Source organism: Pseudomonas sp. G5(2012) (assembly GCF_000408945.1).
Classification (GTDB): domain Bacteria; phylum Pseudomonadota; class Gammaproteobacteria; order Pseudomonadales; family Pseudomonadaceae; genus Aquipseudomonas; species Aquipseudomonas umsongensis.
Genome location: NZ_APIO01000039.1, coordinates 1 through 57671, shown reverse-complemented (window position 1 = coordinate 57671; position 57671 = coordinate 1). Strand labels below are relative to the sequence as shown.

Below are 57671 nucleotides of genomic sequence, written 5' to 3'. Positions count from 1 at the left end.
CCGCAGTTTCCTGAGGGTTACACGCTGATGGCGGGCCACGAGATGTCCTTGTCGCCCGCCATCCCCACCGCCCCGCTGGAGGTGGACTATGCATCGGCCGCGTCGGTCTATGAACACACCCATGCCATGAAAGCCAAAGGGTTTGATATTGACGCGTTCTACTACTCGACGCGTCATGGTGCGCTACTCAAATACGACCCCACCCACTCCTCGGAAGAAGGCCGGTTTTTACTCACCGGACATTTTACGTCATCCGAAGATTTTGTTCTGAAGTTGGCGGTTGTTGGTGGGCTGAGGGTGCTCAAGACGGCAGCTGACTGGAATCAGGCGGGCAGACTGGGACAGGACTGGAGAGTCGCTCGTCAACAGGTGCCCGACGTTTCCGATAAGCCGACTCGGGATGAGCTGTAATCTCGAGTCTACAGTCGTGGTGCGGCTGGCAAGGAAATTCGCAATTGCCAGTGAGATGCGCGGGGCCCCCGCGCATCTCGCCTGACTCAGGATGACGGTGAGGCGGTTTCAGTTTGCCGGGTCAGGCGCGACAACAGCAGCCGATCGAGCAGCCATACCACCACCAGCGAGATCCCCACCAACGGGAACGCCACCGCCAGGGCGAACATGATCACCATCGCGGTTTTCCATTTCGGCAGGTCGTGGCGCAGCGGTGGGACACCGAACTTGCCTTGCGGACGGCGTTTCCACCAGATCACCACGCCGCTGACCGCGCTGAGCAAGATCATCAGGCAGATCAGCAGGATAATGATCTGGTTGAGCGTGCCGAACATCTTGCCTTCGTGCAGCATCACGCCGATTTCCGTGGCGCGGGCGACGACGCCGTATTGCTCGTAGCGTACGTCGGCGAGGACGTCGCCAGTGTACTGATCGATGTGAAGGGTGGCGTCATTGCGTGGGTCATCGGCGAACACAGCGATGGTGAATACGCCAGTGGCCGTGGTCGGGAAGGTGATGCTGTAGCCGGGCTCGACCTTGCGTTGCACGGCGATGTTCTGCACATCCTGCAGGCTGATGGTCGGCGCGGCGGGACCGGTTGGCGCTGCGCCGTGGGCCATGTGTTCGGCATGATCGCCGGACATCGGCATCGGCGTATTTTCCATGGCCCACGGCACAGTCTGGCGGGTGGCGCTGTTGAGGCTGCGCGCTTCGACGTCGGACTTTGGCACGTTGTCCCACATCGCCGCCGGAAAGACATTCCACACGGCGGCGTATTGCTGGCCCCAGAAGCCGGTCCAGGTCATGCCGCTGAGCAGCATCACCAGCAACAACGAGGCGCCCCAGAAGCCGGTGACGGCATGCAGGTCACGCCACAACACCCGGCCTCGACTGTTCAGGCGAGGCCAGAGAATGCCTGCGGCCTGACCACGGGGCCACCACAGAAACACCCCGGAAACCACCAGCACCACCCCCCAACCAGCGGCCAGTTCCACCAGTCGGTCACCCACGGTGCCGATCATCAGTTCGCCGTGAATCGCTCGCGCGACCGCCTGCAGGTTCTTCTTGGCATCTTGCTCGCCGAGAATGTCACCGTGATACGGGTCGACGAACACATTCAGCTCGTTACCACCGTTGAGCACGACAAACTGGGCACTGCGCTGGGGGGTTACCGGCGGCAGGTATTGTTTGATCGTGCCTTGTGGATAGGCGGCCTTGACCCGGTTGAGCAGGTCATCGGCCGGCACCGTGTGGTGTCCGGCAGGGACGTTGAGCAGGCTGCTGTACATCAGTGAGTCGAGTTGCGGTTTGAACAGGTAAATGGTGCCGGTCAGGGCCAGCATCACCATGAATGGCGCAACGAACAATCCGGCATAGAAGTGCCAGCGCCAGGCCAGGTTGTAGAAATTCACTTTGGGCTGTTTCATCGGTTGTGCTCCGCTTGGCGAATCAATTGTCTGTAAAAGATCGCAGCCTCGTTTCACTCGACAGCTCCTGCAGGAGCCTGCGATCTTTTGACTTTTGTTGTTAGAAACTCATATCAATCCTGGTCCAGAGCGTGCGCCCCGGTTCCTTGATGGCTTGCGGATCATTGGCCGGGTAACCGAAACCGGCGTTGCCGGCCAGGTTCAAATGTTCGGCGTAGGCCTTGCCGAACAGGTTGTCGACGCCGCTGCTGACCTTCCAATGCTGGTTGATCCGATAGGCACCGTTGAGCGAGAACACGGCAAAACCCGGGGTCTTGTCGAAGTCCTTGCCGACCACGTTGCCTTTGTTCTGGTCGATACGGTTTTGCGCGGCAACCACTCTCCACAGTGCGCCGGTGCTCCAGTTGTCTTCGCTGTAGGTCAAGCCGAAGCGGGCGTCCAGCGGCGGCATTTGTGGCAAGGCGCTGCCATCGCTGCTGTTCTTGCCCCAGGCGTAGGCCAGGGTGGCGTCGGCTTTCCAGTGCTCGTTGAGTGGGTAGGCGGCACCCAGTTCGCCACCCATGATTCGCGCATCGATGTTCTGTGCTTGAGAGGTCATGCCCATCATGGCTGGCGTGTAGTTGAACAGGATGTAGTCGCGCACCTGGCCGATGTAGGCCGAGGCCCAGGCTTCGAGATCTTCAGCTTTGTATTGCAGGCCGAAGTCGAGCTGGGTGGTTTTCTCGGGCTTGATCGAATCGAAGGCATTCACCGATCCGGCGGGGCCGGAATTGGGCGAAAACAGTTCCCAGTAGTCCGGGAAGCGCTGGGTGTGGCCCAGGCCCGCATACAGTGTGGTCGGGCTGTCGGCCAGGTCGTGTTCGTAGCGCATGAAGCCACTGGGCAGCGTATCGGCACGCGTGTCGTCGGCGGTTGGGTTGGGGCGAGTCATCATCCCCGAGCCGATGGTTTGCCGGTAATCCTTGGCCGAAGCGCGGTCCAGGCGGGCGCCGGTGATGAGCCGGTCACGCTCGGCGGCGTACCAGGTCAGTTCGCTGAACACTCCGTAATTGTGAAAGTCGGCGTCCTTGGTGTACGGCTGGTCCTTGTAGGTGTCGATGCCCATGGCGCTGCGTTGGCGGTGCTCGTTGGTCTGCGCATCAATGCCACTGACCAACTGCACATCGGCCCAACGCCAGGTGGCCTTGACTCGCGCGCCGAGGGTGCGCCGGTCCACATTGGAGGCCATGGGGCCGGCCATCATCCCGGTGCCGGATGGTGTGCGCAGGGTGTAGTTGTCCATCACGTGGTCGGCATAGTTGTAGTAGACCTGCGCCTCGAGCTGTTCCAGCACGTCGCTGATGTTGGACTTCTCGAAGCGCAGGCCGAGGCTCTCGCGCTTGAACTGCGAACCGTCCATGCCGCGTCCTGCGTAACGTGCCTCGCCGTCACCCTTGCCGGCGGTCAACTCCAGCAGGGTATCGGCGTCCGGTGTCCAGCCGAGCGCAACGTCGCCGTTCCACTTGTCATAACGCGATGCCACGGTGTCGTTGTTGCCATCCTTGTAGTCGTCGGCCTGGGCGGTGTTACCGATCACCCGCACATAACCCAGTGGCCCGCCGGCGGCTGCGTCCACCAGCTTGTCAAAACGGCCATTGGAGCCGGCCAGCACACTGGCGTTCACCCGCGTGCCGAGTTCGCCGAAGCTTTCCGGCTCGCGGTCGAAGAGGATGGTGCCGGCCGAAGCCCCCGGTCCCCAAAGCACGGTCTGCGGACCTTTGATGACGGTCAGTGTGTCGTAGGTTTGCGGGGAAATGTAAGAGGTCGGAGCGTCCATTCGGCCGGGGCACGCGCCGAGCATCATGCCGCCGTTGGTGAGGATGTTCAGGCGTGAGCCAAACATGCCGCGCAACACCGGGTCGCCGTTGGTACCGCCATTGCGCACCTGGGCGAAGCCCGGAATGGTTTTCAGATAGTCCGACCCGTCGCTGGCCGGCACGGGTTGGCGCGGCTCCCTGGGGTTGGTGACGATGGTCAGTGGCGAGTTCGGGGCAATCGCGGTGATAACCGTCGGGGTCAATTCTTCACTATGACCTGCGTGTTCATCGGCCAGCGCGGAAGGCGCGAGCAAGGCACCGCACAGGAGGGCGGTGGCGTGCCTGAAGCGAAGGCTGGATTCGTTCAGGGCAAGGGTGGCTTGGGCAGTGCTCAAGCAGGGGACAGCAGCAAACCTGGACATGACAATTTCCATCGAACAGTCGTAAACGACACGGTCGCTCCTGGAGGACCGTGTGAAACCAGAGGTGGGTTGTTTACGCGATGACGGGCGGAGCGCGGGTGCGGGCGCCGGGGAAGAAGGCTTGCCGGGCATGGCCCTGGCGAGGAGATGGCGGGGTGTACGTGTTGGCGGGCGGGGTATCGAACGCTGTGAATGCAACGCCACCGGTGAGCGCCGGGCAATTGAACAGCAGGCTGCAATAGCCGCATTTTTCCCAGATTGCGTGGTGCCCGGACGCTGGCGGGCAATGCTCGGCCGTCGGTTGAGCGGCGTGATCGGCGTGATCCATCGCCGACATGTTCATGCTCATGTCCATCGACATGTTCATGCTCATGTCCAGGGGCATGGAGGTACGCTGATCCATCGGCATCGACTGAGAAATCAGTGGACCGATAAAGATCATCAACATGGCGAACAGGCTGATCCAGCTGCCGCGCGTCAGTCTCAAGGGCTGACGACGGTGGGCGGATGACCTGGTGCCTGGCGGGCGCATGGGCGGCCTCAGCTCAGCGGATTATTGAGCGTGAGCGTGCTTTTGCGTGGCCTCGGGCGCCTGCTTCTGCACCGCTACTTCGACCGTCACGTCACCGGACTTCTCGAAGTGCAGGGTCAGCGGGAAGCGCTTGCCATCGCTAAGCAGGCTTCGGTCTTTCAGCCCCAGCAACATGACGTGGTAGGCCATCGGTGCAAAGGTGACATCGCCACCCGCAGGGATTTCCACGCTCGGTACCGGCTGCATTTTCATCAGGTCGTTTTGCATCACATGCTCATGTAATTGCGCTTCACCCGAGATCGGCGAGTCGACACTGAGCAGGCGGTCGGCGGTCTTGCCTGCGTTGTGGATCACGAAATAGGCCGCGACGGTCGGCGCATTGGGCGGCAATTCCTGCGACCAGGGATGAGCGATCTGCAGATCGCCGAGCGTGTATTCGTGGGCATTGGCAAAGCAGGCAGGCAGCAGCAACGCGGCCAGAACGATAAGTCTGTTCAACATGGCAGTTCTCCAGGTGATTCAAAACGCAGATCAATTGCGAGATGTCATCACACCAGAGGCGAGGCACGGGGATTGAGGCTGGGCCATTGCTGGCGGGGTGTCGGGGTATTGAATGCGGCGGGAGGCAGGCTTCGATTCGCTTCGAACTGCGTGTAATACAACCGTGGCTCATGTCCGGGCAACGCCACCAATGGCGCGGAGCCGCTGCAGCACCAGCAATGTTGCATGTTGGAATGATCGTCGCTTTGTGGGGCTTTTTGCTCGATATCTCCCAAGGAGATCGCCACCATCCGGGTGCCGCTGGACGAGCAGAAACTGCCCCAAAACACTTGTTCGGCTGGCGCCTTCGCCGTCTGCGCCATCGCTCCGGACATCGGCATGGCGAGCATGTTGAACAGCACTGCGAAGCAGGCGATCCAGGCAATTGCGAGCCGTTGTCGGGACATGGGACAAATCCGGTGGGTGGACGATCAGGCGCGGCTATTTAGCCTGATCAGGGCCGATAAGTAAAAACACCGCGTGCGGTGTGGTGTCGCAGCACGAAGTTCTCATATCCATCATGATAGCTGCGAATAGCGAAATGCCAGTGTCACTTAAACTTGTCAGTCGTCTTTTAAATGGGTGTAAGTAAATGCTGGTGGATTTGTAGACTTTAACTTTTGCATCGCTATCAATGACGCCATCGCGGGCAAGCCCGCTCCCACAGTTATCGGCATCGGACACATAATCAATTCCAGACAGAAAACCTGTGGGAGCGGGCTTGCCCGCGAAGACGTACTAAGGCGTTCACAATTCTCAGATAAAAACCTGTTCTGTCATTGCTCGCAACACCTCGGCCACCGACTCAAACTCGCGCTCTACCACCGGCAACACCGGCCGCTTCAACACCAGCACCGGTACCCCCCGCTCGCGCGCCACCTCCAGCTTCGGCTCAGTGGCGGTGCTGCCGCTGTTCTTGCTGATCAGCACGTCGATCTGCCGACGTTCGAACAAGGCGCGTTCCTCGTCGATCAGGAACGGTCCGCGTGCACCGATCACTTCGCAACGTTCGTTGCCGGGGTAAACGTCCAGCGCGCGCAAGGTCCAGAATTGCTCCGGCGGGATTTCGTCCAGGTGTTGCAAGGGCTCGCGACCCAGGGTGAACAGCGGTCGACGGAAGGGTTTCAGCGCGTCGATCAACTCGGCCCAATCACTGACTTCGCGCCAGTCATCGCCGGCCTGCGGTTGCCACGCCGGACGTCGCAGCGCCCAGCAGGCGATGCCGCTCAACCGAGCCGCTGTCGCGGCGTTTTGACTGATCCGGGCGGCGTAGGGATGGGTAGCGTCGAGCAGCAGATCAATCCCTTCATCGCGTATGAATTGCGCCAGCCCTTCGGCACCGCCATAGCCGCCGACCCGAACCTGGCAGGTCAGGTCCGTCGGCACTCGACCGACACCCGCCAGGCTATAGATGTGTTGCGGGCCGAGGGTTCGGGCAATGGCCAGCGCCTCGGTCACGCCGCCCAGCAACAGAATGCGCTTCATTGAAAAGCTCCTGCATGGCCAACAATTCCGCCCTGGCGATCGATGGCAAACACTTCGACCTGAACCTGCGCCGGCACCACGCTGCGGGCAAAGTCCAGGGCGTGTTGGCACACGGCATCGCCGAGGGCGATGCCGGCGGCGCTGGCCATCGCCAGGGCCTGTTGACTGGTATTGGCTTCACGGATGCCTTGCTGCAGCGCCGTATCGGCGCCGACCGCGGCGGCCCATTCGGCCAGTTGCGGCAGATCGATGCTCGAATGCCGACTGTGCAGGTCCATGTGCCCGGCCGCCAGTTTGCTGATCTTGCCGAAGCCGCCGCACAGGCTGAGTTTTTCGACCGGAACCTTGCGCAGGTGCTTGAGCACGGCACCGACGAAATCGCCCATTTCGATCAGGGCGATTTCCGGCAGGTTGTAGACCCGGCGCATGGTGTCTTCGCTGGCGTTGCCGGTGCACGCGGCGATGTGCAGGTAGCCGTTGGTCTTGGCCACGTCGATGCCCTGGTGGATCGAGGCGATATAGGCCGCGCAGGAAAACGGCCGGACAATACCGCTGGTGCCGAGGATCGACAGGCCGCCGAGAATGCCCAGGCGCGGGTTCATGGTTTTCAGCGCCAGGGCCTCACCGTTCTCGACATTCACCGTGACCTCGAAACCGCCGCGGTAGCCGAATTCGTTGGCAAGCAGCGTCAGGTGATCGCTGATCATCTTGCGTGGTACGGGATTGATCGCCGGCTCGCCAACGCCCAGCACCAGCCCCGGGCGGGTGACCGTACCAACACCACGCCCGGCATTAAAACCGATACCCGGTTCGCTGCGCAGGCACACCTGAGAGTAGAGCAACGCACCGTGGGTTACGTCGGGATCGTCTCCGGCATCCTTGATCGTCCCTGCCTCGGCGCCACCGTCGATCAGGCGGCAGAACTCCAGGCGCATCTGCACCTGCCTACCCTTTGGCAGCACGATGTGCACGGCATCCGACGAAGTGCCACCGAGCAGCAGGCGAGCCGCTGCCAGGCTGGTCGCGGTCGCGCAGCTGCCCGTGGTCAGGCCGCTGCGCAGTGGTGCGGGTTGTTCGGCGGTTTCGTCACGCATCGAAGGGTTTGACCACGTCCAGCAAGGTAATCGGCAACGCCTGGCGCCAGGTGTCGAAGTCTCCCAGGGGCTGCGCCTGGGCGATATGAATACGCGTCACCTCGCCCCCGTGCTGTTCGCGCCAGGCCATCAGGGTCATTTCACTTTGCAGCGTGACCGCATTGGCAATCAGGCGGCCGCCAGGCTTGAGCGCTGCCCAGCAAGCGTCGAGGACGCCTTCGCGGGTGACGCCGCCGCCGATGAACACCGCGTCCGGACGCTCGAGTCCCACCAGCGCCTGCGGTGCACTGCCGCGAATCAATTGCAGGCCGGGCACACCGAGTGCGTCGCGGTTGTGCTCGATCAACAGCTGCCGACCTTCGTCGGCCTCGATGGCCAGCGCCCGGCAACCGGGATGAGCGCGCATCCATTCAATGCCAATGGAGCCGCTGCCGGCACCGACATCCCATAACAGCTCACCGGGAACCGGTGCCAGTCGAGCGAGTGTGATGGCGCGCACATCGCGTTTGGTCAGTTGGCCGTCGTGCCTGAAGGCGGAGTCCGGCAAGCCGGCCAGTCGCGACAGACGCGGCGCGTTTGCTTGGGCGATGCATTCTATGGCGATCAGGTTCAGGTCGGCGACAACCGGGTCGGCCCAGTCGTTGGCCGCACCGTCGATGCGTCGCTCGGCCTCACCACCCAAATGTTCCAGCACGCTCAGGCGGCTCGGCCCGAACCCGCGTTCGCGCAACAATGCCGCGATCGCGGCGGGACTTTGGCCGTCATTGCTCAGCACCAGCAGACGAACGCCACTGGACAACTGAGCATTAAGCGCCGCGATGGGGCGAGCGACCACCGACAGCGTCACCACATCCTGCAACGGCCAGCCCATCCGCGCGGCGGCAAGTGAGCAAGAAGATGGCGCGGGCAAGACCAGCATTTCACTGCTGGGTAGTTGCCGAGCGAGGCTGGCGCCAACACCAAAGAACATGGGGTCACCGCTGGCCAGCACGCAAACGGGCTCACCGTACCGCTCCAGCACCGGCGCCAGCGAAAACGGGCTGGGCCACACTTGCCGTTCACCACGAATACACACCGGCAGCAAATCCAGTTGCCGCTGGCCGCCAATGATCCGCGAAGCGCCCAGCAGGGCGTGCCGAGCGTTCTTGCCCAAGCCCTTGAAGCCGTCTTCACCGATGCCTACCACTGTCAGCCAAGGGGGCATGCCATTCCTCTTCTATCGACCAAAGCCCAATCATCTCCGCGGCCAGGTCCATCTCGACCGGCGCGGTGGGGCATCATAACGCGGTGTCGATTGCATTCGCCCGTCGTCGTCGATGAAATCGCGTTCAAGGGCGATGGCTGCCCTGCAAAATGATGGGGATTTAATCTGCTTCGCTTAAGGGTTGTTTTTTAGCAGATCGAATCTCTTCATTTTGATCTCGCGACGCTTTTTATCAATAAGCGTTCTTTTTGTTCCAAGTATTCTTTTATCCAGTTTGAGATAGGCTCGTTGCTGGATGATCGTGGCGGAGCGCTTTTCCGATTCGACGTACAGGAAGTTACTTTCATTGGTAGACGCTACCAATTCAAGATTGAAAACCGCTATTTCCAGACAGCCCTTGGCGTCATAGCGGACGGGAATAACCTGAAAGTGTCGACCCCGGAGACTCTCCTGGTCCAGAGAGAGCAACGCGGGTTTGTCGGGTTTCAGGGCGTCGAGCGTGTCGATCATCGCGTTACCTTGTCGGCTGTCGGGCATCTTCCCGGCGCTCTCGACCAGGAAATCCGCAACGTTTCTCAAGACATCGTGACGGGTGCGGGTAAAGATTGCATCCTGGAAGACAGACCACCCCAGGAAACTCAGCGTCGTCATATATTCATTCAGCCACTTTGTCGAATCGACAAAGCGACTGCAGGCCGTGTCGGCGGATTGGGTGGCGATCTGTGTGCAGTGGGTCAGGTCGTCATGATCCGCAAGTGATATGTCCTCAATGCTTGAAAGCAGAGTGGGACCGGTCAATACGCCGGAGAAGTTCCTACTGTTCATATTCAGTCCTTGAATAAAATTTTAGTGGAGGAAGTGGTCTTCCTGGTGGAGAAAGTACAGCAGCCTGCCTGCGGCTAAAATAACGTTGGCTTGAAGAACTGCTACTGGCTGTTAAATACACTGCGCAGTTGTCTTTGAAACGCAAGTGCCGGTGGGCGTTTCAGACTTCAGGCGAGCGACCGTTGACCTTTGGGCGAGCGCGCTTCGTCGTCAATCCACTTGAGCTTTTTCATCCCGCCGGACAAAGCAGGCATAATGCGCCCCTTCGTCCCGTTGCCGGTCATCCCCGTGAATTCACCTCAGACATCCAGTCCCTTGCGCCCATCGGCCTGTCCCGGTTTGTTGCGTGTCGTGCAGGCGCTGGATGGCGGTATTTGTCGGATCAAACTTGCCGGCGGGGCTATTCGTGCAGATCAGGCCGTGGCGGTGGCTGATGCCGCCGAACGCTATGCCGGTGGCGTGATAGAGGCGACCAACCGCGCCAATCTGCAAATTCGCGGAATTGGCCAGCAGTCCACCGCGTTGATCGAGAGGCTGCTGGCTGTCGGGTTGGGGCCGGTCAACGTCGCTGGCGATGATGTGCGCAATCTGATGCTCAGCCCAAGCGCCGGCATTGACCGGCACATGCTGATCGACAGCAGGCCCTTGGCCCGAGACATTCTCGACAGCTTGCAAACCCATGCGCGCTTCCATGAGTTATCGGCCAAGTTCGCCGTGCAACTGGATGGTGGTGAAGCCTTGGCAATGCTCGAGCATCCCCATGACCTCTGGCTGAGTGCGGCTGATCGAAATGGCGAGCCTGTGCTGGCCTTCGGTCTGGCGGGGTGCCCCACCGATGCGCCGTTGGCAGCGGTATTGCTGCGTGACGGACATGCGTTGGTGATGGCGGTGTTGGAGTTGTTTCTCGAACTTGCACGGCCGGATCAGACGCGGATGCGACATCTGCTGACTGAGCATTCGCTGGATTCACTGTTGCAACGGCTGGCCGGGCGCGTGCCCTTGTTTGCCATGGAGCCATGGCAGCGCTCGACTGCAACTGCGCGTTTGCACATCGGCAGTCATCCGCAGCGTCAGGAAGGCCTTGTCTATGTCGGCGCGGTGCCTGCGCTGGGGCGACTGGACCCGACGATGCTCAAGGGGGCGGCTCATCTGGCCGAGGCGTTTGGAGATGCCAGCCTGCGCCTGACCCCTTGGCAAAGCCTGTTGCTGCCAAATATTCGCCATGAAGATTCACCAGCCCTGCGTCAACAATTGCAGGCATTGGGTTATCTGGTCGACGCCGATCAGACCCTGGCCCATCTGGTGGCCTGCACCGGATCGGCCGGTTGCGGCAAAGGCTTGGCGGATACCAAGGACGACGCGCGGCAACTGGCCGAACGGCTGCGTGATCAATCCGCACAGGCGCAGGTTCACTTGTCTGGCTGTTCGCGCTCCTGCGCGTGCGCGCACACGGCGCCCGTCACATTGTTGGCGACGCGCCCTGGTCACTACGACCTCTATTTTCGCGATGCCGCGCAGCCGGGTTTCGGCGCGCTGCACGCTCGCAATCTTACTATTGAAGCGGTCGCGGCCTTGCTCGATGCCCGCTCACGGAGCCCCCTTGATGCTTGATTACATCCGCGACGGTCAGGAGATCTATCGCAATTCCTTCGCGATCATCCGGGCCGAGGCCAACCTCGAACGCATTCCGGCCGATCTGGAAAAACTCGCAGTCCGTGTGATACATGCTTGCGGCATGGTCGATGCTATCGATGGCCTGCAGTTTTCCACGGGCGCGGGCAAGGCCGGGCGCGATGCGCTGGCCGCCGGCGCGCCGATTCTGTGTGATGCGCGGATGGTGTCCGAGGGCATAACCCGTGCGCGTTTGCCAGCGAACAACCCGGTCATCTGCACCCTGCGAGATGAAAGCGTTCCACAGCTGGCGCGTGAACTGGGCAACACCCGTTCCGCCGCGGCACTGGAACTGTGGCGTCCTCATCTGGAAGGCAGTGTCGTGGTGATCGGTAACGCGCCGACAGCGCTGTTTTACCTGCTTGAAATGCTCGACGCCGGTGCGCCCAAACCGGCGTTGATCCTTGGTTTCCCCGTGGGCTTCGTTGGCGCCGCCGAATCCAAGGCAGCACTGGCCGCCGACAGTCGTGGCGTGCCGTTCGTTATCATGCAAGGTCGGCTGGGCGGTAGCGCCATGGCCGCCGCCGCCGTCAACGCCCTCGCCACGGAGATCGAATGATGCAGCAACCTGGACGTTTGATCGGCCTTGGCGTGGGGCCGGGTGACCCGGAACTGATTACGGTCAAGGCGCTGCGCCTGCTGCGCGAATCGCCGGTAGTGGCGTACTTCGTCGCCAAGGGTAAGAAGGGCAACGCTTTCGGCATCATCGAAGCGCATTTGCAGGACGCCCAAACCTTGTTGCCACTGGTGTACCCGGTGACCACCGAAGCGTTGCCGGCACCACTGTCCTACGAGCAAGTGATCAGCGATTTCTACGATGCGGCCGGTGAAGAGCTGGCCGCGCATCTCGATGCGGGTCGTGACGTGGCAGTGATCTGCGAGGGCGATCCGTTTTTCTACGGCTCCTACATGTACCTGCACGATCGGCTGGCGCAACGGTATGAGGCCGAAGTGGTGCCGGGTGTCTGCTCCATGCTCGGCGGTGCTTCGGTACTGGGCGCGCCGTTGGTGTATCGCAACCAGAGCCTGTCGGTGCTGTCCGGCGTGCTGCCTCACGAGGATCTCAAGCGTCGCCTGGCTGACGCCGATGCGGCAGTGATCATGAAACTGGGCCGTAACTTCCCGAAAGTCCGTCAGGTGCTGGAAGAACTCGGATTGGCCGAGCGAGCGCTGTATGTGGAGCGTGCGACCATGGCCAACCAGAAGATCGTGCCGCTGGATCAGGTCGAGCCTATGTCGTCGCCGTACTTCTCGCTGATCATCGTTCCCGGTGAAAGGTGGCAAGGCTGATGACTCGTCCAGCTCCGGCCATTGTCATTCTCGGCAATGGCAGCCTCGCCACCGCGCGCAGCATTCAACGGCTGTACCCCGGCGCCTTGATCCACGGCCTGGACGAACGCGTCGTCGGTGCCGATCGCACTTACCGCGAGTTCGGTGCGACATTGCGTGAGCTTTATCAACAAGACACGCCGATCATCGCCCTGTGCGCAGCCGGTATCGTCATTCGCACCCTGGCGCCGTTGCTAATGGAGAAGGGGGCCGAGCCACCCGTGCTCGCCGTCGCCGAAGACGGGAGCGCCGTGGTGCCGCTGCTCGGTGGTTTGGCTGGCGTGAACGTGTTGGCGCGGGAGGTTGCTGCGGCACTGGACGTTTCAGCGGCGATCACCACCAGTGGCGAATTGCGTTTTGGTACCTGCCTGCTGAATCCACCCAGCGGTTATGCCTTGGGTGATCTTGAGCTGGGCAAACGCTTCGTTTCCGATTTGCTCGCCGGTGAGTCGGTGCGAATCGAAGGGGCCGCGCCTTGGTTAGTGCAGGCGCAGTTACCGGAAAACCCGCAAGCGCGGCTGGCCGTTCACGTCGGTCATGCCGAGCGTACGCCGGCTGCCAATGAGCTGCTGATTTATCCACGCAACGTGTTGGTCGCGGTCGGTGCTGGCGTGGTTGATGTTCCCGGTACAGTTCGCGAGGCTTTGCATCAGGCAAAAATCGCCGTGCAGTCGTTGGCCTGCCTGCTGGCTGCCGATAGTGAAATGTCGAGTCCAACACTGCGTGAAGCGGCGCTTGAGCTGGGTGTGCCGCTACGTTTTGTCGATGATGTTGGCGCGGCCAGTAACCTGATGCGTAACGCCATCGAACAGCCTGTTTCCGTGTTTGGCGATGAGGCCGTTGCCATCGCAGTTGCCAAGCAGCCTTTGGACCCCTCGTCGATTGGCCGTCCTCGCGGTCGCCTGGCGGTGATCGGTCTCGGCCCCGGCGCCGCCGATCTGATGGTGCCTGCGGTCAAGGCGGAACTGGCCCGCGCCAATGACGTTCTCGGTTATGAAACCTATGTGCGCATGGCGGGACCGTTCCGTGCGGATCAGGTCCTGCACTGCACCGACAACCGTGAAGAAATGCAGCGTGCCCGCCACGCCTTTGAGCTTGCGGCGCAGGGTCGCTGCGTAGTGGTCGTATCTTCCGGGGACCCCGGTGTCTTTGCCATGGCCGCAGCGGTACTCGAGGCTCTGCATGAGTCCCGCGATCCAGCGTGGCACAACGTTGATCTGGAAATCCTTCCGGGCGTTTCGGCATCGCTGGCAACGGCTGCCCAGGCAGGCGCCCCGTTGGGGCATGATTTCTGCGTACTGTCGCTTTCGGACAACCTCAAGCCTTGGGACATCATCGAGAAGCGCCTGGACCTTGCGGCGCAAGCCGACCTGGCGATGGCTTTCTATAACCCGATCTCACGTTCCCGGCCTTGGCAGTTGGGGCGTGCACTGGAAATCGTCGCGCTGCATCGTGCTGCTGACACACCCGTCGTGTTGGGACGCGATGTAGGGCGCCCGGGGCAGACGTTGCGGGTCACGACACTCGGTCAATTGACGCCGGATCAAGTCGACATGCGAACCATGGTGTTGATTGGCTCATCCACGACTCGCGTATTTGCTCGGCCTCAGGGATCGTTGTGGGTGTACACGCCACGTAGCTACGGTGACAAGTTGGTCGATATCAACTAGACAAGTCGCGGTCATATAGGTCGGATTATTCGGGTCGTTTCGCTCGAATAATCCGTCTGTTCGCGGGGTGGTGCCGGCTTTACATATATGGTCATTTAATTGGGTTTGTTGCTCGGTGAGGGGGTGGGTTAGATTCGTTAATACGCCCAGGAGGGCTGTAGACGAACTTAAAGGAATGTTGAATATGGAAAGTTTTGAAGATACAAGCGCTCTCAAGGGTTGCACGGATTTGGGAAAGGCGCGTATTGCCAGGGCCAAGGCACTGTTGGTTAACGCTCCCCGTGCAAGAGGTCTGGTGGGTTCCGCTGATTTGGCGGCGTCGAGTCCTACCAAGGAACTGGATGCTTTGGTTTTAGGTAATTCTCTCATCGGTTACGGCGATGGTATTTCGCTCGAGAACATGATGATTATCGAAAACCTCATCAGTTTTTCGAAGCTGGAAGCTGATCACGAAACTAAAAATGATCCGAACCCTGCGGCCTGGCATCGAGCATTTATCAATTGCATGTTGGACATGGGATGTTCTGTTCCCATCCATGCGAGCCTGGAATACAAAAAGCAGTCTGGCTCGGGGACGATGAAAAATGTCGTCACGTCCATTGTCCAGGCAGGGATTGCTGCGGCAGTAGCCGCCATTCCCGGTGCAACGGTGTTGAGTGCCGTGGCAGACTCCACCTTGACGGCTTTGGAAAAGGAACCTGATACAGTCAAGTTATTCAATTACGATGTAGTGACAGCAAAAGGTGTGAAGCTGGCCATATTGCCGTGTGAGCAAGCGAATAATGGTCTCATTATTGTTTCTTTTTCGTCTATTAATCATGAAAGCAATACGTTCGGTGGTGAGGTCCTTTTCTTTGATCTCAAAGTCACTAATGTTGATATTTACCAGGGTTCGAATTATCTCACCTTTAATCCTTTTGCCTATGCTGAAGTAAAAGATGATATTGAGTCTGTCCTTGGCTTGCGGCGCAAAGAGATGCGCAGCAAACGATTTGCGCGGCACAGGAAGTAAAAGATAGCCAGCCTTGGCCAGAGGCGTTTGCCTCTGGTTTGCACGATGGATATAGACATATGGACTATTCGATTTACATCAATGGATGTTGCATGCTGGCTTTATCAAAAGAATTGTCGTTCGCCACAAAACAAGATGTGATTGATGCTTTGCTTTTTACTCAGCTTGCTGCCGATGAAGAATTTCCTGACGAGCCGAACGGCCTGGATTGGTTCGAGGCTTACAAAAGTATCTTGTATGAGTGTGGCTGGGTCTACGATCGGCAAAATGTGACGACCGGTACGTTTACATCCATGGCCGAAAAGACGTTCTCGTTGAGAGAGGCGTTTGCGACGGTCTTTGAAAACAATCTGGATAGTGAGCAGGCGACTGTTTTACTGGCAGTGCTGGATAAGGTCGCCGCGTTGCCGGACAAAATGAACCTGGAGCAGATCTTCCGCCAACAGGCAGCGCTGAATGTGAAGGGGATGAAGCGCATCAGGGCGTGCATTGGTGTGGTCAATGAACGTGGGTCCTTGAACAGCGCTTCGGTTTTTTTTGATACCCGCGGATCAGTCGGCAGGCTATTCACGGGGCGTGAGTTTGCTTTCAGTGATCTGCATGGCGCGGTGAATGCCTATTTTTACACCGCTCGTTTCAATGCAGGCATCTATGGCGAGTACAGGGCGGATACCGTGCAGTGGTTAGGTGCACGGCGGCAGTCGGAACATCTCGAGATCGCGAGCCTGACGATTTAGCAGGTCCTGGCAGGTGCCTTGTGCAATCAGGGCACCAAATACCCCTTCACCCCGGTAAAGATGATCTGCGCCGCCAACGCACACACGAACAAGCCCATCAGCCGGCTGACGATCTGCAAGCCCTGGTCGCCTAGAATGCGTTCGATACGGTTGGACAGGTACAGCACCACGCCGACGGTGAAGCTGGCCAGGGCAATACTGACGATAGCCGTGAGCTTATCGTCCCAGTGCGGCTGACTAACGCCCATCACCAGCAGGGCGCCAATGGTGCCGGGGCCGACGGTCAGCGGAATGGTCAAGGGGACGATGGTCACGTCCTGCTGCACATTATCGGTCTGCACCGCCGACTTGCCTTGCGCCATCCCCAGCGCCGAGATGAACAGCACGCTGCCGGCGCCGATCCGGAAGGCATCCACGGTGATGCCGAATACGCTGAAAATCACGCGTCCGAACAGATACAGCAGGACGCTGGAGACCAGCGTGGCGATGGCCACCTTCCACGCCAGTCGGCGTTGTTCCTTGCGCGAATAACCGCGGGTCAGGCTGATGAAGCAGGACAACACGAAGAATGGGCTATAGAGCACCAACATCTTCAGGTAAACGCTGAACAACACGTGGAGCATGGGGCAGGCTCACTGGTGGGAGGAAGTCGAGGGGAGTCTAACAGGCGCCGTGGAGTCTGTCGGCTCAGGACGTAGGCGTCGTCGCGCGGTTCTGCTGATCGCGCTGGGCAACCCAGTGTTCGATCAATTCGCGCAACTGCGAGAGCTCAACTGGTTTGGCCATATGCCCATCCATGCCAGCCTGGCGTGCACGCTCCTTATGCTCAGCGAGGATGTGCGCGGTCAACGCTACTACCGGGGTGCGGGATCTTTGATTGCCTACTTCCCAGGCGCGCAGTTGCTGGGTCGCCGAAAAACCGTCGAGGATCGGCATTTCGCAATCCATCAGGACCAGGTCGTAGCGATGCGCCTTCATGGCCACCAAGGCTTCTTCGCCGTTGCTGGCGGTGTCCGGTTGCAGATTGAGCTTGCCCAGCATGCCGCGGATGACCTTGGTCGAAATGCTGTTGTCTTCAGCGACCAGAATGCGGAAATCGCTGGGTACCTTGATCGGCAGAGGCGGACCGGATGGCAGGTGTTGCGGCACCGCCAGCCCTTTGTTGCGCTGGGTCAGTTCATCGGCCAGGGTCGTCTTGAGCGTATAGCCGGCCACCGGTTTGGCAAGGATGCGTTTGATCCCCGAATTGCGCGCGATGATCTTGCTCGGCGCATTGCTGATGCCGGTCAGCATGATCAGCAGGATGTCATGGTTCAGGCTCGGGTCTTCCTTGATCTTGGCGGCCAGTTGCATGCCGGTCATGCCAGGCATGTTCTGATCCAGCAGGACCACATCGAAGTAGTCACGCAGGTGCGCCTTGGTGCGCAACAGCGCCAATGCCTCCTTGCCCGACGGTGCCGCGCTCACGTTCAGGCCCCAGGCGCTGCATTGCTGCACCAGCACTTTGCGGCAGGTGTCGTTGTCATCCACCACCAACACCCGTGCACCCTGCAGGGGGCCATCGAGGTCGCAGGTTGGATGCTCCAGTCGGTCCGGGTCCAGGGGCAAGGTCAGCCACAAGGTACTCCCCTGGCTGTTACCACTCTTGATGCCGAATTCACCTTGCATCAAGCGGATCAACTGACGGGCGATCACCAGCCCCAGATTACCGCCCAGGTGGTTGGTAGAGAGGAAATGCTTGCTGTGCAGTTCAGCCTGCATCAGCGCGTCGCGCTCTTCGACGTCCATCGGTTCGCCGCTGTCCTGCACGGCGATGCGCAAGCGTGGATGGCTGCTGCGTTCGTCGAGGGCGACGACGATCAGGATCTCGCCTTCGTCGGTTTTCTTCAGCGCGTTTTCCAGCAGGCTCAGCAATGTCTGGCGCAGGCGCGTCGGATCACCGCTGATGACGCGCGGTACTTGTGGCTGAATGAAGCTGATCAGTTCGACGTTCTGCTGCTCGGCCTTGGCGCGGAAGATGCTCAGGCAGTCTTCGATCAGTGCGTTGAGGTCGAACTGCACATCGTCCAGTTCGATCTGACCGGACTCGAGTTTGGAAATGTCGAGAATTTCGTTGATCAACGTCAGCAGTTCGTTGCCTGCGCTATGGATGGTCTGCACATAGTCGCGCTGCTTGACCGACAGTGGCGTGCCCAGCAGCAACTCGGTCATGCCCAGCACACCATTCATCGGGGTGCGGATCTCGTGGCTGATTTTCGCCAGGAACTCGGCCTTGGCATTGATCTCGGCGTTGCTGGCCGCCAGGTCACGACTGATGCTGAAACGCGCTTCGGTGATGCTGCGCTGGCGTTCGCTCAGGGCGATGCTCATCAACAGGCCACTGATGCAGATGAACACCAGCAGGGTGGTGATCAGGTCATGGGGTTCGATCAGGGTCAGCCCCAGCAAGGCGGGCAGGATGATCAGGGTGCCCAGGTTGAACACCACCATGGCCGCCACGAACAGTCGCGCCGGGCGATAGCCTTTTTGCCAGTGATAGGTGCTGACAAACAGCATGGTCAGGCCCGCCAGGGCGACCAGGGCGTAGGTGATGATGTTCAGTGGCAGCGTGTTGACGAACAGCAGCAGCAGGCTGCAGATCATGATGAACAGGATGTCGCCCACGATCAGCTTGTTCAGCGGATGCGGTCCGAGGGGCTTGAAGAAGCGATAAGCGAATATCAGGCCGCTGGGGGCCGTCAGCAGCAAGGCGAGGTAGGCGCCGGGCGTCTGCACGGCCTGCCAGTCCGGGATCCAGGGTCCCGCCAGGTTCAGCAACAGCACCAGGCTGAGCCCCAACAAGGCTTCGCAAACCGCCAACCAGACACTGCTGGTCGAACGCGTATAGGCATAGCGGAGGAGGTTGTGCAGGATCAGCATGCCGATGCAGCCCAGTAGCAATCCATAGATCAGCGTCTGGTTCTGGTTGGCTGCGGTAATGACCGCCGATTGCAAGGTGATGTAGGGTCGCAACTGGTGTTCGGAAACCAGTCGCAGGTAGACGTCCAGGGGCTTGTCGCTTTGCGGCAGCGGCAGCATGAAGTCGCTGCTGGGCAAGGGACGGTCCGCCAGGGGTTGTTCGTTGCCTGTATGTGACTGGTCAATCAGCTTGTCGCCGTCCAGCACATACATGTTGAAGTGCAACAGATCGGGCGCGAACACCCGCAGCAATTGTTCATGCTTGCCCGGTGCGAGCCGGAAACGCAGCCACAGCGCACCGTCGGGCTCGGCCGCCGTAAGGTGGTCGAGTTCGATGGGGCTGAATTGGTTGGTGTAGCGGGCGGAGCGGATGTCGCTCAGCTGCAGGTCACCCTGTTCGTCGAGCAATACCGCCCAACCACTGCCTTGCGCGGCTTGGGCCGGGAGCATGCAGAGCAAGGTCAGCAACGTGACGGTTAGACTTATGGCAATCCTGAGCCAGCGCACGGCGAAATCCCTTCGTAGGTTAATGCCAGAATATAACTATGCGCGGCGCCGGAATAGCCAGGCAAGGGGGGTAAGCCCCTGCCTGTCGCAATTGTTGCCTTATTCCTGTTCGCCGCGCTCGCGGGCAATGGCGCGGTAGCCAATGTCCTTACGATAAAAACAGCCTTCCCAATCGATTTTGGCCGCCAGTTTGTAAGCCTGTTGTTGCGCCTCATCGACGCTGGCGCCCATGGCCGTGGCGCAAAGCACCCGGCCACCAGCGGTCACGACTTGACCGTCCTTGAGCGCGGTACCGGCGTGAAAGACTTTGCCGTCCAGTGCCGCCGCCGCATCCAGGCCATTGATGGCCACACCCTTGGCGTAGTCACCAGGATAGCCGCCAGCGGCCAGGACGATGCCGACGCTCGGACGTGGATCCCATTGCGCTTCGACCTTGTCCAGCGCCTGCGCCAAGGCTGCTTCGACCAGCAATACCAGGCTCGACTGCAAGCGCAGCATGACGGGTTGGGTCTCCGGGTCACCGAAACGGCAGTTGAATTCGATGACCTTCGGGTTGCCGGCCTTGTCGATCATCAAGCCCGCATACAGGAAACCGGTGTAGACATTGCCTTCCTCGGCCATGCCGCGCACGGTCGGCCAGATCACCAGGTCCATGACGCGCTTGTGTACTTCGCTGGTGACAACCGGGGCAGGGGAGTAGGCACCCATGCCGCCCGTGTTCGGACCAGTGTCGCCGTCGCCGACGCGCTTGTGGTCCTGGCTGGTGGCCATCGGCAGGACGTTCTTGCCGTCGACCATGACGATGAAGCTGGCTTCCTCGCCGTCGAGGAACTCTTCGATCACCACGCGCGAACCGGCGTCGCCGAAGGCATTACCTGCCAGCATGTCACGCACGGCGTCTTCGGCTTCGGCCAGGGTCATGGCGACGATCACGCCTTTGCCGGCAGCCAGGCCATCGGCCTTGATCACGATCGGCGCACCTTTTTCACGCAGATAAGCCAGGGCTGGCTCGATCTCGGTGAAGTTCTGGTAGTCGGCGGTCGGGATCTTGTGACGAGCCAGGAAGTCCTTTGTGAAGGCTTTCGAACCTTCAAGCTGAGCAGCGCCTGCGGTCGGACCGAAGCAGTCCAGGCCGCGGCTGCGGAACAGATCCACAACACCTGCGACCAGCGGTACTTCCGGGCCAACGATGGTCAGGGAAACGTTTTTCTCGGCAAAGTCCGCCAGTTGCTCAAGGGCCAGTACGTCAATGGCGACGTTCTCGCATTTGGCTTCGATGGCAGTACCGGCGTTGCCCGGTGCCACGAACACCTTCTGCACTCGAGGATCCTGAGCGACTTTCCAGGCTAGGGCGTGTTCACGGCCACCGCTGCCAATGATCAAAACATTCATTTCAAAAACCTCGGATGACGCTAATTCTGTTTTAGAACCTAAAGCGCTTTACGCTGTAGGAGGTCGCAATGAAACCGGTAGATGCAAGGCGGAGGCTACCTTGATGAGCGGAGTTGCCTTTTGGCAATGAGCATCATCAAGATAGCCTCCAACGCAGCAGATGCCGGTTTCAGTGCGGCCGTTGTCTGATTAGTGACGGAAGTGGCGCATGCCGGTGAACACCATGGCGATGCCGGCTTCATCCGCCGCAGCAATCACTTCAGCATCACGCATCGAGCCACCTGGCTGGATCACCGCCGTGATACCGACCTTGGCCGCATTGTCCAGGCCGTCGCGGAACGGGAAAAATGCATCGGAAGCCATTACCGAGCCAGCTACCTGCAAGCCAGCATGTTCAGCCTTGATCGCAGCAATGCGCGCAGAGTTCACACGGCTCATCTGGCCAGCGCCGACACCGATGGTCTGACGGTTCTTGGCGTAGACGATGGCGTTGGACTTGACGTACTTGGCAACTTTCCAGGCAAAGATCAGGTCATGGATTTCCTGTTCGGTCGGCGCACGCTTGGTCACGACCTTCAGGTCATCGGCGCTGATCATGCCGATGTCGCGGCTCTGCACCAGCAGGCCACCGTTGACGCGCTTGTAGTCCCAGGCAGCAGCGCGATCGGCCGACCACTCGCCACAGGCCAGCAGGCGCACGTTGGCCTTGGCGGCGACGATGGCGCGGGCTTCTTCGCTGACGCTCGGGGCAATGATCACTTCGACGAACTGACGCTCGACGATGGCCTTGGCGGTCTCGGCGTCCAGTTCGCGGTTGAAGGCAATGATGCCGCCGAATGCCGATTCGGTGTCAGTAGCGTAGGCCAGGTCGTAAGCCTTGCGGATGCCGCCTTCGGCGTCCGGGCTGACGGCCACGCCGCACGGGTTGGCGTGCTTGACGATCACGCAGGCTGGCTTGACGAAGCTCTTCACGCATTCCAGCGCGGCATCGGTATCGGCCACGTTGTTGTAGGACAGCTCTTTGCCTTGCAGCTGGGTCGCGGTGGCGATGCCGACTTCGGCAGGCTTGGCTTCAACGTAGAACGCCGCGCTCTGGTGCGGGTTCTCGCCGTAGCGCATTTCCTGGGCCTTGATGAACTGGCTGTTGAAGGTGCGCGGGAATTCGCTGCGACCTTCCGTGCTGAGGGTCTCAGCAGCCTGGTTCACGGTGCCCATGTAGTTGGCGATCATGCCGTCGTAGGCGGCGGTATGTTCGAAGGCCTTGAGCATCAGGTCGAAACGCTGGGCGTAGGTCAGGCCGCCGGCCTTGAGGTTTTCCAGGACGCTGGCGTAATCGCTGGCGTTGACCACGATGGCCACGTCCTTGTGGTTCTTGGCTGCCGAACGAACCATGGTCGGGCCGCCGATGTCGATGTTCTCGATGGCAGTCGGCAGGTCGCAACCTGGTTTGGAGATCGTTGCTTCGAATGGGTACAGGTTGACCGCTACCAGGTCGATCGGCTTGATGCCGTGCTCGTTCATGATGGCGTCGTCGATACCGCGACGACCGAGGATCCCGCCGTGGATTTTCGGGTGCAGGGTTTTCACCCGGCCGTCCATCATTTCGGCGAAGCCGGTGTAATCCGCGACTTCCACTGCGGCAACGCCGTTGTCCTGCAGCAGCTTGAACGTCCCGCCGGTGGAAAGGATCTCGACACCCAGGGCTTCAAGCTCCTTGGCAAATTCGAGGATCCCGGTCTTGTCGGAAACACTGATCAAGGCGCGGCGGATCGGCAGGCGGGTAGTCTGGTCGGTCATCTCAATTTCCATCAAAAGCAAAGGAGTCAGCAAAAAAGGCGACCGGTCTTACGCGGGCGCCTTTCTGGTTTGATTGAATGCTTACAGCAAATCGTACTGCTTGAGTTTCTTGCGCAGCGTGCCCCGGTTCAGTCCGAGCATTTCGCTGGCCTTGGTCTGGTTGCCCTTGACGTAGTTCATCACGCACTCGAGCAGGGGAGCCTCGACTTCGGAGAGCACCAGGTTGTACACATCCGTGACGGCAGCGCCCTCAAGGTGGGCGAAATAATTGTGCAGCGCCTTCTCGACACTCCCGCGAAGGGTCTGGCCTTCTTCGCTTGGCGTATTGAGGTGCTGTTTCAAATTCACGTTGTCGCTCACGGGCGTTGTTCCACTCACTAAAGTCTCGGTCATCATCGTCATGCGGCCACCCACTCTCCGTCCCCTGTCAGGCTCTTGTAACGCCCGGCAAAGAACTCCCGAACGTTGGCGCATTGTGCTTCCGTACCATCCAAACGATTGAAGTGGGCGCGAAACTCCCTGGCGCCCGGCAAGGTTGCGAGATACCAGCCCACATGCTTTCGAGCAATGCGTACGCCCATCACGTCTCCATAGAAGGCGTGCAGCGCAGCCAGATGCTCTAGCAGGATGCGTTCCACCTCGATCAGGTCCAGCGCCGGGAGCTTCTCGCCGGTACGCAGGAAATGGTCGATCTCGCGAAAAATCCATGGCCGCCCCTGGGCAGCCCGGCCTACCAACAGGCCATCGGCGCCCGTCGCGTCGAGCACGTACCGGGCCTTTTCTGGCGAATCGATATCGCCATTGGCGAAGACCGGCATCGACACCGCCTGCTTGATCGCGGCAATGGTGTCGTACTCGGCTTCACCGGTATACAGGTCGGCACGGGTGCGTCCATGCACCGCCAGGGCCGTAATGCCTGCCTGTTCAGCGATCTTCGCCACCGTCAGGCCGTTCTTGTTGTCCCGGTCCCAACCGGTCCGGATCTTCAGGGTAACCGGCACATCGACCGCGGCCACCACGGCCTGCAGGATCTCGGTTACCAATGCTTCATCTTTCAACAGTGCCGAGCCTGCTGCCTTGTTGCAGACTTTCTTGGCCGGACAACCCATGTTGATATCAATAATCTGTGCGCCCAGCTCGACGTTGGCCCGGGCGGCATCCGCCAGCATCTGTGCGTCACCACCGGCGATCTGCACCGAGCGTGGCTCGGGATCACCTGCATGGATCATGCGCATGCGCGACTTGCGGGTGTTCCACAGACTCATGTCGCTGGTGACCATCTCCGAGACGACCAGCCCCGCGCCCAATCGCTTGCACAGCTGGCGAAAGGGTTGGTCGGTGACGCCCGCCATCGGGGCGAGAATCAAGCCGTTGTGTAATGTATATGGACCGATGCGTACCGCCGACATAGGACTTCCCTGGTGTGGGGCCGGATCATGAGAGTTCGAAAAAGGGTTGGCATGATACCCGCTCTCGATGACTGGATAAAGGCTGAATTGAACAAAATCTGAACAGTTATTCTGTTATTGCCAGCGGTTTGGTCCGGGCGGGCAAAGACAGGAAGTCGTCGTCAATTGTCGGTCAGTGAAGCGTTTCACTCGGGCGAGTGGAAACTCAGGCTGTAATTTACCGCCTTGGCACCAGGATCGAGGATGTCGAGGGCGATGTGGATTGGCGTTTGCGGAGGCATTTCCACCTTGCCTTCAAGATCGCCATTGAGGTATTCGCCGGGTTTGAAGCGGCGGCTGGCAATCAGGTGGCCGTTGAGATCGGCAAAGCGTAGCTCCAGCAGCGGGAAAGGCTGCGAGAATGGTGCGCGGTTATAGATGATCGCATCGACCACCAGGGCGCCGCTGAACTCAGGATGGCTGCGGACCACCAGGTTGCTGCTCTTGATTTTCGCGATGTCGACCTTGGAGGGCACCGTGCAGCCGATTTGCGGGCACAGTTGCTGGAACCAGGGGCGGTACTGGTCCTGGCGCGCCAGTTCGTCGAAATGGTAGGCGACGTATTGGCCTGCGAGTGCGCCGGCCCCCAGCAGGATCAACAACAGCCAAAACAGTCGACGACCCCATGGTGAGCGACGTTTCTGCCAATCCAGTTGCAGCGGATCGTCGGTCAGGTCCTGCAGTACTTCGGCACGAACCCCTGGTTCGCTGCGTTCGCGACGCTTGCGCGGCGGCTCGATCGAAGGCAGGTCGTCATCGATCTCTGCGGTCGCCGTCATGCGTTCGTGATGTACCGGGGCGACGAGCGGATCGTTCAGGCGCAGCTGCGGGGGCTGCGGTTCGTCGTCCAGATCCACCGGTTCCAGTGATAGCGACGGTTCAGTACGCGACGGTTCGTTCGGTGGCTGCGGTGTATCAAGCACGTCAAGCGCGTCAAGCGTGTCGGCCGCTTGGGCGCGATCGGCAGCCGATTCGCTGAACAGGCTGTCGGGCCATGGGGCTTCGTCGTGCTCGGCGCTATCGCGGCGAGCGCTGAGCGTGTCTTCGCGGTGTCGGCCGAACTCGGTGGTCGGCTGGATTTCCCGCTGTTCAAGCCGGGCGAGTTCTTCGTCCAGGTCGAGACTGTCCAGATCCAGCTCGGCAGCGCTCCATTGTTTCTGGCTGATGGCGCGCTGCGGCGGCGGTTCGACGGTTTCCAATGGGGCTGGCGTCGGCGCGGGTGCTTCCTTGCCGGCCTGCTCCAGCAGTTGCTTGGCGGCGTTGAACACCTGCAAGCATGAGCCACAACGAACAACCCCGCGCGCCACGCTCAACTGGGCATGGTTGACGCGGAAGCTGGTTTGGCAATGCGGGCACTGGGTGACGAAGCTGTCGGTCATGCGGCGATCCGGTAGATGCAGGCGTCCATTCTAGCGCCGACGGCCAGTGATGCGCACCCAGCCATCGCGATTGGCGATCGGGTCCAGATCGAAATCCTTGGCATAGGCTGCGGCCACTTCATCGCCTTGCTCGGCAAGAATGCCCGAAAGCGCCAGGCGACCGCCCTGCCGGACCAGGCCCGACAACTGCGGCGCCAGCGAAACCAGCGGTCCGGCCAGAATATTGGCCACCAGCACATCGGCCTGAACCTGCGGCAGATCTTCAGGCAGGTACAGCGGGAACAGCTCGTCTGCGATGCCGTTGCGCCCGGCGTTGTCACGAGAGGCTTCCAGCGCCTGCACGTCGATATCGGTGCCCACGGCCTGCTTGGCGCCCAGCAGCAGCGCGGCAATCGCCAGAATCCCCGAACCGCAGCCGAAGTCCAGCACGTTGCAGTCTTTGAGGTCCTGACCGTCGAGCCATTCCAGGCACAAGGCGGTGGTCGGGTGAGTGCCGGTGCCGAAGGCCAGGCCCGGATCCAGCAACAGGTTCACGGCATCTGGTTCGGGAGCTGCGTGCCAGCTCGGCACGATCCACAGGCGCTGACCGAAACGCATGGGCTGGAAGTTATCCATCCAGCTGCGCTCCCAGTCCTGATCTTCGATGACTTCGCTGTGATGCTCGGGCAGCGGGCTGCCAGTCAGCAACTCAAGGTGGGCCAGGACCGGGCCTGGCTCGGTGCCGCCTTCGAACAGCGCCAGCAGGTGAGTGTGGGACCACAGCGGCGTGGTGTTGAGTTCGGGCTCGAAGATCGGCTGGTCTTCGGCGTCCATGAAAGTCACCGACACGGCGCCCACTTCAAGGAACGCGTCTTCGTAGGTTTCGGCTTGTTCTGGGCTGATGGCGAGACGGACTTGCAGCCAAGGCATGGCGGGCACCTTTGAAAAATATTGATTGCAGCCTAGCGGTCTGCGAGAAGCGCGCAAGTTTACGCGAGCGCGGAGGTTTTGTGGGAGTGGCTTGGTCCCAAGCATCAATGCATGCCCTGTGGGAGCGAGCCTGCTCGCGAAGACGGCATGCCAGTCAGCATTGATGTTGAATGTGCTGGCCTCTTCGCGAGCAGGCTCGCTCCAACAGGGAATGTGTTGTGGTTCGGATGAAATGTCCAGAAACAACAAAGCCGCCCGAAGGCGGCTTTGTTGATCGGGTCGAAGCTTAGTGCTTCTCGCCAGCCAGCTTGTGCTCGAGGTAGTGAATGTTCACGCCCCCTTCGCAGAAACCAGCATCGCGGGTCAGGTCGCGGTGCAGCGGGATGTTGGTCTTGATCCCGTCGACCACGATCTCGTCCAGCGCATTGCGCATGCGCGCCATGGCTTCGTCACGGGTTGCGCCGTAGGTGATCAGCTTGCCGATCAACGAATCGTAGTTCGGCGGAACGGCATAACCACTGTACAGGTGCGAATCGACGCGAACGCCATTGCCGCCTGGTGCGTGGAAATGCTTGACCGTGCCAGGGCTTGGCATGAAGGTCTTCGGGTCTTCGGCGTTGATCCGGCATTCCAGCGCGTGACCGCGGATGACCACGTCATCCTGGGTGAACGACAGCTTGTTGCCGGCGGCGATGCTGAGCATCTCCTTGACGATGTCGATGCCAGTGACCATTTCCGAAACCGGGTGCTCTACCTGGACACGAGTGTTCATCTCGATGAAGTAGAAGCGGCCGTTCTCGTACAGGAACTCGAAAGTGCCTGCACCACGGTAACCGATGTCGATGCACGCCTTGACGCAGCGGGCGAGAACTTCCTGGCGAGCCTGTTCGTCGATGCCCGGTGCCGGCGCCTCTTCAAGCACCTTCTGGTGACGGCGTTGCAGCGAGCAGTCGCGGTCGCCCAGATGGATAGCCTGGCCCTGGCCGTCGGACAGAACCTGAACTTCCACGTGACGGGGGTTGGTCAGGAACTTTTCCAGGTAGACCATCGGGTTGCCGAACGCTGCGCCCGCTTCGGAGCGGGTCAGTTTCGCCGAGGAAATCAGGTCTTCTTCCTTGTGTACCACGCGCATGCCGCGACCACCGCCGCCGCCAGCGGCCTTGATGATCACCGGATAACCGACTTCGCGACCAATGCGCAGGGCGGTTTCTTCGTCTTCCGGCAGCGGGCCGTCGGAGCCCGGAACGGTTGGAACGCCGGCGGCGATCATCGCGTGCTTGGCCGAAACCTTGTCGCCCATCAGGCGGATGGTTTCAGCTTTCGGGCCGATGAAGGCGAAGCCGGAGTTCTCGACCTGCTCAGCAAAATCAGCGTTTTCTGCAAGGAAACCGTAGCCCGGGTGAATGGCGGTGGCGCCAGTCACTTCGGCCGCGGCGATGATGGCCGGGATGTGCAGGTAAGAGTGGGCCGCCGATGCCGGACCGATGCAGACGGATTCGTCTGCCAGGCCCAGGTGCATCAGTTCCTTGTCCGCCTTGGAATAAACGGCGACGGTCTTGATGCCCATCTCTTTGCAGGCGCGCAGAATCCGCAGTGCAATCTCACCGCGGTTGGCGATCAGAACTTTTTCCAACTTCGCAGTCATCAAAGGCGCTCCGCGGTTCAAACGATGGTGAACAGCGGTTGGTCGTACTCAACCGGCTGGCCGTCTTCGACGAGGATGGATTCGATCACACCGCTGGTTTCAGCTTCGATGTGGTTCATCATCTTCATGGCTTCAACGATGCACAGGGTGTCGCCTTTCTTCACGGTCTGGCCGACTTCCACGAAGGACGGCGAGGTTGGCGAAGACTTGCGGTAGAACGTACCGACCATCGGCGAACGGGCAACAGTGCCGTTCAGTGCTGGCGCGGCGGCAGCCGCAGGTGCGGCAGCAGCAGCCGGAGCGGCGGCAGCGACAGGCGCGGCAGCCGGAGCAGGCATAGGAGCCGGCGCGTAGTACTGCTGGGCCGGGGTCTTGCTATGACGGCTGATGCGTACGGACTCTTCGCCTTCCTTGATCTCGAGCTCGTCGATGCCGGACTCTTCCAGCAATTCGATCAGTTTCTTAACTTTACGGATATCCATGAATCATCAACTCCCAAGGGTCGGTCAGGGGCGCTTAACGCTTGTTGTTCAAGCTGTTGCCGGTCTTTCAAGCTGCTCTAGGGCGGCCTCCAGGGCCAGTCGGTAACCGCTGGCGCCAAGGCCGCAGATCACTCCCACCGCTACGTCGGAGAAGTAAGAGTGATGGCGGAAAGGTTCGCGTTTGTGCACGTTAGACAAATGCACTTCGATGAATGGGATGCTCACCGCCAGCAGCGCGTCACGTAATGCGACACTTGTATGCGTAAAAGCTGCTGGATTGATCAGAATGAAGTCCACGCCTTCGCTGCGGGCGGCATGGATGCGGTCGATCAATTCGTACTCGGCATTGCTTTGCAGGTGCAGCAAATGATGGCCGGCTTCGCGGGCGCGGCGCTCCAGGTCCTGGTTGATCTGCGCCAGCGTGGTAGCGCCATAGGTGCCCGGTTCGCGGGTGCCGAGCAGGTTCAGGTTGGGTCCGTGCAATACAAGTAGCGTCGCCATCGGCTGTTCCTTGGTTATCCGTGTGCATTTGTCAGAACCCGGCGACTATGCCGCAAAGCCTTTGTGACTGTCCAGTTCTCTGCAATAGGCAGCACGATGACCGATGTTTGCGCGAGATATATGACTGCCTGATTAAATCCGGTCATTCGCCTTGGCGACACGATCGGCGAAATCCCTGGCAGTGATCTCGCCGATAACCCGCACATCGACACGTTCGACACCGTCCTTGCCGAAAAACATCAAGGCTGGAGGGCCGAACAGTTGGTAGCGGTCGAGGAGGGCGCGTTGTTCGGCGTTGCTGGCCGTGATGTCAAAGCGGATCAGCCGATAACCCTTCAGGCGTTCGATGACGATCGCATCGTCAAGCACCTGGTGTTCGATGACTTTGCAGCTGATGCACCAGTCGGCGTACCAGTCGAGCAGTACCGGCGTGCCGGACGCCCGGGCTTCGGCGAGCACCCGGTCGAGGTCTGTCGCGGTGGTGACGGTTTGCCAGGCGCTATTTTTTTGCGTAGACACCTCGCCAACCACCACGGATGACTGGCCGATTGGGTTGAACGGATCGGTCTGGCCGCTAAAACCGCCGTACCAACAGGCCAGCGCATAAAACAGCAGGAACATTCCGAGCAATTGGCCCAGGCGTTTTCGCGGCGGTTTGTAGACGAACTCCAGTGCCCCGAGGAACAACCCGACGCCAGCGGCCAGCAGGCCGATCAGCAGCAAGGTGATTTGCCCCGGCAGCACTCGGCTGAGCAGGGCAATCGCCAGGCCCAGCAACAACACGCCAATCGCGTTTTTCACGTAGATCAGCCACGGTCCGCTTTTCGGCAACCAGGTGGCACCACCGGTGGCCACCAGCAAAAGCGGTGCGCCCATGCCCAGGCCGAGCATGAACAGTTTCAGGCCGCCGCCCAGCGCATCGCCGCTGGCGCTGATATACAGCAGCGCACCGGCCAACGGCGCGGAGACACAGGGCGAAACCAACAGGCTGGAAACCACGCCCAATACCGCGGCGCCCCACAGCGAACCGCCTTCGGTGCGGCCGGCAATACGGTCCAGTCGACTGCTGATGGCGTGCGGCAACTTGAGTTCGAAAACGCCAAACATCGCCAGGGCAAACAGCGCAAAAAACATTGCGAACGGCACCAGCACCCAGGCCGATTGCAAGCGTGCCTGCAGATTCAGTTGGGCGCCGAACAAGCCCATGAGCGCGCCCAACAATGCAAAACAGGCGGCCATCGGCAGCACATAGGCCAACGACAGGTTGAAACCACGCCAGCCGCCGACTTGGCCACGCAACACCACGCCGGAAAGGATTGGCAGCATTGGCAGCACGCACGGGGTAAAAGTCAGTCCCAGGCCCGCCAGGAAAAATAGCGCCAGCTCGCGCCAGTTCCAGGCGTGGGTTGTCGTCGGGCCGTTGCCGTCGATGCCCAGGCGCTCGGTTTCCGGTGGATAGCACAGGCCTTTGTCGGCGCAGCCCTGGTAGGTCACGATCAACGTGAAGGCGCGTTGATCGGTGCGCGGCAGTTCTACATCGAGTACGCCACGGTAAACCTCGACATCGCCGAAGTACTCATCGTGCTTTTGTTCGCCCTTGGGCAATTGCGCCGGGCCGAGGGTGACATCGGCCGGGTCGGCGCGGAACTGGAAACGATGCCGGTAAAGGTAATAACCCTCGGTGGCGACGAAGCGCAGTTTGATCGATTGCGGCGTGCTTTCTACCAGGCTCAACTGAAAGGCTTCGCGCACCGGCAGGAAATCGGCACTGTTGTTGATCGAGCCCAGGGTCGAACTGGGGCGACTCTCCAGCAAACCGCCGGCGGTGGCAGGCAGGGCGAGTACTAAAAGCAGCAGGTAAAGCAAACGGCGCATGACGATCTCGCGTATCGGAATTGGGGGGATGATAGCCGAGTGCGCGAGACAAGGTGATCGTTCCCACGCAGAGCATGGGAACGATCAGGAGGGGGCAGTCAGACGCGGAAGGCCTGAACGGCAGTGTGCAAGCGCCCACCCAACACCATCAAATTCTCCCCCTGCTCACGCCCCTGGCCGATACGCAGCAAATTGTCCCCACCCAACTGGTGAATACGCTCGCTGTGATCGCGGATTTCACTGACGGCACCGCTCTGCTGGGCAGTGACATCGGCGATGCGTACCGCGGTATCGGAAATGGTCTGGATTGCCCCGACGATTCTATCCAGCGCACCGTCCGCCGCCTGCGCCTGGTTGGCGGTGGCTTCGGCATGCTCGACCTGCGCGCGCATGCCTTCGACCGATTGGCGCGCCGCGGTTTGCAGGCCGGCGATCAGGCTCTGGATTTCGGCCGTGGCCCCAGCGGTGCGTTGTGCCAGCGAGCGCACTTCTTCGGCCACTACAGCAAAGCCACGGCCCATCTCACCGGCCCGGGCCGCTTCGATGGCGGCGTTCAACGCCAGCAGATTCGTCTGGTCGGCAATCGAGCGGATCACCGTCAGCACGCCACCGATGGTCGCGGACTCTTCAGCCAGGTGCTCGATCATCTGCGCATTGCCTTGCACTTCTCCTACCAGGGCATGCAGGCCGGTAAGACTCAGGCCAATGACTTTCTGGCCATGTTCGACCGCCTGGCCAGCATGGCGACTGGCCTCGGCGGCCTGGCTGGCGTCGCCGGCGACTTGCTGGATGGTCGCCTCCAGTTCGCCAAGGGAGTCTCGAATCATTGCCGTGTCGCCGGCCTGGTGTTCGGCGCCGCTGTGCAGGTCATTGCTCAGTTCCGCCAGGGTTCGACTGCTGCCGGCGACCTGTTCGGCGTTGCGACGAATGGTCCCCACCAGGTCCACCAGGTAGGCGCGCAAGCGGTTGAGCGAGGCTTCGATGTCATGCAGTTCGCGATTGGTGTTACCCAGTTGGATGTCCCGGCTGAAGTCGCCTTCCGCCCAGGTCGACAAGGCTGGTGCGAGGTTGGTCAGGGTCCGGGCCAGGCGTCGTTGCAGGGTGTCGATCAGCAGGGCGATCAACAGGATCAAGCCGATCATTACCCCTTGTATCAATCGCACCTCACTCTGGATCTCCCCGTGTTGGGCGCGTACCACCGGCTCCAGCCCGGCGATGGCTTGTTGCACGGCGGCGATTTTCAGGTGCGTCGCGGCACTGAGTTCGGCGCGTTTGTGGATTTGCTCGCGGGTGCGCGAAAGTTCCGCAGGGTAGCGGCCGAGCAGGCTGTTGAGCTCACGCTTGATCCCCACGCCGGCGTCTTCGGCGGCGGCTTTCTCGGTGTTCTCCAAGCCCATCATCGCGGCGAAATCATCGGTGTTCGATTCACTGCTGGCCGCCACGCCCAATAACGGCAGGGCATCCAGCTGTTCGGCCTGTGCGCGGATGTTGGTGATTTCGCGCTCGACATCGGCGGCCAGTTCGCTGCGGCCGCTGCTGACCAATTTGTCCCGGGCCAGTGACAGTTTGCCCAAGTGCTGGGAGGCGCTGAGCAGCGGAGTCAGGTAGCTCGCGTTGCCACTGGCGTACTGGCTGAGTTGATCAAGGCTGGCCCCCAACTCGCGTTCGGCTTGCAGGAGCAGGGCCTGTGGGTCAGCGGCGAGCTTGCCGGCGGCCAGCAGATCGGTTTTGCTGAATTCATCCAGGTTCGTCAGGCTCGGCTGCAAGGTTTCAGCCAGGGCCGGTGGAAATTCGCCGAGTTCCTTGTGCAGTTTGTCGATGGCCTGGCTGGCGCTGCTCAAGCGCAGCGCATCGCCACTGGCGAGGTAATCCTCGATGTTGCGCGCCACGTCACTCTGGAATTGCTGGGACAAGCCCAGGTAGCGCTCCATTAATAGATAGGGGCGTTCGAGGGCTTTTTGCGACCACCAGAGTGTGGCGCCAAGCGCTACGCAGACGGCAACTAAAAGAAGGGTATTGAGATTGGTTAGCAGTTTCAGGCGCATCAAGGACTACCAACGGCAGAATGGTAAGTGCCTGAAGTTATTGCGTTTCTGTTACAGGGTTATGACTGTCTCGGTCTGTTCCGATGAAAAGGTGGCACTTTGCTTTGATGTCCGGGAGGCCTGCACCCGGTTGCGCCCCGCGCCTTTGGCACGGTACAGCGCCTCGTCCGCCTGGCTGGCCATCAACAGGCTGTCGGAGTGTTCGCCGAGGTCCACCACGCCGGCGCTGAACGTGCACCAAAGGTCCTGTGGTTGCGCGGGATAATGAATCTCGGCAAAACGCTTGCGGATGTCATCGAGCAGTTTGACGGCAGCTTCAAGGTCGGTATCGGGCATGACAATGGCGAACTCTTCGCCACCGTAACGGCCAATGAAGTCGGTCTTGCGCAAGCGCTGTTTGAGGAACAGCGCGAGGCTCTTGATCACCCGATCGCCCATGGGATGGCCGTGGCTGTCGTTGACGCGTTTGAAGTGGTCGATGTCGAGCATCGCAAAGCTCAGCGGCCTGCCCTCGCGGCGAGCGCGAAAGCAGCAGTCTTCGAGCAATTGCAGGATGTGCGTGTGGTTGTACAGGCCGGTGAGGCTGTCGCGCACCATCCGCGCCTTGAGGTTGCGTGCCCGTGCCGCCCGGTTACGCACGGTGGTGATCAGGTGCCGGGGCTTGATGGGTTTGGTCAGGAAGTCGTCGCCGCCCTCGCTCATGGCATCGAGTTGCTTGTCCAGGTCGTCCTCGGCCGACAGGTAAATGATCGGTACGCTGACATAGCGGTCGTTATGGCGGATCACCTTGGCCAGTTCCGTACCGGTGCAGGCCGGCATGTACATGTCGAGGATGATCAGGTCCGGTTGAAAGTCCGCCAGTTCGGCCATGGCCTGGATCGGCTCGATCAGTGTCCGGGTGATGATCCCTGCGCTGTTGAGCAGGCGCTCGGTGTGCAAGGCTTGGGCGCGCGAGTCGTCGATGATCAGCACTTTATAGGGCTCGTACTGGGCGACGCAGGTCAGTACTTCAATTTTTTCCAGCAGGCTCGACGCTTCAAGGGTGCCGGTGAGGAACTCCTGGCCGCCGGCGCGCACAGCGGCGAGGCGGGTCGGGGTGTCGGTTTCATGCAGGCTGAAAAACAGCAGCGGCAAACGCTGGTCGAGACCTTCCTGGGCTTCGGCCGCCAATTTCAGGCCGACGCCAGGGCCGCTGAAGTCAACGTCCATGACGATGGCGGCTGGTAGGCGCTCGACCATTGATGAGCGGAATGCCGGCACGCTCTCCAGGGACTGGGCACTGAGCCCGAAAAACTCCAGCTGCTTGGCCAGTCGCTCGGCACGGTCATGATCCTGCAGCATCACATAGACGGGTTTGCGCAAGGGCGGCAGGAACGTTTGGTCCAGCTGATCACCATGGCGCAGGCCGGTGCGCGACAGGCGTTGCATCAGTCGATTGAGGTCGCTGATCAGGCTGCTGCTGAGGCGACCGCGATTGGCGTCGACAGCCTCCAGCGACAAGCCGATGTGACGCGCCAGTTGCGAATGCTCCGGTTGTTCGAAGCGTTCAGCGAAGCGTAACAGTCGCAGGTTGGCCTCGCTCAGTTCCGCCAGCTCCTGGGTCGACCATTCATTGCGTTGCAGGCGTTGCCATATCTCAAGAATCTGACGTGCTTGATGAATTACCCGCTGGGCAAAGTGATGCTTGAGGCGCTCGCGGCTGGGGTCTTCTGGCTCGGTCATATCCTGACTACTGGTTAGGGGGTACGCTGAGGACGACTGGTGGCTCTATGCTAGCATCTCTTTTCCATTACATGAGTGTTGTACGTTAATAATCTGTGACACCCACCCATTCAGTTTCCGACCAATCAGTCGTCAATTGCCTGCCGGTTCTTGCGAAGGTCCCTGCAATGCGGGGGCTGGCGAGCCTCGAGTCCGATCCTGAGGTCCTTGGGGGCCAGCACGCAGGGCTGCAATGATCGATAGTTCGTTGCTGGAAGCCGGACAAATTTCCAGTCTTGGCGAGCTAGGGGATTCCCTTAGTCGTAGTGAGATAAATTTCGCTGTAAAGCCAACGGCGGGTGCCGGGAAAAGGCACGTTGTTGTATGGTTGTGGTCGAATCGATGAACTCAAGTAATTGAAAGGATATCGCCATGCTGGACTGGAAGAACCGCGCCGGTAGCGCGCCTGAACGTGCCGCTGAACCGAAGTCGGCCACCCGCAGTTATTTGGGCGGCCTGGTGTTCAGCCGGGCGCTGGCCACGTTGATTGGCATCTACCTGCTGGTGACGATTGCTCTGGGTTGGTACTGGAGCGCGGAACCTGCCCTGTTTCCGGTGCAGCAGAATGCGCAGTTGGCCGCTGAAAGAGACGGCAAGCAGATGGTGGTCGGCTACACCACGGTGGAAACCCTCAAGAGTGTCGCCGGGACCCTGCTGAACAAACCAGGCGGCTATATTTCCAACGACCGCCTGCCGCCAGGCCTGTGGATGGACAACATGCCAAGCTGGGAATACGGCGTGCTGGTGCAGGTGCGCGATCTGAGCCGGGCGCTGCGCAAAGACTTTGCCCGTTCGCAATCGCAGTCCACCGAAGACGCCGACTTGGCCAAGGCCGAGCCGCGCTTCAACTTCGACAATAAAAGCTGGGTGCTGCCATCCAGTGAGTCTGAGTTCCAGGAAGGCATCAACTCCCTGACTCGCTATCAGACTCGCCTGTCCGATCCGAACCAGAAGAGCGCACTGTTCTATGCCCGTGCCGATAACCTGAACAACTGGCTGGGTGATGTCGGTACCCGCCTGGGTTCGCTGTCGCAACGCCTGTCGGCCAGTGTTGGCCGGGTCAAGCTCAACACTGCGCTGAAGACCGAAGTGGTGGCCCCTGGGCAGGTGCCGCAGGTTGATGAAGAGATCGTCGAAACCCCGTGGCTGCAGATCGACAACGTGTTCTACGAAGCCCGCGGCCAGGCCTGGGCTTTGTCGCATTTGCTGCGTGCCATTGAAGTGGACTTCGCCGATGTGCTGGCCAAGAAGAATGCCACGGTCAGCGTGCGCCAGATCATTCGGGAACTGGAAGCGTCGCAGGAAGCGGTCTGGAGCCCGATGATCCTCAATGGCAGCGGTTTCGGCGTGCTGGCCAACCACTCGCTGGTGATGGCCAACTACATCTCGCGGGCCAACGCGGCGGTCATCGATTTGCGTCAATTGCTGAATCAGGGCTGAGCCATGGCCGATAGCTCCATCGATAACCTGCGCGAAGCCGCCCATCGGGCGGCCTCGGATGCCGAAGAGATCGCCTGGGTCGACGAGCAGGACAATCTGCTCGGCGCCCTGGTCCGGTCCGACTTGCGCGAACGCGGGCTTATCGGGCGCGGTACCTACATCATGTTGTTCAACTCCGCCGGAGAGCTTTGCGTGCACCGGCGCACCCTGAGCAAGGCGATCTATCCCGGTTATTGGGACGTGGCGGCGGGCGGCATGGTACTCGCCAGTGAAACCTATGCCGAGTCGGCCGCCCGGGAACTGGAAGAGGAGCTGGGGGTGAGCGGGGTGGAGTTGACCGTTCATGACCATTTTTTCTTCGAGGACACTGGCAATCGCCTCTGGTGTTCGGCATTTTCGGCAGTGTGGGACGGCCCGCTGATCCTGCAGCCGGAAGAGGTGCTGGAAGCGTGCTTCATGCCCATCGAGCAGGTGCTACGGGATATCGAGCAAAAGCCTTACTGCCCGGACTCTTTGGCGGCGTTGAAACGCTATCTCCGTGCCCGTGGCGAAGACGTCGCAAAAGAGGCATAAATTGGCGCCGATTGGCTCTTAGCAATCGGCGTTTTTGCCGTTACACTGCGCGACCTTTTCAAACTGAACCGGTATTGCTGTTTGTAGGAGCTGCCGCAGGCTGCGATCTTTTGACGTTGCTTTTAATTCAACATCAAAAGATCGCAGCCTCGTTGCACTCGTCAGCTCCTACAAGGAAGCTTACCGTTTCAGTAGCGCTGCCCCTGCCTGAGTGGGGCTTCGCGGTCGATGGCACCTGCCCAGGTTGCCGCGACCAGTCTTTGTCCTCCCAAGAGGATTGCCGGTGGCCAAAAAAGCCGCATCCTTCGCCGCCCTTGGTGGCTTGGTATTTTCCACCGACGCAGGTCGTCATTGCCCGGAATGCAGTAAACCGGTAGACGCCTGCATCTGCAAACAGACCGTTATCCCGGCCGGCGACGGCATTGCTCGCGTGCGCCGCGAAAGCAAGGGCCGTGGCGGCAAGACGGTGACCACCATCACCGGCGTGCCCTTGGCCGAAGACGCACTCAAGGAACTGGCGACCACGTTGAAAAAACGCTGTGGTACCGGTGGAGCGTTGAAAGACGGGATCATTGAAATCCAGGGCGATCATGTCGAGCTACTCTTGGCAGAGCTGATCAAGCACGGATTCAAGGCAAAGAAGTCCGGCGGCTAGCAGCCTCTGTGAAAACCACCCGCGGCTTGATCCAGACCTGCCTGACTGCAGGCCTGGCGTCGTCACCATGGTTTTCACAGAGCCTGTTCATGACCGGTTTCTAAACTCACTGCGGTCGGCGAGGTCTATCCCTTCGTTGACGAACCGTCATTTTCATTCTTTAGACTGCGCCGGCCTGACACCAGGCGACGCACTATGACTTCTTTATAGGGGACTTCAATGTCCGTAAGACGCACACGCAAAGACGATGGCAGCCAATGGACAGTTGCGGACAGCCGCAGTGTTTACGGGATTCGCCATTGGGGGGCCGGGTATTTCGCGATCAATGACGCCGGTCGCGTCGAAGTTCGTCCCAACGGTCCGAGCAGTTCACCAATCGATCTGTTCGAGCAAGTCGACCAGTTGCGCAAGAGCGGCTTGTCCTTGCCATTGCTGGTTCGGTTCCCGGACATCCTGCAAGACCGCGTGCGTCAGCTCACCGGTGCGTTCGACGCCAACATCGAGCGCCTGGAATACCAGAGCAAGTACACCGCGCTGTACCCTATCAAGGTCAACCAGCAGGAAGCGGTGATCGAGAACATCATCGCCACCCAGAACGTCTCCATCGGCCTGGAAGCCGGCTCCAAGCCTGAGCTGTTGGCAGTGCTGGCGCTGGCGCCGAAGGGTGGCACCATCGTTTGCAACGGCTACAAGGACCGCGAGTTCATCCGTCTGGCGCTGATGGGCCAGAAGCTCGGCCACAACGTGTTCATCGTGATCGAGAAAGAATCCGAAGTCGGCCTGGTGATCGAAGAAGCCGCCTCGCTCAAGGTCAAGCCACAGGTTGGCCTGCGCGTGCGCCTGTCGTCCCTGGCCTCGTCCAAGTGGGCAGACACTGGTGGCGAGAAATCCAAGTTCGGCCTGTCGGCGGCGCAATTGCTGTCGGTGGTCGAGCGTTTCCGCGCCGCGGGCCTGGACCAGGGCATCCGCCTGCTGCATTTCCACATGGGCTCGCAGATCGCCAACCTGGCCGACTACCAACATGGTTTCAAGGAAGCGATTCGTTACTACGGCGAATTGCGTAACCTCGGCCTGCCGGTGGATCACATCGACGTGGGTGGTGGCCTGGGCGTGGACTACGACGGTACGCACTCGCGTAACGCCAGCTCGATCAACTACGACATGGACGATTACGCCGGTGTCGTGGTCGGCATGCTCAAGGAATTCTGCGATGCGCAGAGCCTGCCGCACCCGAACATTTTCTCCGAAAGCGGCCGTTCCCTGACTGCCCACCATGCCATGCTGGTGATCCAGGTGACGGACGTCGAGAAGCACAACGACGACGTGCCACAGATCGAGAACAAGGAAGCACTGCCGGAAACCGTGCAGTGGCTGGTGGACCTGCTGGGCCCGACCGACATCGAGATGGTCACCGAAACCTACTGGCGCGCCACGCACTACATGAGCGATGTCGCCGCCCAGTACGCCGACGGCAAGCTGACCCTGGCCGAAAAAGCCCTGGCCGAGCAGTGCTACTTCGCCGTGTGCCGTCGCCTGCACAACTCGTTGAAGGCGCGTCAGCGTTCCCACCGTCAGGTGCTCGACGAGCTCAACGACAAGCTGGCCGACAAGTACATCTGCAACTTCTCGGTGTTCCAGAGCCTGCCGGACACCTGGGCCATCGACCAGGTACTGCCGATCATCCCGCTGCATCGCCTGGACGAAGAGCCACTGCGTCGCGCCGTACTGCAGGACCTGACCTGCGACTCCGACGGCAAGATCAACCAGTACGTCGACGAGCAGAGCATCGAAACCAGCTTGCCGGTGCATGCCCTGAACGAAGGCGAGGACTACCTGCTGGGTGTGTTCCTGGTCGGCGCCTACCAGGAAATCCTCGGCGACATGCACAACCTGTTCGGTGACACCGACTCGGTGAACATCTACCAGAACGCTGACGGCAGCGTGTACCACGCCGGTATCGAGACCCACGACACCATCGAAGACATGCTGCGCTACGTGCACTTGTCGCCAGAAGAACTGATGACCCACTACCGCGACAAGTGCGCCAGTGCCCGCATCAGTGCCAGCGAGCGCACCCAGTTCCTCGATGCCTTGCGTCTGGGCCTGACCCGTTCCTCTTACCTGTCTTCCTGAGGTAAGTACTGCGCTCATCGGGTTGTCTGAAAATTTACCTTTTGCTGAGGAAATTTCAGATAACCCGGTGGGGCATTTCTCTTTTTTCCTGCGAAAAAGATCGCGTATCGGCCGTCCAAGGGATTTCGTCCTCTTTTCGCGTAGGTCTTTTCCTAAGTTGTACTTCGCCTCTCTACTCGGCCATCTCTCTCGGCGAGAATCCCCGGCTGTCCCTCCTGTAGAGAAATGCCCATGGTCGATCCAGCCAACGAATCGTCATTTCGTCTGGACGTAGCAGGTCTGTCCAATGCCTTCGAGGTTCTGTCCTTTGCCGGTAGAGAATCCATCAGCGAGCCTTTCGTGTTCGACGTGGACCTGCTGATCGAAGACCCGACGCTCGATCTCGCCGGCTTGCTGTACCGTTCGGCCTCCTTGCTATTCGGGCCGGAGGGAAACGTCATCCATGGGCAGCTGCACGAACTGGTCCAGCGTGAACATGGTTTGGGGGTCAGGCTCTGTCAGGTTCGGCTGGGGCCGAAACTCGCCTGTCTGGCCCGGCGCTACAGCCAGCGCATTTTCAGCGGTCGCTCAGTGCCGCAGATACTTGATCAGGTGCTCAGGGAGCACGGCATTGTCGATCAGGATCGACGCCTCGAATTGGCTGGCGATTACCCACCCCGTGATTTCTGCACGCAGTACCGGGAATCGGACCTGCAGTTTCTTCAGCGCCTTTGCGCCCATGAGCGGTTGCACTATCACTTCGAACACCGGGCGGATGGACATTGCGTGGTGATCGGCGAGGGGCCAGGGAATTTTCAGGTCGCTGAGGCGGCGGTCTTCCGTGCGATGGGCGGGCAACCGGCAGTTCGTCGTTTCGAGGTCATGCGCTGTACCGATGGCGCGGCGCAGCGCGTGGAGTGTGGTTCTGACCTGACGACGCTGCGCAGCGGCCAGCTCATGCCGCTGTCCGGGCACCCGGTTCCCGAATGGAATCAACCATGGTTGGTGACCCATATCGAGCATCAAGGCGAACAGGCGGCGAGCCAGACCTATAGCAATACGCTGCGGGCGGAGCAGTGGGTGTTGCCCCTTGAAACGCCACAGGTGGCGCTGAAGCCCAGGATGCACAGCCTGCAACGGGCATGGGTGGTCGATGTCGATGAGCCGCAACCTGATCCATCCAGGCCTGTGGCGGTGCAGTTTGACTGGGTTTACCAGGGGGAGGGCGCGGCATCCAGCCACTGCTGGCTGCCATTGGCTGCGCCACTGAACGTTGCGGCCAGCCCACGGTTGGCTGAAGGCACGGAGGTGGTGGTGAGCTTCACCGAAGGTGATCCGGATCGACCGTTGATCACCGGGTTTCTCCACGGCCCCGCCAGTGTCGAAGTAAACGAGGTGCAGGATCCTGCCACATCTGTTCTCGAAGATTGCCCGCTCGACGGAGTGCAACAGTGGTTGTGTTCGGGCGAGCCCCTGATGTTGCTGTGCCTGTTGCCCGGTGGTGGCAGTTTCAATCATTGCGCCCAGGCGCTCTGCATCTGTCGCACGGCGCCGCGCCTTGGCCAGAGCGGTGCGGCATGAGCGCGGTACAGGCAACCGTTGCGAACCCGCAATGGTTGTTACTGGACATGCCGGGCGCACCGCAGGTGGGCGTGACCCTGCAGGAAACGTTTGCTCAGGCCGGTAGGTTCTGGTTGTTCGAAGACACCGAGTGGCAGGCACTGCAGGAGCAGGGGCCGGTACTCATCGATCTGCAGAGCTGCCCGGCCCTGGCCGATCTGTACCGCGTCGATGGGCAGCGCTGGCCTGGGTTGCTGATGTTCAGCGAGGCGACGGCGTCGACATTGCTGGCGCATCTGCGGCGCATGCTCAGCGTCTCGTTCAACCTGCATCACCGCGCCTTGTTGAGTTACTTCAACCCGAACACCGCCAGTTATTTTTTTGATGCCTGCGATGCCGAGGAACTCAGTCGCTGGTTAGGGCCTATCAGTCAATTGCGCTGGTTCGGCGGAACCTGGGCAGACCGCGCGCTCGGCTGTCAGGGCTGGCAGCAGTTGCTCAACCCGGGGCTTGATGTGCGCCCTCTGGAGGTCGATGAGGATCTGAGCCCACGGCAGCGGGAAAAACTGCAGACGTGCCTGCTGGAACACCATGCCTGGCGCTGGAATCGGTCCACGGGCGCTGATTTCACGCGTCTGTGGGACCATCTGGAAGAGGGGCTGGCATTGGGCTTCAGCGAGCGCCCGGTGCTCGACGACTGGATATGGCTGCGCCTGCAATACCCCGACGCCTGGCTGGTGCAACCATTATCGGGCGGTACCCAACAGGAGCGCCTCGATAGTGTCCGCAAGCTATGGCAGGACGGCTCAACCTGAGCCGATGCTGTAGATGCCACTGGCTCAGTGAGCGCGGGCGAACCAGCCATCGTTCTGGCGCAGGCGCCAGGCAATCAAGCCGAGCGTCAGGCTGCGCAGCAACATGAACAGCAGAAAGGTTATCCACAAGCCATGATTGCCATAACCCTGCAGCGCCCAGGCGAACGGCAGCAGCAGTACCACTGTCAGCAGCATGCCGTTGCGCATTTCCCTGGCACGGGTGGCGCCGATGAATAACCCATCGAGCAGGTAGCTCCAGACGGCGATCAGCGGTAGCACTGCAAGATAGGGCAGGTACAGGAAAGCAGTGTCGCGCACGCTGGTTATGTCGGTTTGCATCTGGATGAACAGGTGTCCGGCAAACAGGAACAAGCCGGCAAAGCCCAGGCTCGCCAACAAGGACCAACCGCAGGCCACCACCAGGGAGCGGCGCAGGGCATTGCGGTCGCGCGCGCCGATGGCGTGTCCGCACAGGGCTTCCACGGCATGTGCCAGTCCGTCGAGTGCGTGGGCGGTCAGCAGCAAGCCGTTGAGCAGCAGGGCGTTGGCGGCAACGGTCGCATCGCCCAGCCGGGCGCCTTGCACGGTGATCAGGAAAAACACCGACTGTAGCGCCAGGCTGCGGATGAAAATGTCTCGGTTGACCGCCAACAGCGGTCGCCAACTCTGCCAGAGTGCCAGGGTGGCCCAGACGATATGGCCGGGATAAGCGCGCAGGGCCTGGCGCGTCATCATCAGGCCGATCAGCGCGCCGGTCCATTCGGCGATCACCGAAGCCCGGGCCGCGCCCACCACCCCCCATTCCAGGCCAAGGACAAACCACAGGTTAAGGGCAATGTTGACCAGATTGGTGCTCAACAGGATCGCCAGTGGCGCGCGGGCGTTCTGCGTGCCGAGAAACCAGCCGACCAGCGCATAGCTGGCCAGTGCCGCCGGCAGGCCGAACAAGCGAGTGTGGAAAAACTCGCGGGTCATCTGGTCCAGTTCCGCCGACGGTTGCATGAAGTGCAACGCAACCCCGCTCAACGGCACGCCCAAGGCACCCAGCACCACCGCCAGCCCCATGGCCAGCAGCAGGCCCTGCAACAGAATCTGCCGCAGCGCCGCGCCATCCCCGCGCCCTGCGGCCTGGGCGGCAAACCCGGTGGAGCCCATGCGCAGAAAACCCATCGCCCAGGCGAGGAAGGTATAGAGGCTGGCCCCGACCGCCACGGCCCCGAGTTGATGGGCGTGAGGCAGATGGCCAATGACGGTGCTGTCGACCAGCGCCACCAGCGGTACGGAAATGTTCGAGAGAATCATCGGCGCAGCCAGCGCCCAGACCCGACGATGGGTTGGGCGGTCGCGCCAGTCGGCGATCAGGTTGGACATGCAGGCTCCTTGGGGAGCAGGCATTGTAGCGACACATCTGGAATCTGCCGCGATCCATTGCAGGGGCGAGCCTGCTCGCGAAGGCGGTCTTTGAACTACATCAATGTCGAATGTCGCGCCATCTTCGCGAGCAGGCTCGCTCCCACAGGGGGGGTGGGGTCAGTGCATGATCCAGCTGAGCAACCACAACCCCAGCATCAACCAGATGATCCCCATGATAAACGCGGCGTTCATGAACGCGCGAATGGCCGACCATAACAACACCAACCCGACGATCAGGGTGATGATGCTGATGATCGACGTGTCCATGCCCAGTGCCTCGGACAAGCCCTCGACAAAATGGCTGCTCGCGCGACTCACCAGTTGGAACAGACCGCTGAGGCCATCAACGATGAAGCGGATGATTGAGCCGAGGACCTGGCCAAGCCATTCGAAAAAACCTTCTACCTGCATGAAATGAACGTCCTGTCTGTAGGAGCTGCGGAGCGACGGTTCGACTTGCCGCGAATTTTCACAGGCGCCACGAATCACGCCATCGAATGATTATGGTGCAAAGACCGACAATGCTGCCAGGCACTTGCCTTCCCCCGTCATCCCCCCGAAGCTATACGTCTTCAGGAGAGCCCGATGAACCTTGTTGAACTGACCGAACGCCTGCACGCTATCCGTGATCGCAATGACTGGCGGCAATTTCACAGCCCGAAAAACCTGGCCATGGCCGCGAGTGTCGAAATGTCCGAGCTGGTGGAGATTTTCCAGTGGCTGAGCGAAGACCAGTCACGGCAGCTGCCGGCTGACAAGCTGGCCCATGCCGGGCAGGAAATCGGCGATATCGTGCTCTACCTGTTGTTGCTGTGCAGCGAACTGGGGCTGGACATGAATGACGTTGTACGCAGCAAGCTGGCGGACAGCGAGCGGAGGTTCGGCTGATGAGCGACCGTCATTTCGATCAACTGGCGACGCGTTTCGCCGAAAAAATCTACGGCGGCGCCAAAGGCGCGATTCGCCTGGCGGTGCTGCAGGCCGATCTGGCCGAAGCCCTGCCGGATCGGCCACTGCGGGTCCTGGATATTGGCGCGGGCCTCGGCCACATGTCGTTGTGGCTGGCCCAGCGTGGTCATCAGGTGACCCTGGCCGAGCCCGCCGAACCGATGCTCGAGGGCGCCCGCCAGCGCTTTGCCGATGCGGAACAGAATGCGACCTTTATCCAGGCGCCCTGGCAGGAACTGCCCGGTCAGCTCACCGAACGCTACGACCTGGTGTTGTGTCATGCCGTGCTTGAATGGCTGGCCGAACCGCACGCCATCCTGCCGGTACTGCACCAGTTGACCAAGGCCGATGGTTGGCTATCCCTGGCCTTCTACAACCGCGACGCACTGATCTATCGCAACTTGCTCAAGGGCCATTTCCGCAAGATGCGCAAGAATGACATGGCCGGCGAGAAGCAGAGCCTGACTCCGCAACAGCCCCTGGACCCACGAGAGTTGGCAGCGCAACTTGAGGGGCTGTGGCAGGTCGAAAGCCAGAGTGGCGTTCGGGTTTTTCACGATTACATGCCGGTGGAGTTCCAGGCCCGCGCCGAGCTGTCGGACCTGCTCGAAATGGAGCTGGCCCATCGGCGCCATCCAGCCTTTGCCGGGCTAGGGCGTTACTTGCACTGGATCTGTCGGCCGGTCTGATCGGAGTTCGAAATGAAAAGTCGTGCAGGGTTGCTGTTGATCTGTCTGGGCCTGGCGGCCTGCCAGGGCAGCAATCCGTACGTGGCAAGTTCCAGGCCTTTGCCGCCAGCGCCACCTCAGGCGGCCAGTACCTTTGATCGCAGCGCCTACCCGGCGCCACCGCGAGACTACGGGCGTTATCGCAGCTGGGCCTGGCTCAACGGGCAAATGCCGCCGGGCACCGCGTGGGCGGACTCGGCGCAGGTCGCCGATGCCGTCAGCAGTGCGCTGGATCAACGCGGCCTGCGGCCCCTGCGTGACAACCGGCCGGCGGATCTGTTCGTCAGCGCAGACCTGCGTTTGGAAACACGCTTGCGTCAGGTCCAGGACGATTACGGCTACTACGGCGGTTACGGCGGCTATAACCGCTATGGTTATGGCCCGGGTTACGGCATGTACGGCAGCATGCCGATTGTGCGCACTTATGAGGAACAGGTCGTGGTGGTTCACGTTGACCTGTACGACGCGCAAAACGGTGAACCGGTTTGGAGTTCGAGCGCTGAAACCAGCAACCGGGGCAGCGAGGGCGAGCGTGTCGATGCCATACGGGAGGCTGTAGAAAAGGCAATGTCGGCGTATCCTCCTAGTTAGCTTCCTGTAGTCCAGAAGCATTTCGCAGGTTCATGTCTTCTACCGGAGAATCGCCATGTTCCGCCGTCTCGCTTTACTGGCAGTGGCCGTGCTGCTCAGTGCCTGCGCCGCCAACCAGGTCAATCATGACTTCGATGCCAGCCGCGATTTTGCCGCGTATCACAGCTGGAGCTGGAAAGAACCGGCGCTGCAATACCGTCCCGATGACCCCAGGATCAAGAGCGACCTGACCGAACAGCGTGTGCGCGATTCGGTGGCCGATCAGCTCGAGCAACGTGGCCTGCGTCAGGCGGGCGCCGGCGCCAGGGGGGATGTGAATGTGCAGGCTTACCTGATAGTCGAGGATCGCCAGCAACAGGTGACGACCAACTACGGCGGCGGTTGGGGTTACCCTTGGTACGGCTACTATGGCGCTCCGATGTACAACGAAACCCGCCTGGTGTCCTACAAGGTCGCGACGATCCAGATCGACCTGCTCGACGGCAAGGACGGCAAGCTGGTCTGGCGCGGCAGTGACGAACAGATGCTCAGCCGCACGCCGAATCCGACAGACCGCAGTAATGCGATACACGAAACGGTCACGAGGATTCTGGCCAACTACCCACCCCGCCGGTGAAAACACCCAATTAACACCCCCTACAGGCGGTGGCGAGTTGCCAGCAGTCACGCCATCCCTTGTCTACACTGCCTTACACCCACGGAGGTTACGTTCGGCCGTGCGCCGGCAAAGGAGTGCGCGATGTCGCCCCGCATGCAGTTTCGCGGCCCTGCCCGACAAACAGGGGCCATTGGCTTGATGGCGGCCGTTACCTTGGCGCTGGCCTTGGCGTTCATGTTGCTGGTGATCGACAGCGGCCGGCTCTACCTGGAAAAGCGCAACCTGCAGCGCATCGCCGACATGGCCGCGCTTGAAGCCGCCACGCGGGGTGGGGATTGTTCCACGGGTGCAACCGCGACCAGCTATGCCACCGCCAGTGCCCAGCGCAATGGCTTCACTGTGCCCAGCGACGGGCGTGCACTGGCGGTTAGCTGCGGTGCGCTGACCCTGGATGCCAACAGCCTGCGGATATTTTCCGTCGACCCTGGCAAAAGTGAAGCGATCCAGGTCATCGCCAGCCACGTCGTGCCGCAAAGTTTTGCGGGCGGCATTGGTGCTCTGTTTGGCGGTGCCCCTGCTGGCTCGACCCTGAACCTGAAGGCCACAGCGGTCGCTGCACTCCCGCCGCCGCTGGCAGCGCTGACCATCCGCAGCACTGTGCTGACATTCGATACCAGCAAGGCAGCCATTACCAGTTTGCTGTTCGGTGGCTTGCTGGGAGGCAACGTGACGATCAATGCCGCAGGCTGGAATGGCTTGGTCAACAGCAACATCAGCCTGCTCAGCTACCTCAATCGCCTGAAAGTCGACCTCGGCCTGACCGCCGTAGGCTACGACCAGGTGCTGTCCAACAGCATCACCGTCAGCCAGTTGATCCAGGCCGCCATCAATGTCCTGGACCCCAATGGCACTCTGGCAGCGAGTGCCACGATCGTCAGCCTGAAGGCGCTGAAATTGGCTGCCGGTGCGACCAGCGTGGTGCTGGGCGACTTGCTGCACGTCGAAAGTGGCAGTGACATCTCGGCCCTGGCAGTGAACCTCAAGGCTTTCGACCTGATTGAAGGCGTCGTGCAGTTGGCCAACAAGCAGAACGGCCTGGTGGCGACCCTGCCGATCAACCTCGCGGGCCTGGCGCAGATCACTGCGCGGGTGCAGGTGATGCAGCCACCGCAATTGTCGGCCGTGGGCAATCCGAAAAAGGCGGCCCAGGCGCCCTTGGGGCCTGACCGCATTTATGTTCGAACCGCCCAGGTCAAGACGTTGTTGTCCATTGACCTGCCGGTACTGGACGCCATCACGCCATTGGTCAATGCCGTACTTGACCTTGCTACGTCGCTGACCGACTTTCTGAAAGACTTGCTGGGCCTGCAACTGCACAAGTTGCTGACGTGCGGCTTGGGTGCACCGTGTGACACGACGGAAGTCAAGCTTCTGCCTCCGCCGATACGGCTCGATGTTGCTCTGGAAGCGGGCGGTGCCTGGAGTTATGTCACGGCTTACAGCTGCATGAGCTCGACGAATAAAAGCCTGACCACCAGCACCACGACCAAGCTGATCGGGCTGAAAATCGGACAGATCACCCCGGAGGATGTGTTTGGTTCCGCCACGGTCCCGCCGACCAATATCGTCAACCCGCTACAAGTCATTTATGTCGGCGTGCAAACCTGCAACCGGCTGCTGTTTTTACCGGCGGTCTGCTACAACCCTCGGCCGAGCGGTGGCATCGGCATCCACGTCAATACCGCGGTAGCGCAGAACGCCAACATACCCCACGTGTATTCCGCACCAGCTGCCGCCAACCTGCCGGAAATCAACCAGCCACCGTTTTTCTACGCCTACACCACCAACAACATCGTCAACAGCCTGAGCACCACCGTCAGCGACCTCGGCGTGAACATGTATGGGCTGTCGGGCAGCATCATCGGTGGCCTGGGCAGCCTCTTGAACGACGTCACCACCGCGCTGGTCAATGCGATCAACACCGTACTCAGCCCGCTGCTGGATACCCTGATCAACACGCTACTGGCGAGCCTGGGCATCGACTTGAACAAGGTCGAAGTCGGCGCCAACCTCAGCTGTCACGCCGGCCGCGCATCGCTGGTGATCTGAGCATCGTGCACGATCGGCAGCTCGATGCAAAATCGCGCGCCCTCGGCCGAGTTTCTGACGCTGAGTGTTCCCCCCATGTTCTGCACGATGCCGTAGCTCACAGACAACCCCAGCCCAGTGCCGACGCCCACTGGCTTGGTGGTGAAGAAAGGCTCGAAAATCCGCTCCAGCAGGCGCGGATCGATGCCGCCCCCGTTGTCTTCAACCCACAGCCGCACCGCATGTTCATCGCGTTCGGTATACACCGCTATCCACGGCTTGAATTGACCGTCGGCCTCACGCTTGCCGAGCAGTGCATCCCGGGCGTTGACCATCAAGTTGATCAACACTTGTTCCAGCTGATCGACATACCCGCGTACCTGGACCGCAAAAGCGCACTCGCTGACCCGCAGTTCCACCCCTTTGCCGCGCATCCCCTCGGCCAGTAGCGACAAGGTGCCGTCGATAGCCTGGGCCGGGTTGAACGGCTGCTGTTCGATATCCGAGCGGCGGCCGAACACGCGCATGTGATCCACCACTCGCGCCGCACGCTGGACCTGAGCGTCGATGCGGTTGAGCTTGTCGGTCAGGTAATCGATCTGTAGATCGCCATTGCCCAAGCGCTTGAGCACATTAATGATCGCCATGCGCATCACGTTCAGCGGCTGGTTGATTTCATGGGCCAGGCCGGTGGCCATCTCGCCCAATGTGGCCATTTTCGCGCTTTGGGTCAGCTGTTGCTGGGCGCGCCGGACTTCGGTGTTGTCGCGACCCACGGCCTGCACCTCCAGCAAGCGGCCTTGCTCGTCGAACACTCCGCGATCCGACCAGACCCACCAGGCGTGTTCCCGGCCGGGTAATTGCAGATTGATTTCCGCCGTGCTCACCGGAAATTCCGGGCTCAATTGACTCAGGCGCTGGAGGAAGGACTCGCGCTGCTGCGCCGACATCCAGCTGCCCAGGTTAACCCCCGGCAAACCCTCGGGCGAACATTCCAGGTAGGTCGCCAGCGGCCGGTTGCCGAAGGACAGGGTCAGGTCCGGACGGTAACGGCAGATCATGGCCGGTGAGTCCTCCACCAACATCCGATAACGCTCCTCGCTCTGCTTGACGTGTTCGGCCGCCAGCGTCGCATCGGTGACGTCCAGCCACAGGCCGACGGCTTCCACCGGCAAACCCAGGTCATCGCGCAGCAACCTGGCTTCGTCGAGCAGCCAGTGGTAATTGCCGCGACTGTCGCGCAGCCGATAACGTGCACGTACCGAGCCTTCGCGCAACAGCAGGCGGGTGCGTTCGAAATAACGCTCGCGATCCTCGGGGTGAACGCGATCGACCAACGCCGCTCCGGTACAGTCAGCGAGCGTCCAGCCCAGCAAGGGTTGCAGGCTGTCGCTGAAAAAGGTCGGTTGCAGCGCACCTTCGACATAGCGCTGCACATAAATCACCGCAGGTGAACTGGCGATCAGATTGTCCAGCCGGGCATGCGCGGCAGCGGCGAGTTGCTCCTGGTTCTTGATGTCGCTGATGTCGAGCATGAATCCTACCAGGCGCCGTTGGTTGCCGACGCCCAAGGCCTGGCCTTGCAAGCGATACCAGGTCGGTGGAGTGTCGCCGTCGTCACGGTGCAGGCGCACGCACAACAGCAGGGGCGCGCCTTCGAGTCGCAAGTCCTGCAGGCGGCTGTGCAATTGTTCGCGATCGGCGGGGGGCACTTGGACGAGCCAGTCCTGCAGTGGCAAACGTTCCTGTTCAAGGTGCAGGGCACGGGCCAGGGAGGGGGCCAATTGCACCTCGCTGTCGTTGAACATTTCCCACCAGCCGGTGCCGAGCAGCGCCTGCAACGACTCCAGGCGCTCCAGCTGCAGGTGATGGCGATGTTCGCGCAAGCGCGCAAGCAAGGGGCCGGCGAGGGCGGCGGCAAACTGCAGCCAGTCGCGCTCGCTGACGTCCGGGGCCTGTTGATGGGCCGTGTAACAGCCACAGAGCAACCAGGCCACCACGCCTTGAGCGTCGTGATAGGGCACGGCGAAACCCTCGGTGTTGCCAAAGGTGCCTTGCAGGCGCGGGTGCTCGGCCAGGTTCAGGTGATGCGGCGTGGAGCCGTCCAGACTGTCGAGGCCGGTGCCCAGGCGCTGGCCGTTGTGCCACAGGCTGGGCGTGTCAAAGCCGGCATAGTGCTGGTGAATCTGCCAGCCCTCCTGCTCATCGAGCAGCGCCAGGGCGATACAGGGGATGTGAAAGCGTTGGGCCAGCGATTGCAGTTGGTCCACCAGCACGTCGGGCAAGCGCATCAGGCTGCACAGGCGCAACTGTTCACCGATTTGCGCCGCGAGCAACTGGCACTGCTCGCGCAGGCGCGCTTGTCGGCGTTCAAGCAGCAAGTCGCCGATGTCCAGCAACTGCAGCAACCAAGTGTCGGCCATTGGCTGGACCCAGCCACGCAGGTGCAGGGGCGAGCCGCTGAGGCTGTAGAAGTCCAGGTCCAGAAGCTGACCCCGCCAATCGGCGGGAGGGCCCTCGATGGCGAGGCTGCAATGGGGCAAGAGAAAATCCAGCAGATGTGCAAGCTGTGCCGCCGGGGCCTGCTGGGCCAGCAGATGCCGCAGTGGGCCGCTCAGGTGCAACACCCGACCCTGGGCGTCGAGCTGTATCTGTAGGCCGACACTGAGTACGCTTGGGGGCTCCACGATTTCCTGGTGTGCCGGCGGGTGGCGATTGAGCAGGCGCCCGAAGAGTTTATCCCCGGCACTCAAAATTGCAGGCTCGAACTGGCGGTGAGCGTCGCCGGCAAATTCGGTATGGGGCCAATCCCCGGCAGGTTCAGAAACGGAATCACCGCGTTTAACTTTTGCGAGGGATAGTGGATGGCCACCTTCAACACGCCGCCCGTATAAGTAGTGGTCGTGTCGGTGGCGACATCGAAATTCAGCCCGGCGGGAATCCAGGCCAACTGCCGGGTCAGTTCCAGCTTGACGACGTTTTTCAGCGCAGCCTCATAGCCGGGCGTGTTCGGGTCCAGGGCCACGCTACGGCGCACGGCTTCGGCGGTCGACTGGTTGAACGACTGCATCAGCAACAGCGGCAGGCTATACGTGACAATCGCGTAGAACACGGCAAAAAAGATCACGAACACCAAGGCAAATTCAATCGCTACGGCACCTTTTTGCTTACGTGGGAGGTTGCTTTTCATGAGTGCGACTACCCTGACATCACGAGGTAATGTCAGCATAGAATCATTCCGCCATAACGGACGTTTTTTACCGGATGCAGAGCTTTGTCCTACTGATCTGGCTGACGCTATGCGCAGCGCAAGATGCCCAGCAACGGCACATCGCCAACCGCCTGACCCTGGGCGTGGGGGCGCTGGCGCTGGCGTATCTGCTATGGAGCGGAACCACCTGGATCGGCGCCCCAGCCACGCAGGGTGGCTGGGCTGCGTTGCTGGCCATGGCCTTCACCTTGCCCGGCTATGCGATGCGTCGCCTCGGTGGTGGGGACGTCAAGCTCATGACCGCCCTGGGGCTGGCGACCGATGGTCGGCACGTGCTGGGCGTGTTTATCGGTGCCGGCCTGGCCAGTGTGTGTTGGATACTGCTGGCGCCAAGAGTCTGGCTTCATATCAGTCAAGGGCTTAGAAGTCGCCTGTGTTATCTGGAGCCCGGTCTGTCAAGGAAACAGCCCTTTGCCCCTTTCTTGTTGGTGGGGCTGGTGCTGACATTCGCCTGGCTCGGCATGTGATCCGTTTTGTACAGCGGCGAAAGAGCGACTACTTTCATACAGGGGTTTCAGTAATAGGACGGTCAGTCCTTGGCCTTGCAGGGAGTTGCACGTGAACAAGCGTACTTCGGCAATAAAAGTCCTCGTGGTCGACGATCAGTCCTTGATCGTCACAGAACTTTGCGAATTTCTTGAGAGCAACGGCTACCGCTGCGTTCCCTGCGAATCCGGCCATCAGGCGATCGAACGTTTCCAACAAGACATGGACATTGGCCTGGTCCTCTGCGATTTGCACATGCCTGGCCTGGACGGCATTCAAATGGTCCAGGAACTGCAACGCCTGAGTGGTAAACACCGGGCCTTCGAAGCCATCATGCTCACCGGGCAGGCGGACAAGCAGGATGTGATCAAGGCATTGCGCGCCGGCGTTGCCGATTACTACCAGAAGCCGATTGACCTGGGTGAATTGCTCGAAGGCGTACAGCGCCAGGAAGTGGCACTGCAGGAGCGGCATAAGACGCTGCAGTTGGGGCATCTGAACCAGAAGCTGCAATACCTGTCCGAGTCGCTTGATGATCTGTACCAGGACCTGGACCGGGTTCGGCGTACACCGAATGCCTCGGGAGGGGATGCCAGCGATACCGAGCGAACCGAGATCCCGGCCATCTTCAATCAGCTGTCGCCGCGCCAACTGGAGGTGGCGCGGTTGGTGGGCAAGGGGAAAACCAATTATCAGATTGCCTGCGAGTTGGGCATTACCGAGAACACGGTGAAGTTGTACGTGTCGCAGGTGCTGCGGTTGACGCATATGCATAACCGCACGCAATTGGCGTTGGCGATGACGCCGAATCATTCAGGGCTGCGGCATCGGGCGTCGACGAGCTGATCTGCGCTTTAGGCTGGTGTACATATCCAGCCCGCCAGCCGACCTGCATCTGGCGGACGTACTGGGTCCACCTGTGGGAGCGAGCCTGCTCGCGAAGACGGCCTGCCAGCCAATCCGATTCTAGCGGATGTACTGGATCCCCTGTGGGAGCGGGCTTGCCCGCGAAAAACCTGAGGGCACCGCGGGGCGTCTGGTTTCCCGCGTCATCGTTATCGACCATCGTCGGAACACCGCCCGGAGCATGCTCGCTCCTACAGGGTTATCCGACACGGTTAGTGCCTTGTTCAAATAGAGAAACGGCCTACACCATTCTTAGAATCGTCCTATTTCCAGCTTCCTTCCAATTCGCCAAAGCTTTCACCCCACAGGACCCGGGTGAACGCCAAACCCTTCCTGACCGCTCCCCCCGCAGACCAGGAAGGACTGACCATGAGCACCCAACCGCGCATTTTCTTCAACCACAGCCGCCATAAACTCTGGGTCCGCAACCTCGAGACCCGCCTCGATGTCCTTGCCTTTCGCGGCGAAGAACGCCTCAGCCAACCCTTCACCTACGAGATAGAGTTCACCAGCGCCGAGCTCGATCTCGAAGCTGAACAGCTGCTGCGCAAGGACGCCTCTTTCAGCTTGCACGCCGCGCCATTGAACGTCGCGCCGATGCCCTGGAAAGTGCCCGAGGTCAAACCGTTGCGCACGCTGCACGGCGTGATCACCGGCCTCAAGCGCCTGTCCGCCTCCCGTGACGAAGCCCGCTACGAACTCACCCTGCAACCGCGTTTGGCCTTGCTTGAACGCGGCCGGCAATACCGCATCTACCAGGATAAGTCAGTACCGGAAATCGTCGAAAGTATCCTGCGCAGCCGTCACGACCTCCGAGGCCAGGACTTCCTGTTCCGCCTGGTGCGTGAATACCCCCGGCGCGAACAGGTGATGCAGTACGGCGAAAGCGACCTGGCCTTCATCAGCCGCCTGCTGGCCGAAGTGGGCATCTGGTACCGCGTCACCAGCGACCAACGCCTGCACATCGACGTCGTGGAGTTCTGCGACGGGCAGCGCGGCTACCAGTTCGACGTCGAACTGCCGCGCTTCCCGCCCGCCGGGCTCAGCAGCGATGCGGACCGCGTGTGGGACCTGCAAACCCATCACCAGGTGGTGGAAAAACACGTCAACGTCCGCGCCTATCACCCCCTGGACGCCAGGGCCCACCTCGACGCCGACGTCGACCAGACCCGCGGGGCGAAAATCACCTACGGCGAGGCCTACCACTACGCCGAGCCCTACCGCGTACTCGGCGGCGCCTACGATCTGCACGAAGACCTGGCAACCGAAAGCGGCTACTTCTACGCACGTCTGCGCCACGAGCGCTACCTCAACGACCAGACCCGCCTGAGCGGCATCAGCAGCAGCGCCACCCTCGCACCGGGCCAGGTGCTGACCATCACTGGCGGCGGAGCACCGCAGGCCTTTACCCCGCGGTGCGCGATCATCGCCGTGCGTACCCGTGCCGCCCGCGATGCCAGCTTCGAGTGCCGCTTTGAAGCCATGCCCTATTCGGAAACCCTGTGCTTTCGCCCGCCACTGCTGCCCAAACCACAAATCGCCGGCACCGTCCCGGCCCGGGTCACCAGCGGCGAAGCCCACGACAAATACGCAGAAATCGATCTGCGAGGTCGCTACAAGGTCAACTTCCTGTTCGACCGCGACCCGTGGAAGCTCGGCGAAGAAAGCATGTGGCTGCGCCAGGCGCGCGCTTACGCCGGCGACACCCACGGCCTGCACCTGCCGCTGATCTGCGGCACCGAAGTGGCCATCGCCTTCGAACAGGGCGACCCCGACCGTCCCTACATCGCCCACGCCCTGCACGACAGCGAACACCCGGACCACGTGACCCTGCGCAGGCGCGACCACACCCGCAACGTGCTGCGTACACCGGCGAACAACAAGCTGCGCATGGAAGACCTGCGCGGGGAGGAGCACGTCAAGCTCAGCACCGAGTATGGCGGCAAGAGCCAGCTGAACCTGGGGCATTTGGTAGATGCCACGAAGAAAAAACGCGGGGAAGGGTTTGAGCTAAGGACGGATGATTGGGGGAGTATTCGTGGAGGCAAAGGGTTGTTCATCAGCGCCGACGGACAGCCCAAGGCGCAAGGCTCGGTCCTCGACATGAGCCCGGCAGTGGAACGCTTGCAACAAGCCGGCGAACAACTGCAAAAACTCTCGCAAGATGCCCAAGCGGCGAACGCCGATCCCGCCGATGTGCAGGCCCAAATGTCGCTATTGCGTGAACAGATCGACGCGCTCAAGGCGCAGGTGATCCTGCTCAGCGCGCCCCAAGGCATTGCCCTCACCAGCGGCCAGCACCTGCAACTGGCGGCGCAGGAGAACATGATGCTCAACGCTGGCGGCGACGCCAACTTCAGTGTGGTCAAGCGCCTGTTCATGGGTGTGGGTCAGGGTTTGAGCCTGTTCGTGCGCAAGCTGGGGATCAAGCTGATCGCCAATCAGGGCGCCGTAAAAATTCAGGCACAGAACGACACCCTGGAACTGATAGCGCGGCATGGCCTGAACATCACCAGCACCGAAGACGAAGTCCATATCACCGCGAAAAAGAAAATCACCCTGAACGGAGGAGGCAGCTACTACACCCTCGATGCGAACGGCATCGAATCGGGAACATTGGGCGATCACAACGTCAAGGCGGTGTACGTCGAGTACAGCGGCCCGGCCAGCATGACCGCCGTGCATCCGGATTACCCGCAAAGCCTGTCCAGACAAAGGCTGAGATTCAATGTAGGACAAGCCCCCAATGCCATCCGCGAGGGCTGGGCGGGCATGCCCTATACCCTCTACGCCGACGGTGCCGTGCTCCAGCGAGGCGTGCTGGACAAGACCGGGCAACTGTCGATCGATCATCAGGTCGTGACCCGCAGCTACCGGTTAGTCATGGCCAACGGCGTGACCCATCACATCCCAGTGCCTGGCGAATACCGCAATGCCGATCAGGCCCATATGGCCAATCGCGGCTTGCACAACCACACCGCGCAGGCCGATTCAGAGATGAGCCAACCCAGCTCGCACACCGATCATCGCGCGCTGTACGACGCGGCGCTACATGCAATCAACGATCAGACAGGGAAGACGTCATGAGCCGCTATGAGTTCGTCTCACCGGTTGCATTCCAGCACAGCCAAGAGGTGACCTGCACCCCGCCCTGGTATGTACAGGACACCGAATATCCGCCCGCCATGGCGACCTATGAACCGTTGATCAATGGTGAAGACACCTTCAAGGCGGTTTACGAGGCTATTTTCAACGCCACGAAAACGGTCGACATCATCTGCTGGGGCTTCCAGCCGTCGATGTATTTCATTCGCGATCGAGATCGAGATCCCAAGGCGCCGAGCATCGGTGAGCTACTCAAGGCCAAGGCGCAAGCGGACGTCAAGGTGCGGATACTGGGTTGGGAGGCGCCTTTCAATGCTGCCGGCCTGTCGGGTGAAGCCAACTTGCCCGGCAAAGGCACGTTCCCCGTCAACGACCGGGCCTTGCAGAGCTCCACCCAGGCGCAATACGACTATGACCGCCAATGGTTTGCCGAATTTGCGGTCCAGGGTGACCAGGCGGTGGAACGTGGTGGACTCAAGCGGCCAGTGTTTGTCAGTCGTGGTTTCGATGTTAACGAACGAGCGGAAATCGCCCATCAAGTGCGACGCGCGAGTCTCGATCCGCAGGTCAGTGGGGCTACGCGCTTCTTCCTGAAAGCGACCCCCACGCATCATCAAAAAACCGTGCTGGTCGACTTCGAACTGCCGGATTGTGCCGTCGGTTTCGTCATGGGCCACAACATGCTCGATGAGTACTGGGACACCAATGCCCATTCGGCGCTGAACCGTTCCGAGGAGCGCAAACCACTCCCCCATCAAGGCCCGCGCGGCATGACCCCGCGTCAGGACATTTCCAGCCGCGTCAGTGGGCCGATCCTGGAAGCCCTGCACAACAATTTCGCCAAGGCCTGGCGCAAGGAAACCGGCGAGGACCTGATTGCCTCACGGCAGTCCATGCAGGTCGGACCGCAACTGCAATGTATCCCGGACGCCACCCGACAAATCGCGCAGATCCTCCGCACCCAGGCCCAGGAGGGCAAGCGCGACATCGAGCAGCTCTACCTGCAAGCCGTCAACAACGCGACCCAGTTCATCTACATCGAAAACCAGTACTTTCGCTGGCCCCCTCTGGCCGAGCTGATCAAGGCTGTGGCAGCGGGCCAGACCAAAGCCGGGCGCGACCCCGGCATACACGGTCCGTTGCACTTGTTCGTGATCACCAATGCCAGCGAAGACAGCGTTGGGTCTGGCGCGGTTAACACCCAGCGCATGCTCCAGAGCCTCGGCCGGGGTGAGCTCATTCCCGGAGTCACCAAGTTACAGCGCATCGAAGCGGTGAAACAAAACGCACCGCCCCGGCCGACCTTCGAACCTCACGACCGCGTCGGGCAGCAGGAACTGGCCAGGTGGGAGGCTGAGCTTGAATGGCAAGCCCGGGCGATCAAGGACAGCACGGTTCAACAGGAGGAACGTCCCGGCCTGAAGGTGCACCTGTGTTCGCTGGTCGCCCCCGACTCGCCCGCGGGCCAACGGTGGATGCCGGTGTACGT

At 60.8% G+C, this 57671-nt stretch carries 49 protein-coding genes and 1 pseudogene (1 of these 50 running past the window's edge); 22 read left to right on the top strand and 28 right to left on the bottom strand.

The genetic code is table 11. From position 1 onward, the window contains the following. Nucleotides 1-411, top strand: the 3' end of a protein-coding gene (locus PG5_RS12945; RefSeq protein ID WP_020797580.1) for a hypothetical protein. The gene continues 2892 nt to the left of window position 1, outside the view; only the last 411 of its 3303 coding nucleotides appear in the window; its start codon lies off the left edge, out of view; the stop codon is at nt 409-411. 86 nt (nt 412-497) lie between these two features. Here the strand turns inward: PG5_RS12945 and PG5_RS12940 are convergent, their stop codons facing one another. The 10 genes from PG5_RS12940 to PG5_RS12900 all read right to left on the bottom strand — a co-directional run bounded on the left by PG5_RS12940 (nt 498) and on the right by PG5_RS12900 (nt 9775). Continuing rightward, nucleotides 498-1877, bottom strand: coding sequence for a PepSY domain-containing protein (locus PG5_RS12940; RefSeq protein WP_020797579.1), 1380 nt, complete (start codon nt 1875-1877; stop codon nt 498-500). 100 nt (nt 1878-1977) lie between these two features. Next, entirely contained in the window at nt 1978-4095 is a 2118-nt protein-coding gene (locus tag PG5_RS12935) for a TonB-dependent copper receptor (RefSeq protein WP_020797578.1), read from the bottom strand. A 73-nt stretch (nt 4096-4168) separates the two neighbouring features. Next, on the bottom strand, nt 4169-4627 hold the full coding sequence (locus PG5_RS12930; RefSeq protein WP_042955367.1) for a DUF2946 domain-containing protein: 459 nt from the start codon (nt 4625-4627) through the stop codon (nt 4169-4171). Nucleotides 4628-4648: 21 nt separating this feature from the next. Then, a complete protein-coding gene (locus PG5_RS12925; RefSeq protein WP_020797576.1) occupies nt 4649-5128 on the bottom strand; it encodes a copper chaperone PCu(A)C in 480 nt (159 codons plus the stop codon). A gap of 47 nt (nt 5129-5175) precedes the next feature. Continuing rightward, a complete protein-coding gene (locus PG5_RS12920; protein WP_020797575.1) occupies nt 5176-5574 on the bottom strand; it encodes a DUF2946 domain-containing protein in 399 nt (132 codons plus the stop codon). Between the two features lie 34 nt (nt 5575-5608). After that, on the bottom strand, nt 5609-5851 hold the full coding sequence (locus tag PG5_RS34180) for a hypothetical protein (RefSeq protein ID WP_151143959.1): 243 nt from the start codon (nt 5849-5851) through the stop codon (nt 5609-5611). A 72-nt stretch (nt 5852-5923) separates the two neighbouring features. Then, complete coding sequence (locus PG5_RS12915) at nt 5924-6652, bottom strand: cobalt-precorrin-6A reductase (RefSeq protein ID WP_020797574.1); 729 nt, start codon at nt 6650-6652, stop codon at nt 5924-5926. Next, nucleotides 6649-7746, bottom strand: a complete 1098-nt coding sequence (locus tag PG5_RS12910; RefSeq protein WP_020797573.1) for a cobalt-precorrin-5B (C(1))-methyltransferase — start codon at nt 7744-7746, stop codon at nt 6649-6651. The genes PG5_RS12915 and PG5_RS12910 overlap by 4 nt, the downstream gene beginning before the upstream one ends. Beyond that, the gene (locus PG5_RS12905) at nt 7739-8950 is read right to left on the bottom strand and encodes a bifunctional cobalt-precorrin-7 (C(5))-methyltransferase/cobalt-precorrin-6B (C(15))-methyltransferase (protein ID WP_020797572.1); all 1212 of its coding nucleotides are present in this window, start codon (nt 8948-8950) and stop codon (nt 7739-7741) included. Before PG5_RS12905 ends, PG5_RS12910 begins: the two co-directional genes overlap by 8 nt. Nucleotides 8951-9124: 174 nt before the next feature. Beyond that, nucleotides 9125-9775: a hypothetical protein gene (locus PG5_RS12900; protein WP_020797571.1), complete on the bottom strand. Its 651-nt coding sequence runs from the start codon at nt 9773-9775 to the stop codon at nt 9125-9127. A gap of 255 nt (nt 9776-10030) precedes the next feature. Here PG5_RS12900 and cobG point away from each other — a divergent pair, with 255 nt between their 5' ends. From cobG to PG5_RS12870, 6 genes are all read left to right on the top strand, one after another. Beyond that, on the top strand, nt 10031-11386 hold the full coding sequence (gene cobG / locus PG5_RS12895; RefSeq protein ID WP_052024685.1) for a precorrin-3B synthase: 1356 nt from the start codon (nt 10031-10033) through the stop codon (nt 11384-11386). Then, nucleotides 11379-12005 (top strand): precorrin-8X methylmutase, encoded by a 627-nt coding sequence (locus PG5_RS12890; RefSeq protein WP_020797568.1) that lies wholly within the window; start codon nt 11379-11381, stop codon nt 12003-12005. Before cobG ends, PG5_RS12890 begins: the two co-directional genes overlap by 8 nt. Further along, nucleotides 12005-12736, top strand: a complete 732-nt coding sequence (locus tag PG5_RS12885) for a precorrin-2 C(20)-methyltransferase (RefSeq protein ID WP_033043996.1) — start codon at nt 12005-12007, stop codon at nt 12734-12736. Before PG5_RS12890 ends, PG5_RS12885 begins: the two co-directional genes overlap by 1 nt. After that, entirely contained in the window at nt 12736-14445 is a 1710-nt protein-coding gene (cobJ, locus tag PG5_RS12880) for a precorrin-3B C(17)-methyltransferase (RefSeq protein ID WP_020797566.1), read from the top strand. Before PG5_RS12885 ends, cobJ begins: the two co-directional genes overlap by 1 nt. 184 nt (nt 14446-14629) lie before the next feature. Next, complete coding sequence (locus PG5_RS12875) at nt 14630-15457, top strand: hypothetical protein (protein ID WP_020797565.1); 828 nt, start codon at nt 14630-14632, stop codon at nt 15455-15457. Nucleotides 15458-15516: 59 nt separating this feature from the next. Then, nucleotides 15517-16194 carry a hypothetical protein gene (locus PG5_RS12870; protein WP_020797564.1) on the top strand — a complete coding sequence of 226 codons (678 nt, stop codon included), beginning with the start codon at nt 15517-15519 and terminating at the stop codon, nt 16192-16194. A gap of 26 nt (nt 16195-16220) precedes the next feature. Here the strand turns inward: PG5_RS12870 and PG5_RS12865 are convergent, their stop codons facing one another. The 14 genes and pseudogenes from PG5_RS12865 to PG5_RS12800 form a co-directional block, all read right to left on the bottom strand. Next, the gene (locus tag PG5_RS12865; RefSeq protein ID WP_008058841.1) at nt 16221-16817 is read right to left on the bottom strand and encodes a MarC family protein; all 597 of its coding nucleotides are present in this window, start codon (nt 16815-16817) and stop codon (nt 16221-16223) included. A gap of 64 nt (nt 16818-16881) precedes the next feature. Next, nucleotides 16882-19659 carry a hybrid sensor histidine kinase/response regulator gene (locus PG5_RS12860; protein ID WP_020797563.1) on the bottom strand — a complete coding sequence of 926 codons (2778 nt, stop codon included), beginning with the start codon at nt 19657-19659 and terminating at the stop codon, nt 16882-16884. Nucleotides 19660-19758: 99 nt separating this feature from the next. Beyond that, entirely contained in the window at nt 19759-21051 is a 1293-nt protein-coding gene (purD, locus tag PG5_RS12855; protein WP_020797562.1) for a phosphoribosylamine--glycine ligase, read from the bottom strand. Nucleotides 21052-21240: 189 nt separating this feature from the next. Then, on the bottom strand, nt 21241-22848 hold the full coding sequence (gene purH, locus PG5_RS12850) for a bifunctional phosphoribosylaminoimidazolecarboxamide formyltransferase/IMP cyclohydrolase (RefSeq protein ID WP_020797561.1): 1608 nt from the start codon (nt 22846-22848) through the stop codon (nt 21241-21243). A gap of 81 nt (nt 22849-22929) precedes the next feature. Then, nucleotides 22930-23250 carry a DNA-binding transcriptional regulator Fis gene (gene fis / locus PG5_RS12845; RefSeq protein WP_015093301.1) on the bottom strand — a complete coding sequence of 107 codons (321 nt, stop codon included), beginning with the start codon at nt 23248-23250 and terminating at the stop codon, nt 22930-22932. After that, a complete protein-coding gene (dusB, locus tag PG5_RS12840) occupies nt 23247-24257 on the bottom strand; it encodes a tRNA dihydrouridine synthase DusB (RefSeq protein WP_020797560.1) in 1011 nt (336 codons plus the stop codon). Before dusB ends, fis begins: the two co-directional genes overlap by 4 nt. 185 nt (nt 24258-24442) lie before the next feature. Beyond that, nucleotides 24443-25675: a DUF3426 domain-containing protein gene (locus PG5_RS12835; protein ID WP_020797559.1), complete on the bottom strand. Its 1233-nt coding sequence runs from the start codon at nt 25673-25675 to the stop codon at nt 24443-24445. A gap of 30 nt (nt 25676-25705) precedes the next feature. Further along, nucleotides 25706-26584 carry a 50S ribosomal protein L11 methyltransferase gene (gene prmA / locus PG5_RS12830; RefSeq protein ID WP_020797558.1) on the bottom strand — a complete coding sequence of 293 codons (879 nt, stop codon included), beginning with the start codon at nt 26582-26584 and terminating at the stop codon, nt 25706-25708. Between the two features lie 286 nt (nt 26585-26870). Beyond that, nucleotides 26871-28229 carry an acetyl-CoA carboxylase biotin carboxylase subunit gene (accC, locus tag PG5_RS12825; RefSeq protein WP_020797557.1) on the bottom strand — a complete coding sequence of 453 codons (1359 nt, stop codon included), beginning with the start codon at nt 28227-28229 and terminating at the stop codon, nt 26871-26873. A gap of 17 nt (nt 28230-28246) precedes the next feature. After that, on the bottom strand, nt 28247-28711 hold the full coding sequence (gene accB, locus PG5_RS12820) for an acetyl-CoA carboxylase biotin carboxyl carrier protein (RefSeq protein ID WP_007971363.1): 465 nt from the start codon (nt 28709-28711) through the stop codon (nt 28247-28249). Between the two features lie 48 nt (nt 28712-28759). Then, nucleotides 28760-29212 (bottom strand): type II 3-dehydroquinate dehydratase, encoded by a 453-nt coding sequence (gene aroQ / locus PG5_RS12815; RefSeq protein ID WP_020797556.1) that lies wholly within the window; start codon nt 29210-29212, stop codon nt 28760-28762. A 132-nt stretch (nt 29213-29344) separates the two neighbouring features. Beyond that, the gene (locus PG5_RS12810) at nt 29345-31087 is read right to left on the bottom strand and encodes a protein-disulfide reductase DsbD (protein ID WP_020797555.1); all 1743 of its coding nucleotides are present in this window, start codon (nt 31085-31087) and stop codon (nt 29345-29347) included. Between the two features lie 98 nt (nt 31088-31185). Beyond that, a pseudogene (locus tag PG5_RS35335) lies at nt 31186-31692 on the bottom strand (methyl-accepting chemotaxis protein); the annotation flags it as partial. A gap of 1491 nt (nt 31693-33183) precedes the next feature. Next, nucleotides 33184-34854, bottom strand: coding sequence for a PleD family two-component system response regulator (locus tag PG5_RS12800; RefSeq protein WP_020797553.1), 1671 nt, complete (start codon nt 34852-34854; stop codon nt 33184-33186). A 411-nt stretch (nt 34855-35265) separates the two neighbouring features. On the opposite strand from PG5_RS12800, the gene PG5_RS12795 reads away from it, so the two are divergent. The 6 genes from PG5_RS12795 to PG5_RS12770 all read left to right on the top strand — a co-directional run bounded on the left by PG5_RS12795 (nt 35266) and on the right by PG5_RS12770 (nt 42048). After that, nucleotides 35266-36333: a DUF2333 family protein gene (locus PG5_RS12795; protein WP_020797552.1), complete on the top strand. Its 1068-nt coding sequence runs from the start codon at nt 35266-35268 to the stop codon at nt 36331-36333. Between the two features lie 3 nt (nt 36334-36336). Continuing rightward, nucleotides 36337-36906 (top strand): NUDIX hydrolase, encoded by a 570-nt coding sequence (locus PG5_RS12790; RefSeq protein WP_020797550.1) that lies wholly within the window; start codon nt 36337-36339, stop codon nt 36904-36906. Between the two features lie 283 nt (nt 36907-37189). Beyond that, nucleotides 37190-37561, top strand: a complete 372-nt coding sequence (locus tag PG5_RS12785; RefSeq protein WP_007914613.1) for a translation initiation factor Sui1 — start codon at nt 37190-37192, stop codon at nt 37559-37561. A 219-nt stretch (nt 37562-37780) separates the two neighbouring features. Then, nucleotides 37781-39694, top strand: coding sequence for an arginine decarboxylase (speA, locus tag PG5_RS12780; RefSeq protein WP_020797549.1), 1914 nt, complete (start codon nt 37781-37783; stop codon nt 39692-39694). A gap of 231 nt (nt 39695-39925) precedes the next feature. Next, the gene (locus PG5_RS12775; protein WP_020797548.1) at nt 39926-41254 is read left to right on the top strand and encodes a type VI secretion system Vgr family protein; all 1329 of its coding nucleotides are present in this window, start codon (nt 39926-39928) and stop codon (nt 41252-41254) included. Further along, nucleotides 41251-42048: a DUF4123 domain-containing protein gene (locus PG5_RS12770; RefSeq protein ID WP_020797547.1), complete on the top strand. Its 798-nt coding sequence runs from the start codon at nt 41251-41253 to the stop codon at nt 42046-42048. The genes PG5_RS12775 and PG5_RS12770 overlap by 4 nt, the downstream gene beginning before the upstream one ends. A 24-nt stretch (nt 42049-42072) precedes the next feature. On the opposite strand, the gene PG5_RS12765 is transcribed toward PG5_RS12770, so the two are convergent. Both PG5_RS12765 and PG5_RS12760 read right to left on the bottom strand, forming a co-directional pair. Further along, nucleotides 42073-43419, bottom strand: a complete 1347-nt coding sequence (locus tag PG5_RS12765) for an MATE family efflux transporter (protein WP_020797546.1) — start codon at nt 43417-43419, stop codon at nt 42073-42075. A gap of 159 nt (nt 43420-43578) precedes the next feature. After that, complete coding sequence (locus PG5_RS12760; RefSeq protein WP_020797545.1) at nt 43579-43872, bottom strand: hypothetical protein; 294 nt, start codon at nt 43870-43872, stop codon at nt 43579-43581. 174 nt (nt 43873-44046) lie between these two features. Here PG5_RS12760 and PG5_RS12755 point away from each other — a divergent pair, with 174 nt between their 5' ends. From PG5_RS12755 to PG5_RS12735, 5 genes are all read left to right on the top strand, one after another. Next, nucleotides 44047-44349, top strand: a complete 303-nt coding sequence (locus PG5_RS12755) for a MazG-like family protein (protein WP_020797544.1) — start codon at nt 44047-44049, stop codon at nt 44347-44349. Beyond that, the gene (locus PG5_RS12750) at nt 44349-45098 is read left to right on the top strand and encodes a methyltransferase domain-containing protein (protein WP_020797543.1); all 750 of its coding nucleotides are present in this window, start codon (nt 44349-44351) and stop codon (nt 45096-45098) included. Before PG5_RS12755 ends, PG5_RS12750 begins: the two co-directional genes overlap by 1 nt. Before the next feature lie 12 nt (nt 45099-45110). Next, a complete protein-coding gene (locus PG5_RS12745; protein WP_020797542.1) occupies nt 45111-45728 on the top strand; it encodes a DUF4136 domain-containing protein in 618 nt (205 codons plus the stop codon). Nucleotides 45729-45783: 55 nt separating this feature from the next. Then, on the top strand, nt 45784-46344 hold the full coding sequence (locus tag PG5_RS12740) for a DUF4136 domain-containing protein (RefSeq protein ID WP_020797541.1): 561 nt from the start codon (nt 45784-45786) through the stop codon (nt 46342-46344). A 123-nt stretch (nt 46345-46467) separates the two neighbouring features. Beyond that, nucleotides 46468-48435, top strand: coding sequence for a pilus assembly protein TadG-related protein (locus PG5_RS12735; RefSeq protein ID WP_020797540.1), 1968 nt, complete (start codon nt 46468-46470; stop codon nt 48433-48435). Here the strand turns inward: PG5_RS12735 and PG5_RS12730 are convergent. Both PG5_RS12730 and PG5_RS12725 read right to left on the bottom strand, forming a co-directional pair. After that, the gene (locus PG5_RS12730; protein WP_042955366.1) at nt 48405-51167 is read right to left on the bottom strand and encodes a PAS domain-containing sensor histidine kinase; all 2763 of its coding nucleotides are present in this window, start codon (nt 51165-51167) and stop codon (nt 48405-48407) included. The two genes, PG5_RS12735 and PG5_RS12730, sit on opposite strands and share 31 nt — an antisense overlap. Further along, on the bottom strand, nt 51164-51604 hold the full coding sequence (locus PG5_RS12725) for a TadE/TadG family type IV pilus assembly protein (protein ID WP_020797537.1): 441 nt from the start codon (nt 51602-51604) through the stop codon (nt 51164-51166). The genes PG5_RS12730 and PG5_RS12725 overlap by 4 nt, the downstream gene beginning before the upstream one ends. Before the next feature lie 74 nt (nt 51605-51678). Here PG5_RS12725 and PG5_RS12720 point away from each other — a divergent pair, with 74 nt between their 5' ends. The 4 genes from PG5_RS12720 to PG5_RS12705 form a co-directional block, all read left to right on the top strand. Continuing rightward, nucleotides 51679-52152: a prepilin peptidase gene (locus PG5_RS12720; RefSeq protein WP_020797536.1), complete on the top strand. Its 474-nt coding sequence runs from the start codon at nt 51679-51681 to the stop codon at nt 52150-52152. A gap of 91 nt (nt 52153-52243) precedes the next feature. Next, on the top strand, nt 52244-53017 hold the full coding sequence (locus tag PG5_RS12715) for a response regulator transcription factor (protein WP_020797535.1): 774 nt from the start codon (nt 52244-52246) through the stop codon (nt 53015-53017). Between the two features lie 429 nt (nt 53018-53446). Then, nucleotides 53447-56164, top strand: coding sequence for a type VI secretion system Vgr family protein (locus tag PG5_RS12710; protein ID WP_042955365.1), 2718 nt, complete (start codon nt 53447-53449; stop codon nt 56162-56164). After that, on the top strand, nt 56161-57671 hold a 1511-nt coding region (locus PG5_RS12705; RefSeq protein WP_042955364.1), incomplete at its 3' end, for a phosphatidylserine/phosphatidylglycerophosphate/cardiolipin synthase family protein. The genes PG5_RS12710 and PG5_RS12705, both read left to right, overlap by 4 nt.

Coding starts and splice junctions, on each gene's coding strand:
- PG5_RS12800 (WP_020797553.1), bottom strand. CDS start 34,854: ATGACCGAGCCAGAAGACCCCAGCCGCGAGCGCCTCAAGCATCACTTT.
- PG5_RS12725 (WP_020797537.1), bottom strand. CDS start 51,604: ATGAAAAGCAACCTCCCACGTAAGCAAAAAGGTGCCGTAGCGATTGAA.
- PG5_RS12720 (WP_020797536.1), top strand. CDS start 51,679: ATGCAGAGCTTTGTCCTACTGATCTGGCTGACGCTATGCGCAGCGCAA.
- PG5_RS12885 (WP_033043996.1), top strand. CDS start 12,005: ATGCAGCAACCTGGACGTTTGATCGGCCTTGGCGTGGGGCCGGGTGAC.
- PG5_RS12865 (WP_008058841.1), bottom strand. CDS start 16,817: ATGCTCCACGTGTTGTTCAGCGTTTACCTGAAGATGTTGGTGCTCTAT.
- cobJ (WP_020797566.1), top strand. CDS start 12,736: ATGACTCGTCCAGCTCCGGCCATTGTCATTCTCGGCAATGGCAGCCTC.
- PG5_RS12925 (WP_020797576.1), bottom strand. CDS start 5,128: ATGTTGAACAGACTTATCGTTCTGGCCGCGTTGCTGCTGCCTGCCTGC.
- PG5_RS12875 (WP_020797565.1), top strand. CDS start 14,630: ATGGAAAGTTTTGAAGATACAAGCGCTCTCAAGGGTTGCACGGATTTG.
- PG5_RS12735 (WP_020797540.1), top strand. CDS start 46,468: ATGTCGCCCCGCATGCAGTTTCGCGGCCCTGCCCGACAAACAGGGGCC.
- PG5_RS12910 (WP_020797573.1), bottom strand. CDS start 7,746: ATGCGTGACGAAACCGCCGAACAACCCGCACCACTGCGCAGCGGCCTG.
- aroQ (WP_020797556.1), bottom strand. CDS start 29,212: ATGGCGACGCTACTTGTATTGCACGGACCCAACCTGAACCTGCTCGGC.
- fis (WP_015093301.1), bottom strand. CDS start 23,250: ATGACGATGATGACCGAGACTTTAGTGAGTGGAACAACGCCCGTGAGC.
- PG5_RS12915 (WP_020797574.1), bottom strand. CDS start 6,652: ATGAAGCGCATTCTGTTGCTGGGCGGCGTGACCGAGGCGCTGGCCATT.
- dusB (WP_020797560.1), bottom strand. CDS start 24,257: ATGTCGGCGGTACGCATCGGTCCATATACATTACACAACGGCTTGATT.
- PG5_RS12920 (WP_020797575.1), bottom strand. CDS start 5,574: ATGTCCCGACAACGGCTCGCAATTGCCTGGATCGCCTGCTTCGCAGTG.
- PG5_RS12710 (WP_042955365.1), top strand. CDS start 53,447: ATGAGCACCCAACCGCGCATTTTCTTCAACCACAGCCGCCATAAACTC.
- speA (WP_020797549.1), top strand. CDS start 37,781: ATGTCCGTAAGACGCACACGCAAAGACGATGGCAGCCAATGGACAGTT.
- accB (WP_007971363.1), bottom strand. CDS start 28,711: ATGGATATCCGTAAAGTTAAGAAACTGATCGAATTGCTGGAAGAGTCC.
- PG5_RS12740 (WP_020797541.1), top strand. CDS start 45,784: ATGTTCCGCCGTCTCGCTTTACTGGCAGTGGCCGTGCTGCTCAGTGCC.
- PG5_RS12835 (WP_020797559.1), bottom strand. CDS start 25,675: ATGACCGACAGCTTCGTCACCCAGTGCCCGCATTGCCAAACCAGCTTC.
- cobG (WP_052024685.1), top strand. CDS start 10,031: ATGCGCCCCTTCGTCCCGTTGCCGGTCATCCCCGTGAATTCACCTCAG.
- PG5_RS12810 (WP_020797555.1), bottom strand. CDS start 31,087: ATGCGCCGTTTGCTTTACCTGCTGCTTTTAGTACTCGCCCTGCCTGCC.
- PG5_RS12905 (WP_020797572.1), bottom strand. CDS start 8,950: ATGCCCCCTTGGCTGACAGTGGTAGGCATCGGTGAAGACGGCTTCAAG.
- PG5_RS12790 (WP_020797550.1), top strand. CDS start 36,337: ATGGCCGATAGCTCCATCGATAACCTGCGCGAAGCCGCCCATCGGGCG.
- PG5_RS12775 (WP_020797548.1), top strand. CDS start 39,926: ATGGTCGATCCAGCCAACGAATCGTCATTTCGTCTGGACGTAGCAGGT.
- PG5_RS12930 (WP_042955367.1), bottom strand. CDS start 4,627: ATGCGCCCGCCAGGCACCAGGTCATCCGCCCACCGTCGTCAGCCCTTG.
- purD (WP_020797562.1), bottom strand. CDS start 21,051: ATGAATGTTTTGATCATTGGCAGCGGTGGCCGTGAACACGCCCTAGCC.
- PG5_RS12935 (WP_020797578.1), bottom strand. CDS start 4,095: ATGTCCAGGTTTGCTGCTGTCCCCTGCTTGAGCACTGCCCAAGCCACC.
- PG5_RS12795 (WP_020797552.1), top strand. CDS start 35,266: ATGCTGGACTGGAAGAACCGCGCCGGTAGCGCGCCTGAACGTGCCGCT.
- PG5_RS12770 (WP_020797547.1), top strand. CDS start 41,251: ATGAGCGCGGTACAGGCAACCGTTGCGAACCCGCAATGGTTGTTACTG.
- purH (WP_020797561.1), bottom strand. CDS start 22,848: ATGACCGACCAGACTACCCGCCTGCCGATCCGCCGCGCCTTGATCAGT.
- prmA (WP_020797558.1), bottom strand. CDS start 26,584: ATGCCTTGGCTGCAAGTCCGTCTCGCCATCAGCCCAGAACAAGCCGAA.
- PG5_RS12755 (WP_020797544.1), top strand. CDS start 44,047: ATGAACCTTGTTGAACTGACCGAACGCCTGCACGCTATCCGTGATCGC.
- PG5_RS12900 (WP_020797571.1), bottom strand. CDS start 9,775: ATGAACAGTAGGAACTTCTCCGGCGTATTGACCGGTCCCACTCTGCTT.
- PG5_RS12765 (WP_020797546.1), bottom strand. CDS start 43,419: ATGTCCAACCTGATCGCCGACTGGCGCGACCGCCCAACCCATCGTCGG.
- PG5_RS12760 (WP_020797545.1), bottom strand. CDS start 43,872: ATGCAGGTAGAAGGTTTTTTCGAATGGCTTGGCCAGGTCCTCGGCTCA.
- accC (WP_020797557.1), bottom strand. CDS start 28,229: ATGACTGCGAAGTTGGAAAAAGTTCTGATCGCCAACCGCGGTGAGATT.
- PG5_RS12940 (WP_020797579.1), bottom strand. CDS start 1,877: ATGAAACAGCCCAAAGTGAATTTCTACAACCTGGCCTGGCGCTGGCAC.
- PG5_RS12750 (WP_020797543.1), top strand. CDS start 44,349: ATGAGCGACCGTCATTTCGATCAACTGGCGACGCGTTTCGCCGAAAAA.
- PG5_RS12870 (WP_020797564.1), top strand. CDS start 15,517: ATGGACTATTCGATTTACATCAATGGATGTTGCATGCTGGCTTTATCA.
- PG5_RS12890 (WP_020797568.1), top strand. CDS start 11,379: ATGCTTGATTACATCCGCGACGGTCAGGAGATCTATCGCAATTCCTTC.
- PG5_RS12745 (WP_020797542.1), top strand. CDS start 45,111: ATGAAAAGTCGTGCAGGGTTGCTGTTGATCTGTCTGGGCCTGGCGGCC.